Here is a 57,671-nt window from a genome sequence, read left to right on the forward strand (position 1 = left end):
TGCTGATCGCCCCGATCGAGATCGGCGACGGCGCTTACACCGCCGCCGGATCGGCGATCACATAAGACGAACAACGCGGCCAGCGCCGCGGCCGCCGCCGGGTGGCGTTCGACCAGCGCGGCCCCCGGCGCGCCGACCTCCGCCGACGCCCACGGCTCGGTGCAACCGAGCAGCGCCGCCACCGCATCGCACGCGACCGGATGGGCCGCGAGCAGGGCGAGGCCGGGACCCCCGGCGCCCGAACGGCCGCCGGCCGGGCGGACCGCCGGCCCGGCGGGCGCCCGCCACGGCGGCACCCACGCGTCCAACGCCGCGAGCCGGCCCGGGAAGATCCGCCCGGCCTCGCGGATCAGCAGCGGGGCGAGTTCGGCGCCGCCGGAGCGCAACGTGCCGATCAGGGTCGGCAACCACGGCAGCAACACCGGGTCCGGCAGCCGGGCGAACGCGTTGGACACCGCCTCCACCACGAAGTCGGTCAACCCCGGCACCGGCTCCAGCGCGTGCACGAATCCGCTCAGGTATTGCGGATAGGCGGGCAACACCAGCGGATTGCCCAACAATTCGTCGCAGCGCCGGCGCAGTTCCGCCCGGGACAGCCCGCCGAGCTGTACTCGGGCCGCCCACGACAGGGCGACCTTCGCGGGCTCCTCGGGATGCGACTGCGCGATCGCCAACTCCAGTTGGGTCCTGTCACACCCCAGGGACAGGGCCAGGCTCTCCATCCCGAACAGGAAGCCCAGCATGGCCGCGACCTCACGCACACCGGCGTCCTCGTCGGTGAACGCGGTCGGCAGCAGCGTGCAGTAGTGCGCGTATCCGGTCTTGACGAACGACTCGATCCAGGTCGGCAGCACCGGCTCGCTGGTTCGGTAGTAGGCCAGCAACCGCCGTACCCTGCGCAACACTTCCGGCGCACCGTCGACGCTGCGCTCGGTCGCCAGCACGTCCAGTGCCCGACCGCCCAGTTCCTCGGCGAGTCGGCCGCCGCGCAGGTACAGCGTCGCGTCCTCGACGGCCGCCAGCACACTCGCCGCAGTCGCGTGCGGGCCGTAGGCGGCGCGGCGCAGTCGTTGTTCCAGCACCTGTTCGATACTGACGCCCTCGTAACCGAGTTCGATCAGCGCGCGCTGTTGGGTACCCAGCGCCAGGTCCCACGATTCCTGGATCGCCGGTTCGCCCAGCCGCCGCTCGCCCATGATCGGCCGGGCCGTGCCCGGCGGCATCAGATAGCGCAACATCCACAACACGTCGGAACAGCGCGCCAACTCCGGCCGGGCCGCGATATCCAGCAACGCCCTTCGCACGCCCCGCTGTTCCAGGTTCAGCCCGAGCGGGGCGAGCCGGTCGTGCACGTCCCGCGCCAGCGGCGGCAGGGCGTCGTAGCCCACCTTGCCGATCCGGTCGCCGCCCATCATGATCTCGACCAGGCGGCGCACGTCGCGCCGACCCGGCACGACGTCCTTCTCGATGCAGGTGACCGCCGCGTCCTGGAAGTCGTACGGCGTGGGCTTGGCCCGGTCGCGCATTTCGGCGAGCAGGATCGACGTCTCGAACACCGCGATGGCGTCCGCGGTGGAGGCGAGATAGCCGTTGCGGCGCGCGGCCCGTACGACCTCCACGGACCAGCCGAGCAGTTCGTCCTCGTCCAGTCGATCCAGCACCGGCGGCCGACCCAGGAAACCGGACAAGCGGTCGCCGGCCGGGGCGTCCGGCACGGCCGGCGCCGACGGTGCGGCCTTCGCGCTCTTCTTCGGCTTCGCGGCCTTCTTGGCGCCCGCCTGACCGACGAGCCGGAACGGTTGTGCGCCGGTACGTCGGAGGTTCTTCGCCCACACCGTCGCGGCGATCGACACCGACCCGGCCGCGAGGCCGAACTGCGCCTCGATCGCGGCGTGGCTGGAGGGGATCAGCCCGTATTGCCACGTGGTCGCGGTACGCGGGCCGATCTCGTAGGTGTCGGTGCCCTCGATGCCGAACTCGGCGACCCGGGCCGCCGCGTGGAAGGCGCCGCAGACGTAGAGGCAGTCCGCGGGATCGGTGCCGGTGGCGGCGAGGTGCTCGCGCATCCGGGTCCACATGTAGCGCTCGCGGTCCTCGTCCACCCGCACGCGCCGCGAGTCGCCGGGGGCCAGCCGCCGGAACAGGCTGCCGATCAAAACCATGACCTGTCGGTAGGTGTCGTGGTCACAGTCGCCGAGTGGCAGTTCGACGTATTGGTGCCACCATTCCGACCAGTGCCGCACCCGTCCGTGCCGCAGCAGGTGCTCCTCCAGTTCGGCGAAGCGCGGACGCAGATCGCCGATCTCCAGGCCGATCGCGTCGCCGTGCAGCGCGCTTTCCTCCTCGGCCGGCGGCGCGTCCGGATCGGCCTGCTCGCCGCCGTCGCGGTCGCGTGGTTCCCACTGGTAGACGTGGTCCGAGGAACGGTCGACCAGGACCAGTTCGACCCCGGGGGTGTCCAACGCATAGGCGATCGCCTGGTATTCGGCGGACGCCTCGGTGATCGGCGCGACCACCGACAGCGGCGCCCACTCGATCGGGAAACCGTCGATCTCGGAGGCGAACGCCTGGACGGCCACCGGGAGCGTGCAGTTGCGCAGCTCGGACAGCAGCGGCGCCATGTCCTCGCAGAGTTCGAGATAGACCACCTTCGGCTGCTTGGCGCGCAGCCGTCGGGCCATCGCGATCGCCGAGGCGGGCGAGTGGTGGCAGACCGGGAAGATCTCCAGGGGTTCGCGGGCCGCCCGGTCGACGTCGTCGACGATGCCGAGCAGGATGTCCGCCAATGCGTCCGGCCCGTCGGCGAACGTCGCCGCCGCATCCCGGAGTTGACCGCGCAGCGCGTCGAACGCGCCCTCGTCCGGGGCGGTCACGACAGGGCGGCGATCGCCGTGCGACCACCCTCCAGGAACTCCGGCCAGTGCCCGCCCTCCTCCTTGCCGCGCGGCTCGATCACGCCGTGCAGGTACTTGTTGATGATGGCCAGATCCTCCGGTTCGCGTCGGGCCAGCGAGCCGACCAGGGAGGCGGCGAGGGTGTGTGCGGTCAACGCGCGGTCACCGAAGAAGTTGCCGTGCAGGATGGCGTCCTCCAGCACGCCGATCTGTTCGGCGGTGGACAACGACGACTCCAACCGCTCGTCGTCGCTGCCGGCCGCCGCCGAGGCGGCGCGCAGGTCGGCGAAGCTCTGCAACAGCACGTCCAGCAGTGTCGGCGGCACCTCCAGCTCGATCCGGTGCCGGCGCAGCAGTTCCTCGGTGCGGAAGCGGACGATCTCCGCCTCGCTCTTCTTGTTGGTCACCACCGGGATGCGGACGAAGTTGAAGCGGCGCTTGAGGGCGGAGGACAGGTCGTTGACGCCTCGGTCGCGGCTGTTGGCGGTGGCGATCACGGAGAAGCCCGGCTTGGCGAACACGATGGCGTCGTCGTCCAGTTCCGGCACCGAGACGTACTTCTCGGACAGGATGGAGATCAGCGCGTCCTGCACGTCGCTGGTGGAGCGGGTGAGTTCCTCGAACCGGCCGATCGCGCCGGACTCCATCGCGGTCATGATCGGCGAGGGGATCATCGACTCCCGCGACTGGCCCTTGGCGATCACCATCGACACGTTCCACGAATACTTGATGTGGTCCTCGGTGGTGCCGGCGGTGCCCTGCACGACCAGGGTGGAGTTGCGGCAGATCGCGGCGGCCAACAGTTCGGCCAGCCAGCTCTTGCCGGTGCCCGGGTCGCCGATCAGCAGCAGGCCGCGGTCCGAGGCCAGTGTGACGATGGCGCGTTCGACGATGCTGCGGTCGCCGAACCACTTCTGGGCGATCTCCCGGTCGAGGCCGTCGGAGCGCTCGGAGCCCAGCACGAACAGGCGGATCATCTTCGGCGACAACCGCCAGGTGAAGGGCTTGGGGCCGTCGTCGACGGACTCCAGCCAGTCGAGCTCCTCGGCGTACTTGAGTTCGACGGGCGCGCGCAACAGGTCGGACATGTGAGGGAGCCTTTCTAGGCGAGGAACGTCTTGAGTTCGTGCACGAGCTTGCGGATGTGCCCGGAGATCACCGGTGTGCCCAGGTCCTTGAAGCGTTCGCGGAACCAGGGGTTGACACTGCCGCGACCGGAACTGGTCACCGAGCCGACCGGGATGAACTTGGCTCCCGAGCGGTGCACGGCCGCCATGTCGGCGAACAGCCGTTCGGTGTGCCATTCGTAGAAGTCGGAGATCCACACCACGACGGTGTTGCGCGGTTCGGCGATCTTGGGTCGGGCCAGGGCCATCGCGACCGTGCCGTCGGTGCCGCCGCCGAGTTGGGTGCGCAGCAGGGTCTCGAACGGGTCGTGCACCCACGGGGTGAGGTCGATGGCCTGGGTGTCGTAGGCGATCAGGTGTACGTCCACCTTCGGCAGTCCGGCGAAGATCGACGCCAGGATGGTGCAGTTGACCATCGAGTCGACCATCGAGCCGGACTGGTCCACGACCACGATCAGCCGCGAGGGAGTGGTCTTGCGGACGGTGTGCCGGTAGAAGAGGCGGTCGACGTACAACCGCTCCTCCTCGGGATCCCAGTTGGTGAGGTTCTTCCAGATCGTGCGGTCGATGTCGAGGTTGCGGAACACCCGCTTGGGCGGGATCGACCGATCCAGCGTGCCGACACTGGCCTTGGCCAGTTGGGTGCGCAGCACCTCGGCGACCTCGTCGACGAAGCGGCGGATCAGATCCTTGGCATTGGCCAACGCGACGCCGGACAGATTGTTCTTGTCCCGCAGCAGTTCCTCGATCAGCGACATGCTCGGGGTCAGTTGCGCCGCGAGCCGGGAGTCGGCGAGCACCTCGCGCAGCTTCATGCGTTTGACCAGGTCCGCCTCGATGGCGGCCAGTTCCGGGCCGATCGCCGGGATCAGCGTGCCGAGATCGGGTGTTCCGCCGCCGACGCCGGTGCCGGTCCGGCCGGCTGCTCGACCCGCGGACCCGGGCCGACCGCCGCGCAGATCGCCGGGCTCGCAGCCGATCGCACGCTCCAGCCAGCCGGCGTCCGACTGCCAGCGGGACAACTGTTCGGCGCTGACGGTGCCCGATCCGGTGCCCAGTACATTGAGCAGCAACTTGCCCACCATCGCGGCGCGGCGCACCTCGGCGGCCCGGTCGCGGCCGTCCGGGTCCGGCTCGGGCACCATCAGGTCCTCGAACTCGGCGGCCAGTTCGGGGTGTCGCTGCACGATCGCGTCGGCGGACGCCTGTGGGTCCAGCAGCGCGGGCGGCAGGCCGAGGTCCTCGACCACGGCCAGGCTCGCCGATTCGAGGCTTGCCTGCTCCTGCGGGTCGAACAGGCGGGCCAGAAGCCGCCAGTAGAGGACCTGCCGACGATTCTCGTCGGCGACCGGCTCGGTGACCGGCTCGGCTGCGGATGCGCCAGCAAGGTCGACAGAGGCGGACGCGGCGAGGTCGAGCGCGGCTTTCGGGACGGGTACAGTGCTCGGCTCGCTCATGTGCGCAACAACTTCCCGGCGCGTTCGCGCAACACCCGCACTGCTTCGCCGGCGGCCTGTTCGGCCTTGACGCCCACCTTGTCCGCGGTGCCGCCGGCCCAGGCGCCGGCGTGGATCGTGACGGTCTTCTTCTTGACCGCGGTCTCGACGGCGAGCGGCTGGATCCGGAAGTCGCCGGCGTCCCACCGCACCAAGCCGATGCACGCGCTTGAGGTCGCGACGGCGTCGGGAGTGAGCGGTCCGGCCGAGGGGATGCGGTCCGCGTCGACGGCGATCCGGTGGCCCGCGAGCGTGAACGCGAGCCCGCCGTCCGCCCGGTCCACCCCGTAGTCCTCCAGGAACACCGGTATCGCGATGCCCGCCGGATGCCGGTCCAGGGGTGCGATCGCCCCGGCGCCGGCGCCGGGCAGCGCGACCCGGGCGGTGGCGAAAGCGTCGGCGGGCTTGCCGACCCGCGCGTGTGCGTCGCTCCAGATCAGGTCGCCCTCGGCGGTGATCGGCATGTCCGTCAGATCCATCGAGCGCCCGTCGCCGGCCGCGGCCGACAACGACAGATGCGGGCGCAGCAGTTGCCACCCGCCCACGCCGACCACGGTGTCCGGTTTGGGCGCCGAGACGCTCGCCCGGACCAGGCGGGCCGGGCCGCCGCCGGCGGGCTCGAACACCGCGTGCACCTGGGCCTGTACGGCGGTGGGGTGCTCGTGCAGGTCGATGCCGAGCGGCAACAGCCGGCCGGTCACGGTGTCGGTGCCGGGCGGTGCGACGGCGCCGGGATGGGTCAGCAACATCGCCCGCGACCACAGGTCGGCCCAGCGGCGCACCGGGATGCGCTCCAGGGCCGCGCCGGGGCAGGACGCCGCGAGTTCGGCGGCGAAGCCGTCCAACAGCGTGGCCGAGCGGCGCAGCGTCGGGTCCGGGAGCATCGCGAAGACGACCTGCCCCGCTCCGGAGACCAGGTCGTGGTCGATGCCCTGCCAGCCGGCGCGGGCCAGGTCGGCGAGCCAGGCGCGGGCCGCGGCGAGCAGGTTCACCGCCGCGAACGTGCCGGACTCGACGGCCGGTTGCTCGGCGCGGGCTCGGCCGGTGGCCTCGTCGATCCGGGCCACCAGCGCGTCGTGGATCGCGCCGAGCAGCGCGGTGCGGGCGGCGGCCAGGACGAGCAGGTGCTCCTCGCTCGCGGCGCCGACCGACACCTTCTCGACCGCTTCGGCAACCGCGCCGGCCAGCGGGGTACCCCCGACGGCGGCGGCCAGTTCGGCCAACGCGGCGGCCTGCGCGGGCTGCGGTCGAAGCAGGCCGCCGATCAGGGTCCGGTCGAACGCCTCGACGACCGCGAGGGCCTCGTCGAGTCCGGCGATGGGTTCGGCGAGCAGGTCGGCGCGCATCAGGCCACCGCCCGGGTCGGCGGGAACCACTGCATCTCCGGCAACGGCGCGGTGGTCGCGGCGAGTTCGAGATAGCCGAGGTGGCGCAGGAAGCGGCTGAAGACGGGAGCCGCGGCCGAACGATCGGCCTGCGCCGGGCGGGTGGCGGTCATCGCCTCGGTGATGGCCCGCGCGTCGGCCGCCGCGTCGACCCGCAGATAGCGCGCGACCCGGTCGGCGCCGTATTGGAGCACCGCCTCGGTGATCATCGCGCCGATGTGCTTGCAGAACGAGCCGTGCGCGCCGCCGCAGGGCCGGTTGTTGTTGGTGCTGCACGCGAAGGCGTAGCTGCGCGTCGCGATCGACGAGACGTAGACCCGCCCGATGTCCGAGCCGCTCGACACCACGCCCTGGAGGCGTCCGTCGGCCAGTTCGACGAACGGGACCTTGGCGAGCTTGCGCGGCCGGGCGGGTGGGATCACCCGCGCCGCGCTCGATGCCTCCCACACTTCCCCATCCGGGAACACACCATCTCCTTTACGCCCAGGGGATTCGGCCCGCCGGATCGACGGGACGCACCGAACGTACTGGTGATCACCGACAGCGCAGCCACCCGTCCAGGGCGGCGATGGTGGTGTCCGTGCAGGTGTGCACGATCGTGTGCCAGCCTCGCGCCAGGGCCGCGGCGCAGTTCGCGGGCACGTCGTCGATCAGCACACATCGATCCGGTCGCACGCCGGCCGTCGCCTCGGCGTGCGCGTAGATCCGCGGGTCGGGCTTGCTCAGGCCGCACACGTGCGAGGCGATCACGGTGTCGAACAGGCCCGGGTACAGGTGCGGTGCGGCGGCGTGCAGCAGCGCCTGTCGGTGTGGTTCCCATTCGAGCACGCTGTTGGTGAGCAGGCCGATCCGCACGCCGGGTCGTTCGACCGTGCGCAGGTGGGCGAGCAACCGGGTGTCGATCAGGCGGCCGTCGTACCAGTGGTCGCCGAAGCGGGTCAGGTCGATGCGTGGGATTCGCGGGGCGAGCGCGGCGGTGACCCGGCGGCCCCACTCGGCCTGGCTGATCCGGCCGCGTTCGAGTGCCTCCAGGTCGCCGGTGCATCCGGTGCCCGGGGCGAGGTCGTCGGCGACCCGGCGGACCGCTTCGCGGAACGCGTCCGCGGGCAGGTCGGCGGCGGTGAGCACGCGGTCGAGGGCCTCGTCGAGCGGTGAGGTCAGCACGCCGCCGAAGTCGCTCCACACCACGATGTCGGCGGTGGCTCGCGCGGCCGTCATGCCCGCACCTGGTCGGCCGCGCCGAGACGCTGCCCGGCCACACGCTCGGCCTCGGCTCCGGCGTCGGCTCGGTCTCGCCCCCGGAGGTCGGGCCCGTCCGACTCCGGGTGCTCCACCCTCCGCCCGTCCGGTCCGAACAGGTGCAGCCGTTCGGCCGCGACCCGGACCCGGACCCGCTCCCCCGCCGCCCGGAACGGGCCCTCGGCGGGCACGGTGACCGCCCAGGACGAGCCACCCTCGACCGTGCTCCGGCAGGTCACCACCCGGCCGTCGCCGGTGTACTCGACGATGTCGACGATCCCGTCCACGACCAGCCCCGCACCGGTGAGCGCGCCCGCCGCCGACCCGAATCCGCCCGCGGGCGCCGCCTCCGGCACGCCGTCGGCCGGACGCCAACCCAACGACACCGGCCCCGCCGGCAACGGCTCGGCCGGGCCCGCGAGTCGCGCCTGCAACCCGGGGGCGCGCAGACCGACCCCGGCCGTTGTCGCCGACCCCTCGGCGATCGTTTCCACCGGTTGCAGGTTCATCGCCGGACTGCCGAGGAAGCCGGCCACGAACGTGTTCGCCGGTCGGCTGTACACCTCCTGCGGAGACCCGGCCTGGGAGAGTCGGCCACCGTCGAGCACCACCAGGTGGGTGGCCATCGACAACGCCTCCAGTTGATCGTGCGTGACCAGCACCGCGGTGCAACCGAACTCTCGGTGCAGTCGCACCAGTTCGGCGCGCGCGTGGTGGCGCAACTGGGCGTCGAGCGCGGACAGCGGCTCGTCCAGGAGCAGTACCGACGGACCCCGTACCAGGGCCCGGGCCAGCGCCACCCGTTGCCGTTCGCCGCCGGAGAGTTGGCTCGGCCGCCGGTGCTCCTTGCCGTCGAGCCGCACCAGGGCGCAGGCCCGCCGCACACTCTCCGCGATCTCGGCCCGGGACGCGGCGGCCGGCGCGTCGGCGCGCCCGGTCCGGGTGATCCGGGCGGTCAGCCCGCGACGGCGGTCGTGCCGGGCCTGGATGCGCAGGCCGAAGCCCACGTTCTCGGCGACGGTCATATGGGGGTAGAGCGCGAAGTCCTGGAAGACCATGGACAGATCGCGGCGGCCGGGCGGCAGGTCGGTGACGTCGGCGCCGTCGATGGCGATGTGTCCCGCGTCGGGTGTCTCCAGGCCCGCGATCAGCCGCAGGGCGGTGGACTTGCCGCATCCCGACGGGCCGACCACGACGGTGAACGAGCCCGGTGGGATGGTCAGTTCCGGCAGGTCCAGGGCCGGGCGGTCTCCGTCGGCGTAGGACTTGACGAGATCGCGCAGCACGATCCCGCCGAGGGCGGCTCGGTCGGTCATGTCGGGGGTCACCGCAATCCGGAGTGGAGGAACGCGTCGGCGACGCGACGCGAGGCGAACAGGTACACGGCGACCACGGGCAGCGTGGCGAGCATGGCCGCGGCCAGCAGCGGCCCGGGGTTGGGCCCTTCCTGGTTCTGGAACAGTTGCAGGCCCACCTGGATGGTGGTGTGTTCCCGGCTCGGCGCGGCCAACAGCGGCCACAGGTATTCGTTCCAGGTGCTGATGAACACCAGTACGGCGACCGCGCCCAGGGCCGGGCGCAGCAGCGGGAGCACGACGAAACGCAGGGTCTCCCACGGCGTCGCGCCCTCCAGCGCGGCGGCTCCGAGCAGGCCCGCCGGGATGGCCTTGACGTGCTCGTGCAGGAGCAACACGGCCAGTGCGCAGCCGGAGAGTTGCGGCAGCACCAGGCCGGGGTAGCTGTCCCGCCACCCGAGTTCGGCGAGCATCAGGAAGTGCGGCACGATCAGCGACTGGGTCGGCACGACCAGGGCCACCGCGAGCGCGCCCATCATCCAGCCGCGCAGCGGGACGTGGAAACGCACCAGGGCGTAGCCGGCGAGCACGCCGACCGTCAGTTGCGCGAGCGTGACACCGGCGGCCATCACGAAGGTGTTGACCAGCAGCCGGACGATCGGGAAGTCGTCCAGGGCACTGCGATAGTGCTCCAGGCTCGCCGGCCACGGCACCGGATCGGTGCCGTAGATGTCGTTGGCGGGTTTGAACGAGGTGATCAGCGCCCACAGGACCGGGAAGAGCATCGCGCCGGCGACGGCGAGCAGCACCGCGTGCCGGGCCCCCGCGCGCAGGACGCGGCCGACCCGCGGGGCACGCGGATACCCGGCGGCCCGCCGGTGGAGGGTGCGCGGTGCCGGGGTGGGCGGGTCAGCGTGGGCGGGCACGGGCGAACCTCCGGGTGACGCGTGCGGCCAGGACGCGCAGCGCGAACAGGGCGGTGAGCGCGAGGACGATGACGACCGCGGCGGCCGAGGCGGCGCCGATGTCGAAGAAGGTGAAGCCGTAGGTGTAGAGCCGGTGGTAGACGTTGTCGGTGCTGCCGTCGGGGCCGCCCTGGGTCAGCACGGCCACGTTGGTGAACACCCATTGGCCGGCCAGCACGACGCACACGAAGCCGAGGAGCACGGTGGTCCGGCGCAGTTGTGGCCAGACCACGAAGCGGGTGATCTCCCATTCGGTGGCGCCCTCGACGCGGGCGGCCTCGATACCGCGCCGGTCGATGCCGGCCAGGGCGGCGCCGAACAGCAGCATGTTCAGCGCGACGATCTTCGCCGCGGTGACCGCCACCACGACCGGCAGGGCGGTGTCGGGATCGCCGAGCCAGTTGCGGTCGGACCCCAGGCCCAGGCCGCCGAGCGTCGCGTTGGCGACCCCCTGGAGCGGGTTCAACACGAACTGCCAGGAAACGGCGGTGGCGACGGGGGCCAGCACCACCGGCAGGAAGAGCAGTGCCCGATAGATCTCCGAGCCGCGTCCCGGCCGCTTCCAGAGCATGATCGCCAGTCCCAGCGGCACGAACGTGGCGAAGGGGACCATCAGTACCACGTAGAGCAGCGTGCGCTGGATCGCCTGCGGGAACTCCGGTTCTCCGAACAGGCGTTCGTAGTTGTCCAGGCCGACGAACGGTCGCCGGTCGGAGGTCAGATCCCAGTCCAGGAAGCTGAGCACGCCGGTGAACACGAGCGGCCCGTAGACCCACACGACCAGCGACGCCAACATCGGCGTGAGATAGAGCCAGGGCCCCACCCGCCCGGTGCGCCGGCCGCGCGCGGCTCGGGCGCCGGTGCCCGCGCCCGGCTCCCCCGCCGGTGCGTCCGGTGCGCGCCGGCCGGGTGCGGTCCGCACCGCGGTCGTGCTCACGAGCGCGAGGCCAGCGAACGGATCTTGCTCGCGGCCTCGTTCAGCGTCCGGGCCGGATCGGCCTTGCGCAGCACGATCGGCTCCACCGCCTCGTCCTGGAGGGCCAGCACCGCCTGATTGGCGCTGCGCCCGGGGAAGAACGTGTACGGGGTGACCGCGTCGAGTTGGTCGAGCGCGGGCAGCAGGCGTTTGTTCTGCGCGAAGTAGTCGGCCAGGTGGGCGGGGTCGGTGACCAGTGCCGGGCGCAGCGGCAGATAACCCATGTCCCGGGTGATCACGGTGAAGCCCTGCGCCCCGGTGAGGAAGGCGACGAACCGCCAGGCGGCGCGCTGTCGGGCCTTGTCCTTGGTGAGCACGGCCAGGCCCGCACCGGAGTAGGTCGGTCGGGCGGGTGCGTCGGTGAAGCGTGGGAAGCCGGCCGTGCGCAGGTCGAATTTGCCGTTCGCGGCCTTCTCGAAGTTGGTCAACGCGGCGGTGCTGAGCACGATCATGGCCAGTTTGCCGCCCGCAAACGCCGCGACGGCGTCGTTCGCGGACACCGCGGGCGCGGCGCCGGAGACGGTGAGGTCCTGCAGCACGGTCAGCGCGCCGACGGCGGCCGGGTCGGCCACCGCGGGACTGCCGTCGGGGCGCAGCAGCGTGCCGCCGTTGCTCGCGATCACCGATTGGGTGAGGTAGTCGGACTTGCCGGCGTCGGCGACCGCGAAGTAGACGCCCTGTGCGCCGGTGCGGGTGACGGCCAGCGCCGCGTCCTTGATCTCGGCGACGGTGCGCGGCGCGCGGTCGGGGTCGAGCCCGGCCTTGCGGAAGAGGTCGGCGTTGTAGAACAACACCGGGATGGACATCGTGTACGGCATCGCCTTGACCTTGCCGTCGTGCCTGACCGCGTCGAGCACGCCCCGGGACATGCCGGCCACGTGGGCCTGCCAGTCGGCCGGGGAGACGAGGTCCTGGACCGGTACCAGGGGCAGGTTCGCGTACGCCTCGGCCATCTTGCTCCAGCCGATCTGCGCCACGTCGGGCGGATTGCCGGCGGCGGTGTCGGTGCGCAGCTTGGTGAGCACGTCCTTGACCGCGACGCCCTGCGGTCGGATCCGGATGTCGGGGTTGGCCGCGTGGAAGGCGTCGATGAGCTTTTGGGTGCCCTGTCCGCCGAGGTCGGGGGTGCCGTAATTGTAGGAGAGGAAGTCGAGCGTGACGGTCTTGCCACCACCCCCGCCGCTCCCGCCGCCGTCGGCGCCGCACGCGGTCAGCGCCGCCAGTCCGAACAGGCCCAGGACGGATCGGCGGGCCAGGACCGCGCCACCCCCACCGGCCCCGCCGGCCCGGCTCCGGGCCCGCGTCGTCGGGACCGCCGGTATCCGAGCCGCCACTGTCCCTGTCGCCACTGTCCGTGTCGCCTGCATCACGAGCCTTTCCGAACGTCGAATCGAGCCCCGGGGTGGGCCAATCGCACGGGTCCGTCGTAGACCGCCTCCGCCTCGGCCCGGCGCGCCCGCAGCCAGGCCGGGTCGGCGGTGACGAAATGGGTGAGCACGAGCTGCCCGACACCGGCGGCGGCCGCGGCCCGACCGGCGTCGGCGGCGCTCAGGTGCCCGTGCGCACCGTTGTCGGTCTGCTCCAGCGTGGCTTCGGCGAGCAACAGATCCACGTCCCGGGCCAGTTCCGGCAGCGCGTCGGTCACCCCGGTGTCGCCGGTGTAGACCAACGTGCCGTCGGGGCTCTCGACACGCACGCCGCAATTGGGCGAGGAGTGCCGCAGTTCGTGCATCCGCACCCGACAGTCGGCGACGGCGAACGTGTCGCCGGAGGCGTACTCGCGCACCTCGAAAGCCAATTCGAAGGCTTGATCCAGCAGCGGCATGGTGCGCACCGGGAACAGCGCCGCCAGGCGGTCCAGCACGTCGCGGGCGCCGGCCGGGACGTAGAGCGGCAGCCGCCCCCGATCGGCGCGCGGCGGCGGCAGCGCGGCCCGCTTGAACGACTCGGGCAGATCGCCCGGGTAGGGCACCGTCGCGGCCAACAACCGCTTGCCGAGCGGGAGCAGGTCGTAGCAGTGGTCGAGGTGCATGTGGCTGATCACGACGGCGTCGAGCCGATCCGGCCGAGTGACCGACCCCAGGCCCGTCATCACGCCCGGACCGCAGTCGAGCAGGATGTGTCCGCCGGCCGAGGTGACGAGATAGCCCGAACTGGCCTGCCCGTCGGCCGGCATGCCCGAACGGCAGCCGAGCACGGTGAGTTGCATTTCCGAATCCGATCCACGAGTCGATGCGAAAGGCCGTGCCTTCGCACCGAAATCGTGATTCACCGGCCATGGACCGGCAATGAGCAATCGACGAACGCACCATTGCCTCGGACAATCGCCGCGGTCGGGCCGGGGCCGAGCACGCCGAAACGCGCCGAAAGCCGCGACCGTCGTTCCGCGCCGCCGTGCCTATGCCACCTCGATCGTCTCGACGCTGTCCAGGAACGCCGTCACGAGCGGGTCGTGATCGTCGGCGCGCCAGACCACGTCCAGGCTCAACATCGGTACGGGATCCACCAACGGCACCACGCTCAGACCACGCGTCGCCGGTTGGCCGGCCCGTACCGCGTCCGAGGCGAAGCCCACGACCGGTCTCGTGGAGACCACCACGCCGGTGGCACCGGTGTCGTCCACCTCGTCGGCGATGGTCAGGCTGATCCCGCTGTCCTGGGCGGCGCGCACGATGGTGTCGTACATCGCCGGGCTCTGCTCGCGTTGGAACAGTACGCAGGGCTGGTGCGCGAGTTCGCGAAAGGCCACCCGCTCGCGCCGCGCCCACGGATGCCCGTCGCCGACCACCGCGACCAGCGGCAGCGACAACAGCCGACGGGACCGCAACCGCGCGCTCAGTGGCCGGCCGAAGATCAACGCGACGTCCAGCTCACCCGCGAGCAGACCGGACAATTGCGGCCCACTGCGCTTCTCCCACAACGACGTCAGCACCCCCGGATGCTCCTCGGCCAGCCGCTGCAACGTCGGCGGCAACACCCGCTGCCCGGCCGGGAAGTTGAACCCGACCCGCACCGTGCCCACCCGCCCGGCCGCCGCCTCCCGGGCCAGATCGGCGGCCTTGGCCAACCGTTCGACGATGCCCTGCGCCTCGGCCCGAAATACCTGCCCGGCCGGGGTCAGTCGTACCTCGTGCGAGGTGCGGGCGACCAATACGACGCCCAATTCTTTTTCGAGACGTTGGAGTTGCTGACTCAACGAGGGTTGCGCGAGATGCAGCCGTTCGGCCGCCCGGCCGAAATGCAGTTCGTCGGCAATCGCGAGAAAAGACTCCAGGTAACGGAATTCCATGTGCCACCTTTCCCGGAGCGCGTGCCTGCGCCAACCTAGCCGCGTCCGCACAACACCCGATGACCACCGGGTGCCCACCCGACGAACTTCAGCCGCGCCGCCGGCGCGCCGGGCCCGAAGGTCACGTTTCGGTGGCTACCGGTATGCGGCCGAGCACGGTAGGTTCCCGCCGTACCGATTTCGAGGGGGATCGGCCCGATCCCGGGAGGGCCCATGGTCGAGTCGGCGCCGAGCGAGGTTGACGCACGACCGATTCCCAGCGACGCCGACGTCATACGGCGCGGGGTGCTGATCGGACTGGGCGTGCTGACGGTGATCCAGTGGCGACTGGCGGCCTGGAATCCGTGGAACCTGGAGATCTTTCGACACCAGGCCCTGACGAGCGGGTCCCTGGCGACCTCGGTCGTGTTGGCGTCCGTGTGCATCGAGGGCTGGTGGACCTTCCGAGGGTGTTTCCCCCGACTGTTGCTCGGCCTGGCGGGGATCCCGCTCGCCTTCTTGGCATTGGTCGCACTGTGCAGCACGTTCGTCTGGAAACAGACGGTGCACGGCGTCGAGGCGGTCTCGCCCGACGGCCGGGTGCAGGCCGTACGGATAAGCACCGCCGGGCTGTTGCGATCCTCGGGCGGACTCGTGCTGCGCATCACCGACGGTCTGGATCGGCGTTCGGACGTGCTGTACGAGTGCGACGAGGAACAGCAACTCGCCGGCGCACGTTTCCTCGACGATCGCACCCTGGAGATCACCGACCGGAACGGCCCGAAGACCGTCCTGGTGCGCTTCGACAAGAACCTGAACCCGCGCGGCGCGACGCCGTGCCCCTGACTCGAACCCCGGGTCGGACCGGGTCCGGGCGCCCGGCCGGGGCGGACAACGCGCTCGCCGGCGCGGGTGGTTCCGGGGGGCGGCCGCGCCTGTGGCATCGTGACGGGTTCGGTGGGCGGCGGCGCCCCGACCAACGTGAGAGGTCTTGACGTGCCCGAAGACGTATTCGCCCTGCCCGTCCTCCGGCGGCTCGACGACCACCTCTCGCTGCGCCGGCTGGGCGAGCTGGAGGTGGTCGTGGTGGACCACCCGCGAGTACGTGCCGCGCTCGCCCTCCAGGGCGCGCACCTGTTCGCCTGGCAGCCGCAGGGCGCGGAGCCGGTGTTGTGGCTGAGCGACGACGGGGTCTTCGAGGAGGGTCGGGCGGTGCGCGGCGGCGTACCGATCTGCTGGCCGTGGTTCGGACCGGCGGGTCGCCCGAACCACGGGTTCGCCCGCATCCTGCCGTGGACACTGCTCGGCTCCGGCGCGGCCGACGACGCGCTGCACCTGAGCCTGGTCCTGCGCGACGACGAGCGGTCGCGGGCGTACTGGCCGTTCGCGTTCGAGGTGGAGGCCCGCTTCACGCTGGGCCCGCGAGAGTGCCGGATCGAGCTGACGGCGCGCGGCGACTTCGAGAGCACCGCCGCGCTGCACACCTACCTGCGGGTGGGCGACCTGGCCGGCGTCCGGATCACCGGTCTGGACGGGCCCTACCTCGACAAGGTCCTCGACGTCGAGGCGGACACGGGCAAGGACCCGGACACCGGCGAGGACGGGCTGTCCTTCCCGGACCGGATCGACCGCATCTACACCCGCCCGGACGACGTCACCCGGGTGCACGACCGGACCGGGGGGCGCGTCGTCGAGGTGCGGCACGCCGGACACAGCGACGTGGTGGTGTGGAACCCGGGCGCGGAACTCACCCGCACGATGGCCGATGTGCCCGACGACGGCTGGCGGGAGTTCGTCTGTGTGGAGACCGCCCGCGTGTGCAAACCGCTGGCCGCCGACCCGCACGCACCCACCCGCCTGACCGCGACGCTCCGGATCGCGACCGACGCGTAGGCCCCGGCGACGCGTGCGGCCCGGCCGACGGGACGACCCCGGCCCGACGCACGAGCCGGCCCGCCCCGGCACGAAGAAACGGCGCCGCCCGCATTGCGGGCGGCGCCGTCGACGTCGAGGCCGGTGAGGGTGGCCGCCTCACGGCGGAAGGCACACCGTGGCTCCAGCCGAGCGGTATTCCACGGAGGCAATGGTTGGGCCCGGGGGCACACCCTCACCGACACCTCCATAACCTACCCCCTTGCCGGATCATTCCCGGGCCGGCGCACCCGGTTCCGCCGATCCGGTTGCCGGCGGCTCGGCGGGCTCGGCGGGCTCGGCGGGTCGCCGCATCCATCGGCCGCGCAACAACTCGCCGACGACGAAGGCCACCACGGAGGCGATGATCAGCAGCGGCAGCTCCGCTGCGGCGTCCTTGCCCAGCAGCATCGCCGCCAGGACCGTCGCGGAGACCGGCAACCGCAGCGTGGCCGACCCGGCCGCGGCCAGGCCCACCGCCAACCCGGACAGCGTGGCGAGGCCGGGCAGGCTCGCGCAGAGCACTCCGGCCGCACCACCGAGCAGCAGCACCGGGAACACCGGCCCGCCGCGCAGGGTGGCCATCGAGAGGGACCAGGCCGCCCCCTTGAAGACCAGGAGCAGTGCCAGCGCCGACACCGGCCACGCGTTCGGGTCGGCGGCCAGCACGGCCAGCGTCGACTGGCCGGAGAGGGCCGCCTCCGCCGGCGAGCGGTCGGTGCAGAGGGCGTACGCGGCGATCAGCACGCCCACCCCGATCCCGCCGCCCACCGACCACCACGCCGCGCGGCCGGCCGCCCGGTCGGCGACGCGGCGTGCGAACGTCATCGCCAACACCACACCGCACGCGATCGCCGCCGCGAGCGGGACGCCCCACAACACGTCGCCCACCCGCAACGACCGGCTCGGCGGCAGCGTCGACAGGGACAGGGACCCGATGGACAGGCCGCTCCACGAGCCGAAGCCGGTGAACACCACGCCGCCCACGCCGCTCGCGAGCAGGCACGGGAGGATCAGGGCGAACAACCGGGGGCCGCCCATTCCCGCCGCCTCGATCACCAGTACGGCGGCCACCAGCGGATTCCCGAAGACCGTCGCGATCGCCGCCGTCGAACCGACCGCCGCGAGCACGGCCACCAACCGGGGAGCCGCAGCGCGGCGGGCCGAGCGAACGGCCACGAGCGCGAGCCCGCTCCCGAGTGCCATCAACGGCGATTCCGGACCCAGGACCGCGCCCAGCGGCAGGCTCGCCAGCGCCGCGAGCAGCACGCCCGGGAGCGCCGACGGCGCCGTCGGGCGCCCGCCGAGACCCTCCACCGGCAGATGCCCGCCCTTCCCCGGCAGGTAGCTGCTCACCGCGGCCACGATCGAGCCGGCCAGGGTGAGCAGCGGAAGCGGCCACCACCACGGCGGGTCGGCGTAGCCGAGTTCGTGCGGGAGGTGCTCCCACAGCCCGTTCTGCGCCGCGTGCTCGGCGGCGAGGAACCCGAACGCGGCCAGCGAGATCGGAATGCCCACCAGCGCGGACAACAGCAACAACCGGAGATAGCCGGGGCTGCTCAGCACGTCGTGCAGTTCACGCGTCTCGGCCGCTTCCCTGGCCCGCTCCACCGGCACGTCCCCTCCGTCGCGAGGCCGGCCGACTCCGTCCTCCCGATCAGGCTCCGGTACCGGCCCGGGTCCGGCATTTCGAGAGGCGTCGCCTCTCGGCCGAATGGCGTCCCCGCACCCGCCCCGCCCGACGGTGCGACCGGGCCGGCAACCGAACGGCAGCCGAACGGTTTCCGGCCCGCCGGGCAACTTTCCGTCCGGTCGCCGTCGGCGTTTTATGGATCGCAATGAACGCGGCGGGACGCGACCAAAGTCGCCGAATTCCCGGAAAGGCGGCGCCGACACGCCGGCCCGGCGAATAACCTCCGGAGCGGCCGAGTTCGACACGGCCAATGCCCCGGCCGAAGTTCCCGCGCCCGGGTGGTCGGCGGTTTCCCCGCGTGCGGATCGGCGCGCGCGCCGGCGGGCGGCCCCGGGATCGGCAACGACCCCGCAGGCGGAGTGCCTGCGGGGTCGTGGTGGAATCCGGGTCGTGGTCGTATCCCGGCGATGCCGGGCCTCGCCCGTGCGGACGTCCCGCCGCGGACGGTCGACCGAACGCCGGACGGCGCGCGAGATACCGGCCGTCAGTGGGCGGCCTGGTACCTCTCGATGAGATCCGCCGGAACCCGTCCGCGTGCATTGACCTCGATGCCTTGCGACCGCGCCCATTCGCGGACCTTCACCGGGTCCGGGCCCTGACCGGTGGAACGCGCTCCCTTGCGGCCGCGCCGGGCGGCGGTACCCGTCTTGCGGGCGGCACCGAAGTAGGGCGCCAACTTGTCCAACAACTGCTGGTAGGTGTCCTCGCCGAGGTCGATCTCGTAGGTGACGCCATCCAACGCAAAAGTATGGGTTGCGATGTCTTCACCGGTCTCGCCGGTGACATCATCGGTGTAGAGCGTGACTACGCGCTGAGCCATTGTGGAGAATCCCCTTCCTGGGAGCGGGGAGATCGTACACCCAGACCGGAAGACCGACCCCCTCGAAATCGACGACGGATAGCGAATCCGGATCTCATCGGCACGGAACGGCCACTGCGGCGTTGCGATCAATGGCCGCACGAGTTCCTGTGGTAGACCGAGACGGTTATGCCTTCGCCGCCGACCGGCGAAAGGTCGGCCGCCGGGAAGATCCCGAAGCCGGGCATTTGCCGGCCATCCCGGGCGGCCATTGGTAATCGTCGCGATTCCCGCCCCGATCCGCCGGGCGATCGACATAGGGTGTGCGGAAGCCGCCGTGCGGGCACCCCGTGGGGGCCGGCGGGCCGGCCGGCTTCCGCTCCCCCGGCACCCGGAGTTGGCGTTGTTGTTTCGACACGAGGTGCTGACCAGGATCGCGTCCGGCGAGGTCGACCTGGCGTTCCGACGCCGGCGCACACCCGCCGTCCGTCCCGGGACCGGACTGCGCACCGAGGTCGGTGTACTGGAGGTCGGCACGGTCGAGGCGGTGTCGCCCGACGACGTCGGCGACCGGGACGCGCAACACGCGGGCTACCCCGGCCGAGCGGAGTTGCCGGCCGACCAACGCCCGGGCGAAGACCGGCAGTTGTACCGGATCACGCTACGCCTGGCGGGCGCGGACCCACGGGTGGGACTGCGTGCGGACACCGACCTGTCGACGGCGGACCTCGACGAGATCGTCGCGGGCCTGCGCCGTCTGGACGCGCGCAGCGGACGCGGTCCGTGGACCACCGCGATGCCGGCACTGATCGACGCCAACCCCGCCGTATGAGCCCCCGATCTGGCCGCCGGCGTCGGCCGGGAGACCGCCCGTTTCAAGGCGGACGTACGCAAACTCAAGGAACGCGGCCTGACCGAGAGCCTGGCCGTCGGCTACCGGATCTCACCGCGCGGCAAACTGGTCCTCGATCACCTGGTTCGCACCGCGCCGGACTGAGCACCGCGGGCCGCGGGGGCGCCGGCGAGTCGCGAGGGGGGCAGCGTGACGGGCACCGGGCGCACCGCGCGGCCGTGTTCGTCCAGCAGCCGACCCATGCGCTTGGGGCTGTGCAGGGCGACGGCACGGTCGCGGATTTCCAGGTCCGGGAAACGTTCGGACAGGCCGGCCTCGAAGCCGGCCATGCCGTCCAGTCCGTGCAGCCACACGATGATCAGCAGGTTGTGCGGGCCGCTGACGGACACGCACGAACGCACCTGTTCCATCCGGGCGACCGCGTTGCCGGTGAACCGGAGATTTCCGTGCGCGACGTTCGCCAGATAGACCACCATGGCCCGGAACCCGGCCGACGGGTGGGCGATGTCGCACCGGAACGAGATGTCCTGGTCGCGGATCATCCGCTGGACCCGGCGGCGCGCGGTGTGTTCGCTCATGCCGGTCGCGGCGCCCAACTCGGTGTAGCCGAGCCGACCGTCCCCGCCCAGGGCCCGCAGCAGGCTCCAGTCCTCCGCCGAGCGTTCCTGGGACCGGGTGCTGTAGACGATCGGCCGGAGCGGGCTCGCGGGCGGGAGCCGGGCGCGCGCGGCGGGTTCCATCGCCCGCATCCGCCAGTCGCCGCCCGCGCTGAAGAGCGTGACGCCCAGCCGGGTGCGGGTGGAGAGCACGCCCGGTAGTGCGCCGATGTCGCGGTGCACGACGTGCCCGAGGGTGGGCAGGTCGGGGGCGGCCAGGGACAGGAACAGGTCGAAGTCGCCGGTCATCTCGTCCACGCTGAAGACCCAGGGCAGTTCGGCCGTCGCGGCGATGATCCGGTCGAGTGCGCGGGGTCGGCACCTGACCTCGACGTAGGCGACCGCGGCCGATTTCGCCGAGGTGTGTGCGGTGACCCAGGCCAGGCCCTGCGCCCGCATCCGGTCCCAGCGCCGGGCCACCGTGGTCGCGTCCACGCCGAGCGCCGAACCGACGCGGGACCAGGGAGCGCGGGGCGCGGCCTGGAGCGCCTCCACGATCGCGAGATCGAGTTCGGAGAATCGCCCGCCGGAATCCTGCGCATCGCTCATCGACAGGATGCTATCCGGCAATTCCCGCCCGACGGCGCGACGAACCCGGATCCTGGCCGTACGCCAGGCCCCTGCCAAGGAGACCCGTTGTCTCTCGCTCCCTCGCGCGCCAAGCCGGCCGCGGACCGGTCGTCTCGGGTCCGACACCCTTGGCTGCGCTACCTGTTGGGTCGGCTCGCGGGTGTCGTCCTGGTGCCGGCCGTCCTGGTCGTGGGCACGTTCGCGATCGTGCAACTGCTGCCAGGGGATCCGGCCGCGGTCGCGGCGGGGCGAAACGCGGACCCGGCGCAGACCGAACGGGTGCGGCACGAACTGGGGTTGGACAGGTCGTGGGTCGCGCGATTCGGCGACTACGTGTCCGGGTTGGCGACCGGCGATCTGGGCACGTCCTACCGCAGCGGCGAGCCCGTCACCGACGTGTTGGCACAACGACTGCCCTACGCCGTCGAGTTGGTGCCGGCGGCGATCCTGGTGGGGTCGGTGGTCGCGGCCTCGTCGACCTCGACGCCCGGGACGGGTGGGCCGTTGTCGTCCGGGCTGCTCGGCGGCACGGTGGTCGCGGCGAGCGTGTTCGCCTGGCCGGGGTTGGGGGCGCGGGTGGTCGAGGCGATTCTCAACCGGGACTACCCGGTGGTCCAGGGCGCGGTGTTGGCGCTGGGCGTGCCGGCGTGCCTGGTCGGCCTCGCGGTGGATCTGCTGCTCGCGCTGCCGAACCGGAACACGCTCACCGGAAACCCGCAGGCATGACGGCCCGCGGGGACGGACCCGACCGCCGAACGGGTCGGGTCGGCCGTCGGGTTCGCCGCCGTGCGGATCAGCCGTGTTCGAGCGCGACCTTCGGCAGGGCGCGATCCAGCGGCTCGGGAAGCCACCAGGCCCGAGGGACGACCGCGCGGCAGCCGCACGGGTATTCGCGAAACGCTACCCGTGATCGGCAGCATGGTGGGTGCCCCGAGCGGTGCCGCCCGGCGCGATCAGCCCTGTCTCGTAGGCCAGGACCACCGCCTGCACCCGGTCGCGCAGGTTGAGTTTCGACAGGATGCGGCCGACGTGCGTCTTGACCGTGGTCGGGCTCAGCGACAGGCGCTCGGCCAGTTCGGCGTTGCTCAGGCCGGTGGCCAGCAGCCGGAGCACCTCCAACTCGCGCGGGGTCAACTCGGACAGGTCGCGCGGCGGTGTCCCGCGTGGCTCGTCGTGGTGCGCGAAGCGCTCGATCAGTCGGCGGGTGATGGTCGGCGCGAGCAGTGCGTCGCCGGCCTGGACCAGGCACACCGCGGCGACCAGTTGCTCCGGCGTGACGTCCTTGAGCAGGAAACCGCTGGCTCCGGCGGTGAGCGCGGCGTAGACGTAGTGGTCCAGGTCGTACGTGGTCAGGATGATCACCCGGGTGCCGGTCGAGCCGCCATCGGCCAGGATGCGCCGGGTCGCCTCGATGCCGTCCATCTGCGGCATCCGGATGTCCATCAGCACCACGTCGGGCCGGGTGCGCCGGACGGCGGCGATCGCCTCGGCGCCGTTGGCCGCCTCGGCCGCCACCTCGATGCCGTCGGAGGCCAGGATCATCCCGAAGCCGGTCCGCACCAGCGCCTGGTCGTCGGCGATGACCACCCGCAGGGCCGGCCGGTTCACGCCGTCCGCCACGGAATGCGGGCCCGGATGCGATATCCGCCCGTGAGGGTCGGGCCGACGGTCAACTCGCCGTCGTAGACCGCCAGTCGCTCGCGCAGGCCGATCAACCCGCGACCGTTGCCGTCCAGCGCCCGGCCGCCGGGCCGGCCACCGGTGTCGGTGACCTCGATCTCCAGGCAGTCGTCGGCATATCCGAGGACGACGCTCGCCGCCGCGCCGGGCGCGTGCTTGATCGTGTTGGTCAGCGCCTCCTGGACCACCCGGTAGGCCGCCAGGTCCACCCCGGGCGGCAGCGGGTCCGCCGGCAGCGACATCGCGACGCGTACCGGGGTGCCGGCCGCGCGTACCCGTTCGATCAGCTCGTCCAACCGGTCGAGTCCGGGTTGGGGTTCGAGGTCGTCGGGACGCTCGTGGTCGGCCGCGGCGAGCAGCCCCATCACATGGCGCAGTTCGGCCATCGCCGCCCGCCCGCCGGCCTCGACCGCGAGCAGCGCCTCCTTGGAACGTTCCGGCGCCGCGTCCATCACCTTGCGCGCCGCACCCGCCTGGATAACCATCACGCTGACATTGTGCGTCACGACGTCGTGCAATTCGGCGGCGATCCTGGACCGTTCCTCCTCGACGGCCCGGCGGGTGGCCTGTTCCTGGGCCTGTTGCAGCCGGGTGTACCGATCCCGGCTCGCCGCCAACTCCCGTCGCCAGAACAGCACCAGCCCGGCGAGTGCCCCCGCCACCAGCAGCACCACACCCGGGCTCGACCAGCCCGGCAGGATCGGCGCCGAGTCCCGGAAGGCGACACCGGCCAAAACCGCGGCGCCTACCAACACACAGACCGCACGCACCCGGTAGCGGCTGTAGACGACCGCGCTGTACGCGCCGATCACGCAGGTCAGCACGGTGATCCAGGACGCGCCGTCCTCGCCGATGGCCACCCCCGCGCACAACACCGCGGTGAACGCGGCCAGCGGGTATCGACGTCGGACGGCCAACGGAAGCGCGGAGAGCACCACGAACGGCCAGGGCACGGACGAGGGCACGTATTCCGGCCCCCAGACTTCCGGCGGTCGCGGCGGCTCGGGGGGCCGGGACGGATCGGAGGGCTCGGGCGGCTCGAACGGAACGACGCGTTGCATGTCCTGGACCGGGCCACTGTCGGGATACCGCGCCGCCACGACCAGGGCGAGCAGGGTCAGCACGATCGCCAGCACCGCGTCGACCCGCACCGCCCGTCGCGACAACGGGACCTGTCCCGGCTCCGGGCGCAGCACGATCGCCAGCCGCGCCCGCCACCCACGCCGGACCGCCGGCTCGTCTTCGCCTTCCACCGGTTCATTGTGCGACCCACCCCCGCCGGGCCGCATCCGCCTGCCCGACCACGGCCCGCTCCCCAGGGCGTACTTCGCAGGGATGACCCCGCGCCCGAGTCCGCCGCAGGGAGGGCCGAATGTCGGTTGGCGGGCCGACGCGCCCGGTGCGGGTCCGCCCCTACGTTCGCTGGGCCGGCAAGGACACGGCGCACTCGCAATCGTTAGGACGGACGATTCCCATGACCAACGTGATCGAACTGGCGGGCGTGGCCAAGCGCTACGACAGCGCCGGCGTACCCGCGCTCGGACCGCTCGACCTCGGCGTCGCCCGGGGTGAGGCGCTCGCGATCACCGGGCCCTCCGGCAGCGGCAAGTCCACGCTGCTCAACCTGGTCGCCGGCCTGGACCGGCCGACCGAGGGCACGGTGACGGTGGCCGGGCGGCGCATCGACGCGCTGAGCGAGCACGCGCTGGCCCACTTCCGCCGCGAACACATCGGCATGGTCTTCCAGTTCTTCAATCTGCTGGACGACCTCACGGTGGCGGACAACATCCGACTGCCCGCCCAGTTGACCGGGACCTCCCGACGCAAGGCGGCGGCCCGGGCCGGCGAACTGATGGAGGTGCTGGGCATCGAGCGGCATGCCGACGCCTACCCGGGTCGGTTGTCCGGTGGCGAACGGCAACGGGTCGCGGTGGCACGGGCGTTGGTGAATCGGCCCGCGCTGCTGCTCGCCGACGAGCCGACCGGCGCGCTGGACACCGCGTCGGGGCACGACGTACGGGAGTTGCTGGTGGACCTGCACCGGGACGGGCAGACCATCGTGCTGGTCACCCACGACCTGGCGTTGGCCCGAGCGTGCGCGAGTCGCACGATCCACCTGGTCGACGGACACCTGGCGCTCGACCCGAGTGCGGAGCCGGTGCGATGAGCGGCTTCGGTACCGGCGCCCTGGGTCGGGTGGTGCGCTCCGGGGTGGGCCGGCGACGGGTGCAGACGCTGGTGGTGGCGCTGGCCACGATGATGGCCGTGGCCTCGGCGGTGGTCGCCGGATCGCTCATGGTCGCCGCGGACGCGCCCTTCGACCACGCCTTCGGGCACCAGCACGGCGCGCACCTGAGCGTGCAGTTCGACCCGGCGGCGGTGGATTCGGCGCAGGTGCGGGCCACCGGGCGGGCCGGTGGGGTCACCGCGACGGCGGGACCGTTCCCGGTGACGACGATCCGCCCGGTGGACAGCCACGGCGGGCGTCCGCCGACGCTGACCCTGGTCGGGCGGTCCAAGCCGGACGCCGACGTGGACGACCTGGACCTGAGGTCGGGCCGATGGGCGGCCGGTCCGGGCGAGATCGTCATGTCCGCGTCCTTCGCCGGCCCCGACATCAGGCTCGGCGCCACGCTGCGTGCCGGGGATGCCGCCGACGCGCCGACTCTGACCATCGTGGGCATCGCCATGTCGGCGAGCAAGACCGCCGACGCGTGGGCCACGCCCGAACAGGTCACCACGTTGGGTCCGGCGGCCGGCCCGCTCACCACGCAGATGCTCTACCGCTTCGCCGCGGCCGGCACCGGCGACGACATCGCCGCCGCCCGGGCCCGGCTCGCCGCGGCGGTGCCCGCCGGTGCGCTGCTGGGCAGTCAGTCGTACCTGGACACCAAGCGCGCCGCCGACCGCAACGCCGCGCCGACCATCCCGTTCCTGCTGGCGTTCGGCGCGCTCGGCATCGCGATGTCGGTGATCATCGTCGGCAGCGTGGTCAGCGGCGCGGTCGGCACCGGGCTGCGCCGGATCGGCATCCTCAAGGCGATCGGCTTCACCCCGCGCGAGGTGGTCCGCGCCTATGTGGCCCAGGCGTTGATCCCGGCCGGCGTCGGCATCGCGCTGGGGGTGCTGCTGGGCAACGTGATGGCGCTGCCGCTGCTGGCGGACACCGAGGAGGTGTACGGGGACACCTCGTTGTCGGTGGCGTGGTGGGTGGATGTCGTGGTGCCCGCCGCCGCGTTGCTCATCGTCACGGTCGCGGCGCTGGTGCCGGCGCTGCGCGCCGGTCGGCTGCGCACGGTCGAGGCGATCGCGATCGGCCGGGCTCCGCGCACCGGGCGGGGTCGGTGGGCGCATCGCGCGGCGGACCGACTGCCGCTGCCGCGGGCGGTGACCTACGGTCTGGCGAGCCCGTTCGCACATCCGGTCCGGATGATCGCGATGTTGCTCGCGGTGGCCTTCGGCACGGTCGCGGCGACCTTCGCGGTGGGGCTGACCTCGTCCCTGAACGCGGTCGGCCGGGCGCAGGACCCGGAGAACCGGGCGGCGATCACCGTGCTCGGCGGCGTTGGGCCCGCCGGTCACTCCGGACCCGGTGAGCCGGCCGGGCCGGGCCCCGGGAAGGGCGGAGCCGGCGGGCAGGCCGATCCCGCGCCGGTGCGCGCCGCGATCGAGGCCCAGCCGGGCACCGGCTCCTACTACGGCCTGACCCGGACCGAGGTCACCGTGGCCGGCATCGCCGGCGCGGTCCAGGCCGCCCTGTACGAGGGGGATTCGCGCAGCGGCGCCTACGAGATGATCGCGGGCCGTTGGCTCGGCGGCCCCGGGGAGGCCGTGGTGCCCACCCGCTTCCTGGACCGCACCGGCACCGGGATCGGCGACACGGTCCGGGTGACCCTCGGGGGCGACACCCGGACGTTGCGGATCGTCGGCGAGGTCTTCGACACCTCGGACGACGGCATGCGGGTGCACGCCGGCCTCGTCGACTTCGCCGCCGCCCGTCCCGACGTGTTCCTGGTGGAGCCGAAGCCGGGTGTGTCGACCGCCGGGTATGCCGAGCAACTGGGCTCGGTGTTGCGTCCGTTGGGCGGCGAGGTGTTGATCAACTCGCCTTCGCGGGCCGACGGACTGCTGCTGATCCTGGACGCGATGGCCGTCCTGCTCACCCTCATGCTGGTCTCGGTGGCGGCGCTGGGCGTACTCAACTCGGTCGTCCTCGACACCCGTGAGCGGGTCCACGACATCGGCGTGTGCAAGGCCCTGGGCATGACGCCGAGGCAGACCGTGGGCCTGGTTCTCGCCTCGGTGGGCGGCATCGGTCTGCTCGGCGGCCTGATCGGGGTGCCGGCCGGGTTCGCCCTGCACGGCTACGTGCTGCCGGTGATGGGACACGCGGCCGGCACCGACCTGCCGCCGAGCATCCTCGACGTGTACGGCATGCCGGAGCTGATCCTGCTCGGCCTGGCGGGCGTGCTGATCGCGGTCCTGGGCGCGGCCGTGCCGGCGAGCTGGGCGGCCCGCACGCGCACGGCGACGGCGCTGCGCACCGAGTAGCCCGCGGCGCGGGTCCGGGCGGCCGACCGGCGGCCCGGACCCGGTCTCGGGTGCGGCTCAGGGCTGGGACCGGACCTCCCACAGGTCCGGGAAGACCGGGGAGAACAGGGTCGCGCGCAGATACGCGGCGCCGGCCGAGCCGCCCGTGCCGATCTGGGCGCCGATGGTGCGCTCGACCATCTTCATGTGCCGGTAGCGCCATTCCTGGAGGCCCTCGTCGATGTCGACGAGGGCCTCGCAGATCTGTGCGCCGGGCCCGGTGTCGTCGAGGTAGACGGCCCGGAGGGTCTCCTGTACCTCCGGGTCCGGTCGCCATGCGGTGCTCGTGTCGCGCTCCAGGACCCGCTCGGGAACCGGGTAGCCCAGCCCCGCGAGGTGCCGCAGCAGCGAGTCGAACACCGACGGGCGGTGGGCGGCGGCCTTGAGCCCCTCGTCCGCACCGACGTCGTAGCCGCCGAACTCGCGTCGCCCCAGCACCGCTTCCAACTCGCGGAACTGCGCGGACTGGAACCCGCTGGAGGTGCCGAGCGCGTCGCGGAAGGACGCGAACTGCCGGGGCGTCATGGTCTCCAGGATGTCCAACTGGCCGACGACGGTCTTCAGGATCTTGGCGACCCGCCGCGCCGTGTGCAGGGCGCCCACGCCGTTGCCGCCCGCCAGTTGTCGCTGGAGCAGGGCCATCTCGTGCAGGATCTGCTTGAACCACAACTCGTAGACCTGGTGGATGACGACGAACAACATCTCGTCGTGCGCGTCCGTCCTGGGCTCCTGGCACGACAGCAGCGTGTCCAGGCGCAGATAGCTTCCGTACGTGACGGCCGGGGCGTCGCTCATCGTCGCTTGTTCTCCTTGCGGGCTTGGATACCGTTCCGACGGGCCGGAAACGACGGGCACCATCCTGTGCCGGTCGAGGACTTTCCGGAATGGCCGACGCACGGAAGGAAGCCGGGTGGATGTCATGATCGCCACGCGTTCGGCCCGGTCGGGTTTACGTATGTGAACCGCCCGGCCGGCGGTTGGGCTAGCCGCCCGGACCGGGCGGGTCCGGGAGGTCCGCGTCGGGGCCCGCTCCGGTCGACCGTCGGCGCAGGCCGACCTGCACGGCACCCAGGACGACCCGCCCGATCACGCCCAGCGCGACCAGGTTCACCAACATCTGGATCATGGCCACCACACGCGCGACCTCGGACGTCGGCGCGATGTCGCCGAAGCCGACGGTGGTGAACACGGTGACGGTGAAGTAGAGCGCGTCGGTTCGGGTCAGCGGTTCGGTGAAGGCGTCCGCGCGGTCCGATCCGATCATGAAATAGAACGCGGCGAAGAGCACCAGGAGGAAGGGCAGCAGGATGGACAGCGCCTCGACGGCCCGCAGTCGTGGTCGGTCGGCGCGGGTGATCGCGTCGATCTGCCAGAGCACCAGGGCGGCGAACACGAGCAGCCCGACGCCGAGGCCGATTCCGGCGGCGATGTCCAGGGGGCGGTCCAACGGAAGCACGTAGTACAGGACCAGCAGCAGGACGGCGGTGACCAGGCCGCGCAGCAGCCCGAGCAGCACCATCCGTCGGCCGACCGGATCCTTGGTGGCGAACAACGTTCCTCGCAACGTCGACGTCGGATCTCCGGGCGACTGGTCCGAGGTGAAGATCCGCCTCCTCGGAGGCCACCTTAGCCCGCATTTGCGACAAATTCGGGTGAACGGGCCGGCGTGGCGTGTGGTCGGGGACCGGGTTTCGCCGGCGTGTCCGCTGTGCGCTCGGCCCTCCCCGCGACCGCCGAGCCCGACCCGGTGGTTGCCTCGGCGCCGCGGCGGCACTAACGTCGAAGGGTGACTGCCGGGTCGGCCATGGGCCATTCACGAGTAGGGCACCCGGCCTCGGCGTGATGCCCGGGCGGGCCAGAGCCCCGCCCTTCTCCTCTCCGTCTCCTCGCTTCCGGCGCCCGCACGCGGCGCCCGTTCGTACGGATTTCCAGACCGGAGAGGGTCCCACCGATGACGCACGACCAGCAGCAGACCCCGCAACTTCCGATATCCACCGTGCAGTTGAACCACACCGCGATCTACGCCGCGGACCGGCGGGCGGCGGCCGAATTCCTCGCCACGATCCTGGGCCTGGACGTCGGCGCCCCGTTCGGGCCGTTCCTGCCCATCGACCTCGGCAACGGCGTGACGCTCGACTATTACGAGAAGCGCGACGAGCCGATCCAGTCCCAGCACTACGCGTTCCTGGTCCCGGAGGGGCGGTTCGACGGCATGATCGCCCGCCTGGAGGCGCTCGGCGTCACCTACTACGCCGACCCGCACCACACCCGCCCCGGCGAGATCAACGACCTCTTCGGCGGCCGCGGCGCCTACTTCGAGGACCCGAACCGCCACAACATGGAAATCCTGACCCGCCCGTACGTGCGCCCCTAGGGCATGTCCTCGATGCCCGGGGGCGGACACCTGCCCGCCCCCGGGCGGCACGGCGGGATGGGACCAGGACGGAACGGGACGGCCGGACGATCACGCGGTGACCATTTCCGAACCGGGTCGCGGATCCGTCCGGAAGCGGTAACAGCGGGACGCGCGGGACGCGGTGGCGGCTAGGTTCCTGGGACGACGGGTCGCCGCAGGGCGTTTCGCACGTGGATCGGTCCGGGGGGACGTGGTCCGCGACCCGTCTTCGTACTACACCGAATCCGGGGGGAACACGGTGCGAAGCTCCGTCAAGTCCACGCGCGTAGTCCATCGATCCGTACGGCGCGCCGCGCTGCCGCTCACCGCGCTCGTCCTGATCGCGGGGCTGAGCGCCTGCGAATCCGCCGGCGGCGACGGCGACGAGGCGAATCCGAGGGCCGTTTCGACGCAACCGGGCAAGTCCGGGGAGGCGCCCGGCACCAGGCCGCCCGCGGACAAGCCCGGCGAGAAGCCGGCCGACAAGCCCGCGGACACGTCCGCGGACCCGAAGGCACCGCAGAACAAGGCGCCCGCGACCAAGGCCCAATTGACCGCCGCACTGCTGAACGCGCAGGAACTCCCCGCAGGACTGACCGTCAAGGGGACCGTCGACCCGAACCGGAGCGATTCGCCGACCGTCTCCGATCCGCGCTGCCAACCGATGCTCGGTCAGGGCCGAACCAGCTCCGCCACCATCGAACGCAACCTCGTGGGCGGCACCGATCCGCAGGGCGTCGTCCAGCCCGACACCGACATCGTACTGAGCAGTTACGCACTCGACCGGCTCGACCGGCAGTGGTCCACCTACCTGGCTGCGGCGAAGACCTGTAAGCGGTTCACCTTCCAAGTCGACGGCGGAACGGTCGAATTCCAGGTGCTCGACGTGCGCCTCGACGCCTACGGTCCGGGCAGCATCGAGATCTCCTCGATGTTGCGGGTCGGCGGCGCCACCGCGCCGTTCACCCAGGCCATCGCCCGAGTCGGCACGACCGTGGTGCAGTTGCAGGCAAGCGGCGAGGACGGCACCACGACCGCGCCGACCTTCCCGGACCACCTCGTGCAGGGTCAGATCGACAAGGTCCGGTCCGAGATCGGCGGCTGACGGCGTCAACGGGCCCCGGCGACCGGTCCGTTCGGGTGATCCACGACCGAACGGACCGGTCGCCCGCCGGACCCTCGATTCGCCGAGGGGGCCACCCTCCGCGACGGGTGGGCGGCCGGTCCCGGCGCCGATCCGCGCCCCGCCATTGACGTCGCCCCGTCGCGGCACGACGATGATTCGCGGCCCGCCCCACACGCGCGATTCGAGAGAACCGCCTTCGGCACGGTGAGGACCGCTGGTGGCGCACACCGATCCCACGCGGCACGACCTGCTGCTCCTGGCCCGGCGTCGGCTCGCCGCCGGGGGCGTCGTCCTGTACGGGCCGAGCGGGATCGGCAAGACCTTCCTGCTGCGCTCGCTGATCGACACGGCCGATCCCAAGGCGCTCGTACTGGTCACCGAACCGGGCCCCGACGACCGGGAGTTGCCCTTCTCCTCGCTGGCCGACCTGTTCGGCCCGGTCGACGACGAAGTGCTCCGTACCCTGCCCCCACCACAACGCTCCGCACTGCGCGTCGTGCTGTGTCGCGAAGCGCCGGGCCCGGGCGGCCCGGACCCGCTCGCCCTGCGCCTGGGCGTGCTCGCACTGTTGCGCGCGTTGTCCGCGCGCGGCCCGATACTCCTCGGCATCGACGGCGCGCAATGGGTGGACGCGGCCGGCGCCGAGGTGCTGGCCTTCGCCGCCCGGCGGCTGGACCCGGCCGCGATCCGGGTCGTCGTCGCGGAGACCTCGGATCCGCCGGCCGGCCCGGTGACCGGCGGCAGGTTCTGCCCCGGCACCCCCTTCGAACTCGAACTGCCCGCCCTGGGCCTGCCGGAGACCCGCGATCTCCTCGACCGCCACCGGGTCGACCACGTGCCCGGCCACGACCCCGATGCCGGCGACCACCGGCCGCTGCCGCACTGGCTGAGCAGGCAGGTGTACGAGGCGAGCGCGGGCAACCCGATGTACGCGCTCGAACTCGACCGCGCGCTGCGCCGGTTGCCCCGTCTCCCGGCCCGCGACCAGCCGTTGCCGGTGCCCGATCGGCTGCGCCGACTGCTCACCGCGCGCCTGGATGGGCTGCCGGCCGAGGCCCGCCGGCTGCTCCTGCTGGTCGGCGCCGGCAGCCGGCCCACCGTCGCCCTGCTGCGCGCCGCGAGCGAACTGGGCCGGCGCGTGCCCGCCCAGGCGATTGCCGCGCCGACCGCCGGGTCGGACGGACCGGGCGGCGAAGGGGTCCGGCCCACCGTGGCCGGTGCCGTCGCCGCCGGCATCCTCGACGTGTGCGAGGACGGGGACCGATTGCGGTTCACCCACCCGCTGTTCGCCGCCGCGCTGTACGCCGACGGCTCGCCGGAGGAGCGCCGGGCCGCGCACGCCGCGCTCGCCGAGGTGTCGGGCGATCCGGTCGACCGGGCCCGGCACCTGGCGTTGGCCGCGCCGTGGCCGGACGAACGGGTCGCGGCGACGGTGATCGCCGCCGCCGCGCAGGCCCGGCGCCGGGGCCTGCCGGACGAGGCCGCGGCCCTGGCCCGACTCGCGGTGGCCCGAACGCCCGACGAACACGCCGACCGCCGCTGCGAACGTTGCCTGGAGGGCGCCGGGCACGCGTATGCCGCGGCCGACTACGAACTCTCGCGTGAACTGGCGCACCGCGTCTTCACGTACGGGTCCACGCCCGGGCAACGCGTCCGGGCCTGCATCCAGATCATCAACGCGGCCAACCAGGCACTGCACGACCTGGACGAGGTGTTCGCCGAGGCATTCGCCCAGGTCGGCGACGACCTGTGCGGTCGCGCCCGACTGCACTACCTGCGCGCCTGCAAGGCACACATCAGCGACGGCAACTCCGCCGTCGCGTGGGCCGAGGCCGCCCGGGCCGCGGCACTCGCCCGGCAGGCCGAGGATCTGACCACCGAGCAGGTGGCGCTCGCCCTCCAGGCGTTCGTGGGCACCCTGCAGGGCCGTCCGGACGCACGCGATCCGCTCACCCGGGCATTGGCCCGCCCGCAGGACGCGGGGCCCACCGGGCGGCACGCCGGACCTCGGGCGGTCAAGGCCCGGTTGGACTTCTTCGCCGACCGCCTCGTCGACGCGGGCGCCGAGCTCGATCGTATGTTGCGTCGGGCCGAGGAGTCCGACGACGCGGAGGAGCGGGTGTTCGTGCTCTGTGCCAGGATCGACGTCGACGTGCGGGCCGGGCGCTGCGATCGGGCGATGGCCGGCGCTCACGAGGTGTTGCGGCTGGCCCGGGACATGGGCGCCTACCTCGGCCAGGTGTACTACGCGGTGGCGGTCGCGGAGGCCGCGGGCGGGGACCTGGAACGCGGTGCGGAGTCGGCCCGCGAGGGGGTGCGCGCCGCACGGGCCGACCAGGAACAGGTGTACCTGCCGCTCGCGCTGTGCGTACTGGGCCAGATCCAACGGCGATTGGGCGATCCGGTCGGCGCCGTGGGCTGCCTGGGCCGGGCCCGGGCCATCGCCGCCCGGCGCGGCATCGTCGACCCGGCGGCGATTCCGTGGTCGGTGGACCTGGCCGAGGCGCTGCTGGCGCTGGGCGACCACGCCCAGGCCCGCGCGATCGTCGACGAGGTCCGGGGCACCGCGGTCCGGTTGGGCCGGGACGGGGTGGTGGCGTCGCTGACCCGGGCGGACGCGATGGTGCGCGGCGAGTCCGGCGACCTGGTGGGCGCGGCCTCGTGCCTGCGCGAGACCGCCGCGCGCCACCACGAACTCGGGCTGCCCATCGAGCACGGTCGCGACCTGTTGGCGCTGGGCGCGGTGGAGTTGCGGCGCCGGCACCCGGCCGCCGCGCTGACCTCGTGGCGGGCCGCGGAGACGGCCTTCGCACAGGCGGACGCGCGCCCCTGGCTCGACCGCACCCGGACCGAACTCGCCCGCCTGACCCGCGTGGCCGACCCCGAACCGGGCGAGCGGTCCGGCGAGGCCCGCAGTCGCGCGCTGACGCCCGCCGAACACCGGGTGGCCGAACTGGTCGGCGACGGCGCGACCAATCGCGAGATCGCCACCCGCCTGTTCCTGTCCGCCAAGACGGTCGAGTCCACCCTGACCCGGGTCTACCGCAAACTCGGCATCCGCTCGCGCGCCGACCTGATCAGGCTCTCCCTGGACCCGTCCGGCGAACCGGACCCGCCGGGCTGACCCGCGGCGCCGCACACCGCATCCGGACACGCCGCCCGCCGGGCGGCTCGCAGGGGGCCACCGGGAAACCCCCTGCTTTGCGCTCGGGGGGTTCCCGGTCGGCAGCCGGTGGATGAGCGTTGCACGTGTTCCCCTCCGCCGGCCGGCGAGGGGCTTCCTCCCCCGACCCGGACGCCGTGTCGTGCCTGCCATGTCACCCATGTCGTCCGGGTCGTCCGACACCGCGTGCTCCGTCCCGTCCGCGGTGTGCCCTCGCCGGTCGCGTCCCCCTCGATCTCCGCCCGGCGTGCCAAGCGCCGGGCGAGAAGGAGACACGATGATTCTGCGGAATCGCGGTACGGCCCGGTCCGCCGCGGCCGATTCGGCCCCCACGCCCCGGCATTGGCGGACCCTCTGCGCCGGCCTGACCGCCGCGGTCTTCCTGGCCACGCCGCCGGCCGGCACCGCGACGGCGGCACCCGCCACGAAGCCGTCCGTCGCCGCGCCGCTCAAGATCGCCCCGACGGCGCCGGCCGGCTACCGCTCGGCGCAACTGAACTTCACCGAACTGACGCAGACCCAGAACCAGTGGTGCTGGGCCGGGACCGGACTGTCCGTGGCCCGATACCTCGGTCGCGGGTTGAGCACCAACCAGAACACCTTCTGCGACTACGCCCGAGGGTTGCCCGCCGGCTACCCGTGCCCCAACCAGCCCGGCGAACTCAGCGACGTGCAACGAGCCTGGACCCGCCTGGGCCTGACGCCCGGTCGCATCACCGGGACGTTGGACTTCGGCACGGTCGCCTCCTCGATCGACGCCAACTCGCCGATCGAGGTCGGCATCTACTGGACCGCGGGTGGTGGCCACGCGAACGTGCTGTACGGCTACGACTCGGCCAACGGCACGGTGATGTACGCGGACCCGTGGCCCGCCAGCCCGCGCTACGGCGAGATGGATTACGACTCGTACGTCAGCAACTACGAGTTCCAGTGGGCCGAGTCCCTGTACGGAGAGGCGTGAGCGTGATGACCGACAACCACCCTTCCCCCGAGGCCGTTTCGCACCCCTCGCAGCCCCGTCCGGTACGCTCGCGAGCCCTGCGGCGCCGGGGCGGAGCACTCGCCGCCGCCGGCATCGGCGCGCTGTTGTTCCTGGCCCCCGCGGCGTCCGCCGCGGCCGGCTCCGGGTCCGACAACGCGGCCCTGGCAGGCGGCGACGCGCCCACCGCCGCCGACCGCGGCGCGGCCCTCCGGACGCTGGCCACCCCCGCGACCATCAGCCGACTGGCCGCGTTCTTCGTACACCTGGAGCAGCGCGCGGCGGCCCAGGCCGGCGCCGTCGTGCGGTCCGAAGTCGCCCCGGAGGCGGCCGCCGCGCAGGCCCCGCAGCTCGTCGGCGCCTCGGTTCCGATCTACTCGCTCAACGCGGACTTCGTCCGGGGCAAGACGTCCGCGCCGGTGGCCGACTTCGCCTATCTGGCCACCGAGGCCCGTTCGGCGGCGGGCGTCGAGGCGACGGTGTGGACGGTTCGCGACCGGACCACCCGGGCCTGGCGCGTCACCAATGTGCTCTCCGGAAGCGACGAGGTCGGCTTCGCCCGGCAGGCGGCCGGCGACCTGGTGTTCACCGAGCCGCAGATCGCCGCGTGGTACCACGTGCGCGACGGCCGGGTATTGCCGCTGAACCCCGCCGCCCGGGAGTCGGTCGGCGCGAACGGCACGACCGTGGCGTCGTATCGGCAACTCGTGCACGGCCGATACGGCGACAAGCTCCCCGGCTCGGACTACCAACGATCCGGCAAGGTCGGCGGCTTCGCCACGAACGGGGCCCCCGTCGCGAACGTGCACGACGACGGGTTCGCCCCGTCCGACCTGATCCTGCCGGGAAGTGCGGCGGGCGCGGCCGTCCTGGGCATCGGCACGTTGGTGATCCGCCGCCGACGCCCGACAACGGCCTGATTCCGTCCCTCCCCCTCTGCCCCGCCGTCCCACGAGCCGAGGTCGTGGGGCGGCGGCCCCGGCATCCCCCGGATCCGACCCCGCCGACGACGCGCGGCACCGGTTGGCCGAATCCGGCGACTTCGGATCGGCCCGCGACCCGATCACCGCGTTCCCCTATGTGCCGTCCGGGCGGGCCCGCTCGACCGGGCGCGGCCCGCGCCGCCGTTCACCGCACGGGCCGAGCCCACCCGCCACGCGCCCCGCGAACGCGCTCTCGAACCTTGCTGCGGCGGCCCGAACTCGGTTGCTCCGGCGCCCTGTTGTCGTCGTCGTCGACCGCATACCCGCCGGGCGCACCCCGGAACGTCCGGGTCCGGTTCGCCCGACCCGGCCCTGTCCCTCCCGTCCCGGATCGCCCGACGAGCGGTCGGGGCCGGATCGGGAATGGCCGGCAATCGCCGTCGAGGCCCCGAGGGCCCTCGATCCCGCCCTCGACCCGGTCCTCGACCTCGATCGATTCCATGCAATCGCAACACGGCGCGGGTACAGTCGCATCCCACACGTCAGCCGGCCGAACCGCTCATAGAGTGGCACCGGACGGGCTACGGGCGGCGGGTCGCATGCAACGATCCGGTGCCGACGGAAAGAGGTGCGGGTGAGCGGGAGAGTGGATGGCGGTCACGGCCGGAGACATGTGCGTCGACGCGGTGCGGCGGCCCTGGGCCCGAGCCCCAGCACCCGTACCACCCGTGCCACCCGCGATCAGCTCAACCTGCTCAACGAGGCGAGCATACTGATCGGTACCACCCTCGATCTGAAGACCACCGCGCAGGAACTGGCCGACTTCATCGTGCCGCGCCTGGCCGATGCCGCCGCCGTCGATCTGCTGGAGTCGGTGATCAGGGGCGAGGAGGGCCAACGCCCGAGCGGCCGGGGCAGACCGGAGCGGCGGGCGATGGCCGTGTCGGCCATCGAGCGACTCACCGACCTGGAGCCCGACGAGGTGGGCGAGCTGTCCACGTCGGCGCCGGATCGGGATTCGCGCTTCACTCGGGCCCTGGCCGAGGGCCGGCCACTGCTGATCAGCCGCTTCGGGCCGGACGACTACGAAGAGCTGGCGCCCACCCCCAGCGCCGCCGACAAGCTTCGCCAGGCGGGCGTGCACACCTATCTGATGGTGCCGCTGATCGCCCGCGGTGTGCTGCTGGGCCATGCCGACTTCATCCGCGCGAGCGGCCGCCCCGGCTTCACCGAGGCCGACCTCGCCCTGGCCGTCCAGCTCGCCGCCAAGGCCGCGGTGGACGTCGACAACGCCCGGCTCTACGGGCGCGAACGCGAACACGTGGCCCGGCTCCAGCGGAACCTGCTCCCGCGCGTGACCCCGCGCACCCCGGGTCTGGCGGTGGCCTCCCGCTACATCCCGACCGCCGATCCGCTGGGCGTGGGCGGCGACTGGTTCGACGTGGCGCCGCTGCCGGGCGGGCGGACCGCCCTCGTGGTGGGGGACGTGATGAGCCACGGCATGGCCGCGGCCGCCGTCACCGGCGTATTGCGTGCCGTCGCGCGCACCCTGATGGCCCTGGACCTGACCCCCGAACGTATGCTCGCCCGCCTGGACCTGGCCGCCCGCGACCTCGAGGACGACCAGATCGCCACGTGTCTGTGCGCGGTCTACGACCCGGCCGAGGCCAGTTACACCCTGGTCAGCGCCGGACATCCGCCGCCGTTGTTGGTCACCCCGGACGGCAAGGCGTCGTTCGTGGACGTACCGGTCGGCGCGCCGATCGGCACCGGCGTCATCCCCTACGATCCGCTGCGGCTGACCATCCCTCCGGGCAGCCGACTGGTGCTCTACACCGACGGGCTGGTCAAGTCGCGCACCGAGGACATCGACGTACAACTGGCCCGACTGCGCACGCGGGCCGCCGGGTTGGGGCCGGTCGGGTTGGACTCCGGGGCACTCGGCGACCTCGCGCCGGGCGGCGGGGCCCGCTTCGACGAGGCCGTGGTGCTGGTGGCCGCCGCCGAAGAGCCGTTGCTGGGAACGGACTTGTACACCTGGGACCTGCCCCCGGGCGGCGCGGCGGCGGGGGTGGCGCGCAAGCTGGTCCGGGAGCAGCTCGACGTCTGGCAGCTCGGCGACCTCTCGGACGTGACCGAACTGGTGGTCAGCGAACTGGTCGGCAACGCGCTGCGGTACGGCGTCGCGCCGGGCCAACTGCGGCTGTTGCGGCACGATCGGCTGGTCGTGGAGGTCTCCGACACCGGCCCGGATCTGCCCCAGATCCAACACTCCTCACTGAGCGACGAGGGCGGCCGGGGCCTGCAATTGATCAACATGCTCTGCCGAGGCTGGGGTTCGTGCCGCACCCCGACCGGCAAGATCGTCTGGGCCGAACAGGACATCCCGTAGCGGTGCTGCACCGGACCGCCGCCCGGTTCGGGGCGGCGGTCGGGCGAACGGGTCCGGCGCCGATGTGCGGGCCGGCCACGCCTTGCGGTCTCAGGGGCAGATCGGGTCGGCGGCCGTGGGCGGGACGCGAACCGCGTCCCAGGCGGTCTTGGTCTTGCGGAAGACGTCGCAGGTGGGGTCCAGGGCCTTGGCCGCCCACAGGGTCAGCCGACGCTCCGAGCGGAAGTCCGTATTGCCGCTGCGCAACAACAGGGCCTGATAGACGATCCTGGCGGCCGTCCGAACGCCCACGCCGGTGACGGGGATGGGGACACAGGTCGGGCTGTCGGGCTTGCCCGCGCCGGGATGCGCGCCCTCCGCGAGCAGGTAGAACCAGTGGTTGAACACGCCCGCCGCACGGTACGGGTCCATGGTCGGGACGGCCGAGCTGTAGCAGTTCGCGTCGCCGCGCAACGACGGGTCGTACATGAAGCGCAACGGTCCGGTCCCGTCCACGTTGATCGTCTCGCCGATCACGTAGTCCGGGGTGTCGAAGGGGGCCGGTTCGTTGGCGTATGCCTCGGTCACGGTGCCCATGATGTCCGCGAACCCCTCGGCCAGACCCGGCTCCACGAACGTGCCGGGGCTCGTCGCGTCGACGCCGTGCCCGTACTCGTGGCCGACCAGGTCCATCGAGGTCAGCCACTGGTTGCCGGTGCTGTGGCCGATCACGATCTTGCCGCCGTCCCAATAGAGTTGCACGGCGTTCAGGCCGACCTGGATCGGCCAGGCGCCGCCGGTGCCGTTCTGTCCGTTGCGGCCGAGCCAGTTGCGGAACATGTCGAACTGCTTCTGCGCGGCCCACATGGCGTCGACGCAGCCGGTCTCGATGTTGGTGGGGTTTCCGTTGCCCCAGTCGTCGACGGGCTTGGTGACCACACCGCCGACGCCGTATTTCGCACAGCTCAGGTTCGCCCGGATCGGGTCGCGCAACGAGTACGAGGAGCCGGAGTTCTGCGTGTCGATGGTGATCGGGTTGGGGCCGTTCCAGGCGCTGTGGCCGACTCCGGCCCGCACCTCGTCGACGGAATCGAGTACCGCGCCGGTCGACGCGTCGACGAAGACGTGCAGCCTGCTGGGCGCGGTCTCGGTGCGCCCGATCAGGACACTCTCCCAGGCCAGTCGCGCGGCACTCGCGTCGAGCCGCACCACCAGGCGATGGCTGTCGACCCGATCGACCACGGGCAGCCGCGTCCGCGCGGTGCGCTCGGCCGCCGGTCCACTCACGGCCGGCCGGGTCGGCACGTCGATGCGCACGTCGCCGGCCGTTTGTACGGTGTGCACCCGGCCGCTCCCGTCGGCCAACACCGCGGCGTCGCCGCCGACGACGGGTAGGTCGCGGTAGGTGCGCCCGTACGAGATCGAGTACATGTCGCCGATCCAGGCCAGCACGGTCTGCCGGCGGTAGCGCTCACCGGGCGAGACGGGGGCCTTTGGGCCGACCATCGCCCGGTCGGCCGCGGCGACGGCGGCGGCGCGGGAGTCGGCCGCGAGCAGCGGTCGTGGTCGGGCGGCGTCCGAGCGGGCGGTGGTGCCGATCGACAAACCGAGCAGGACGGCCAGGACGGTCCCGAACGTCAGCGTTCTGCGATGCATCGAGGCTCCTCGGATGGAAGGCGGACCCCGACCACGAATCCGACCGCCGCCGCTCCCACGTCCGGAACGAACAGCCCACCATATAAGCCGTTTTCGTCGCCCGAGCGCTCGAAACGCTCACACCGTCCCGCTCCCACGTCAAGCACCCGCACCCCCACCGTCACATTCCGGCAAACCCCCGGGCGCGGGGCGCACGGGCGGCGCGGGGCGCGGGAGGGGACGGGGCGGTTTGGTGCGGTGCACGGGGCGGGGTGCGGGGGCTCGGCGCGCGAGGCGGGACGGGCCGCGTGGGGCGAGGCGGGACACCGAGGGGCTCGGGCGGTGCGGTGCACGGGGGCAAGGTGCCAGGGCTCCGCGCGAGGCCGGACGGGGCCGCGTGAGGCGAGGCAGGAGGCGGAGGCACTCGGGGCGCTGCGGTGCGGGACACCGAGGAGATCGGGGCGATGCGGTGCACGGGGGCGAGGTGCCAGGGCTCCGCGCGAGGCCGGACGGGGCCACGTGAGGCGAGGCAGGAGGCGGAGGCACTCGGGGCGCTGCGGTGCGGGACACCGAGGAGATCGGGGCGATGCGGTGCACGGGGGCGAGGTGCCAGGGCTCCGCGCGAGGCCGGACGGGGCCGCGTGAGGCGAGGCAGGAGGCGGAGGCACTCGGGGCGGGGTGACGTGGCAGGGAGTGGGACGGGGGTGGCCTGGCGCGGCGCGGTGTCGGGTCGGGGGGCGGACCAAGTCCGGCGGGTGGTGCGGCGGTTCGGAGGCGGCGGCGCGCCGTGGTGGCATCGGGCGCGGCTCGGCGCGGTGTGGGGCGGCGGGAGCAAGCCCGGTGGCGCGGCCGAGGCCGGGAGCACGCGAAATCGCGCGGCGCGGGGGTCGGGCGAGGCTGCGGGGCAAGTCCGGCGGATGGTGGGGCGGTTTCCGGGTGGGGGGTGTGGTTTTCCGCAGGGGGGTTGGGCGTTGGGCCTCATGGTGTGCGAGGTCGTGGTCTCGCAGGCTGGTCTTGCCGGTGGTTCGGGGTCCGTTCGGATGGGGCGGGCTCGCATCGGGTGAGCGAGGAGGTCGGCGGATGCCGAGGAACAGGGTGCGGGTGGCGGCGGTCGCCCAGGGGGCGCGGGGCACGTCTTCGGTGGTCGCGCGGGCCAGGGGGCTGGTCAAGGAGTACGGTTCCGGACCGATCCGGGTCGCGGCGTTGGCGGGCGTGGACGTGGACATCGTGCGCGGCACCTTCACCGCGATCATGGGGCCGTCCGGCTCCGGCAAGTCGACGCTGATGCAGTGTCTGGCCGGCCTGGACACCGCGACCCGGGGCAGCGTGGCGATCGGCGATACCGAGTTGGCCGGTCTCGACGATGACGCCTTGACCGAACTGCGGCGCGACCGGCTCGGGTTCGTCTTCCAGGCGTTCAACCTGCTGCCCACGCTGTCCGCCCTGGAGAACATCACGCTGCCGGTGGAGATCGCCGGACGCCGGGTCGACCGGGCCCACCTGGATCGCATCGTCGCGGCCACCGGGTTGGCCGGGCGATTGGCCCATCGACCCGCCGAGTTGTCCGGTGGCCAACAACAACGCGTCGCCGTCGCTCGGGCGTTGGTGTCCCGACCGGAGATCGTCTTCGCCGACGAACCGACCGGGAACCTGGACTCGCGAGCCGGCACCGAGGTGCTCGAACTGCTCCGGCGCGGCGTAGACGAGTGGGGCCAGAGCGTGCTGATGGTCACCCACGACCCGAACGCGGCGGCCTACGCGGACCGGGTGCTGTTCCTGGCCGACGGCCGGATCGTGGACGACCTGCCCCGCCCCACGGCGGAGGCCGTGTTCGAGCGCATGGGACGCCTCGACGGCCCCGGCCGAAACATCGCATCCGCGGCTCCCGCAGCCGCGTTCGGCCACGACGCGAGCGAGGTGCGCGCGTGACGCTCGCTCGGATCGCGCTGCGCGGGGTCGTGGCGCACAAGTCCCGCATGCTCCTGGCTCTGGTGGCGATCGCCCTGGGCACCGCGTTCGTGGCCGGCACGCTGGTGTTCCGCGACTCGGTCACGGCGTCCGCTCGTTCGTCGTTCGCCGAATCGACGGCGGACGTGACGGTGACGCCCCGTGGAAACGGCGGCGACCGCCAGGACGGTACCGGCCTGCCCGCGACCCTGCCCGGTCGGGTGCTGGACGCGGCGACTCGCGCCGACGGCGTGCGCGCCGCGTACGGGCGGGTGCACGTGCCGGACACGGTCGTGCTGGACGGCCGTGGCAGGCCGCTGAGTTCACGGGGGAACCTCGTCGCCGACTGGCCGGCCGATGCCGGGTCCGCGCCACGGCTGACCGCAGGACGCGCGCCGATCGCCCCGACGGAGCTGGTCGTGTCGGCGAACGCCGCTGCGAAGCACGGGATTCGACTCGGCGATCGACTGCGGATCATGGCCGTCCCCGGTACCTTCGAGGCCACCGTGGTGGGCTTGGCCCGAGACCGCGCGGACCGGGCGCACGACGCCGACCTCTTCCTGGACGCCGCCACCGCGCAGCGTCGACTCCTGGGCGGACCGGACCGGTTCACCTCCATCGCCGTCACCGCCGAGCCCGGGGTGCCGGATGCGCGGTTGCGCGATCGGGTTCTGGCCGCGCTGCCCGATCCCGCCGGCCACACCGTCCGGACCCGCGACGCGGAGGCCGCCGCGCGCGGCGATGCCGCCGGCGCCTCGTTGCGCGTGGTCACCCACCTCATGCTCGGATTCGCCGGGATCTCCGTGCTCGTCGGCGTGTTCCTGATCGGCAACACCTTCTCCATGCTGGTCGCCGCGCGGACCCGACAGAGCGGACTGCTGCGCGCCGTCGGGGCCGGGCGCGGCCAGGTGAACCGCCTGATCCTGGGCGAGGCGGGGCTGTTGGGCATCGCCGGGTCCACCCTGGGCCTCGCGCTGGGCGTGGCACTCGCGGCCGGACTGATCCGCATCGTCGGAGGGGTCGGCGCCGGCCCGGCGGCGAGCCTGCCCACGGTGCTTTGGTCGACCCCGGCGGTCGCGTACCTGGTGGGCGTGTCGATCACCCTGGTGGCGGCCTATCTCCCGGCTCGGCGGGCCGGCCGGGTGTCCCCGATGGCGGCGTTGCTGCGCGAGGCCGGGCCCGGGACCCGGCGCCCGCTGCGCACCCGCAATCTCGTGGCCGGCACGAGCGGTGTGCTGGGCACCGGTGCGCTGTTGCTCGCGGTACGTGCGGACGATCTCGCGGCGGCCGGGCCGTTGCTCGTGGCCGGTGTCCTGCTCACCCTCCTGGCCACCGTGGCCGGCGCGCCGCTGCTGAGCGTATGGGCGGTGCGCGGCCTGGATCGGCTGCTCGCGTCCCGTTCCGGGCCGATCGGCCGGCTCGCCCGCGGCAACGCGATTCGCGACCCTCGGCGCACCGGCGCCACCGCCTCGGCCCTGATGGTCGGCATCGCGCTGGTGAGCTTCCTGTCCCTGGTCGCCGCGTCGTTGGTCACCTCCGTCGACGGCCAACTCGAACGCTCCGTGAACGCGGACTACTTCGTGCTCTCCTCCCGGCCGATGACCGAGCAGGTGGCGCGCGTGGTCCGGGAGACGCCGGGCCTGGACCACGTCACCGCCCAACAGACCGTACGGGCCGACCTGATCACCGCACAGGGCACCGACCGCGATCACGATCTCACCGCGACCACCGAGCGCTTCACCGACGACTTCCGGCTCGCCTTCACCGCCGGCGACACGCGCTCGACGCTGGCCCCGGGCGGCGACGGGATCACCGTGCCGCAGGCGTTCGCCGACGAGCACCGGCTCGCGGTCGGCGATCCGGTCCAGGTGCGCTTCCACGGCGGCGGTACCGCCCGGCTCCGGGTCGGCGGCATCGTGCGCGACGGGGACGTGTTCGCCTCCGGCGCGACCTACATCGGCACCCACGTGGTCCGCGCACACCTGCCCGCCGAGCAAATGCCGCTGGACGACGTGTACTTCGCCACCGCCGCGGCGGGCGCGGACCGGGCCGGGGTGTACGCGGCCCTGGCGAAGCGCCTGGACGCCTTCCCGCAGACCAAGGTCCGCGACCGGGACAGCTACCGCAAGGCGTTGCACGACACGGTCGCCCTGGCCCTGGACCTGGTGTACGCGCTGCTCGCGCTGGCGATCCTGGTGGCCGTCCTGGGCGTGGTCGACACCCTCGCCCTGTCCGTGGTCGAACGCACCCGGGAGATGGCCCTGTTGCGGGCGCTGGGGCTGACCCGGCGGCGGATTCGCCGGATGATCCGCGCGGAGGCGGTCCTGATCGCCGTGGTCGGCGCGGTCCTGGGTCTGCTGCCCGGTCTGGCCTGGGGCGCGGCCACCCAGCGCGTACTGGCGACCAAGGGCCTGGACAGCCTGACCGTCCCGTGGCCGACCTGCGCGGCCGTCCTGGTCGGCGCGGTCGCCGCCGGCACCCTCGCCGCGTGGCTCCCCTCCCGCCGGGCGGCCCGGGTCCACCTGCGCGAGGCGATGGCCGGCGCGGGATGAGCCGTCGAACCAGGGGCGGCGGCGACGTCCTCGCCGCCTCGGGCCCGGCCCGGGTGGCCCGCCCGGTCGGACCGACCGGGTCGGATGAGAGGCTCGACGCACCGAGACGACGTGGGCGAACGAAGTGGGTAAGGGTGTCGCAGGATTCGGGTCGGGGGACGGCCACGGGACGAGTCCGCGGATTCGCGGCACCGGTGCGCGCCGGCGCGCGAAGCGTCGCGGACGCGGTCGGGGTGCTCTTCAAGGGCACGCTGACCGTCGTGCCGACCGCCCTGTTCCTGCTGGTGGCCGGCCTGCTGCGCGCGGGCCTCCTCGGGTCCGGCTCGCGGGCACGTGCCGGGCCCGGTCGGCCGCGCCGCACGCAGGCTGACCGAACTGGAACGCAGCCGGCTGGCCGGGCCCGCCGATCCCGCCCCGACCCGACCGACCCACCCCGATCCGGGCCCGATCCACCCGATCCCGAGCGATCCGCGGCGGCTGATCCGCTATCTCGCGGCGCGGATGCCGATCGCCCTGCTCGGCGGTGCCCTGCTCGTGCTCACCGGCGGCGGGGTCGGGTTCGCCGCGGTGATGGTGGGCGCGTGGCTCGCGGGCAGTCCGAACACCACCACGACCGACGTACTGATCCTGATCCCCTCCGGACTGGCCCTGTTCGCCCTGGCGTCGTACGGCCTGGTCGGCCTCGCGAAGAGTGATCGGGCCCTGGCCCGGCGGCTGCTCGAACCGGACCGGAACGAGGTACTGCGCCGTCGCGTCGACGAGTTGGCCGCCAGCCGGGCGGGCGTGGTCGAGGCCGTGCACGAGGAACGCCGGCGGATCGAACGCGATCTGCACGACGGTGTACAACAACGCCTGGTAGCGCTGGGCATGTTGCTCGGCCGGGCCCGGCGCGGCGGCGATCCGGCGCGGACCGACGAGTTGTTGCGGCAGGCACACGAGCAGGCCCAGCAGGCGCTGATCGACCTGCGGGACGTGGCGTGGCGGATCCATCCGACCGGGCTGGACGACGGCGGGCTGCGCGCGGTGCTGGAGACGATCGCCGAACGTTCCCCGGTACGGGTCGGGTTGACCTACCACGTCGCCGCGGAGCCGGCGCCGATCGTGGCCACCGCCGTCTACTTCGTGGTCGCGGAGGCGATCACCAATACCGTCAAGCACGCGCACGCCGGCGCCGTCACGGTGTCCGTCGCCGGCACCGAGGGCAACGCGGTGCGGGTACGCATCGTCGACGACGGCGTCGGCGGCGCGGATGCCGCCGGCGGCGGCCTGTCCGGGCTGGCCCGCCGGGTCGCCGCCCTGGACGGAACCCTGCGGGTGGACAGTCCGCCCGGAGGCCCCACCACGATCACCGCGGAGGTGCCGTGCGCATAGTCCTGGCCGACGATTCGGCGCTGCTGCGGGAGGGGTTGGCCCGGCTGCTCGCCGACGAGGGACACGAGGTGGTCGCCAGTGTCGGCGACGGCGACGCCATGGTCGAGGCGGTCGACCGGCACGTCCCGGACGTGGTGGTGGCCGACGTACGGATGCCGCCCACGCACACGGACGAGGGCCTGCGGGCCGCCCTGGAGGTGCGCCGCCGCCGGCCCGGGGTGGGCGTACTGGTGCTCTCCCAGTACATCGAAAAGCGGTACGCCGTCGAGTTGTTGACCGACGACGGCGCGGCCGTGGGCTACCTGCTCAAGGATCGGGTCGCGCACGTGGACGACTTCCTCGACGCACTGGCCCGAGTCGCCGCCGGCGGCGCCGCGTTCGACCCCGAGGTGGTGCGCCAACTCCTCGCCCGGACCAGCCACGTCGACCCGCTGGACCGGCTCACCCCGCGCGAACGCGAGGTATTGGCACACATGGCGGAGGGCCGCACGAACGCCGCCATCGCCCAGGCCCTGCACGTGTCGCAGAGCGCGGTGGAAAAGCACGTCAACGCGATCTTCGACCGACTCGACGTGGCCCACCCGTCCGGATCGGGATACAGCCGCCGGGTCCTGGCCATCCTGCGCTACCTGGGCTCCTGACACCGGCGGAGCCGCCTTCGCCCCGGCTCCCGACCGGCGTTCACGCCTTGGCCCGACCCGGCCCGCGGGCCGTACCGTCGACCCCGGATCGCACTCGACGGCGCGGCGGCCCGCTGCCGGCGGTTGCCGGGCGGGGACCGATCCCCGTTCGGTCCCCGCCCGGGTCGGGTCCGGGCCCGACGACGCCCTGCACGGCCGCGGCCTCCGCCCCGTGTCGGATCCTCGGCCCTCGGCAAGCGCACCACCCGGGGTCACCCCCGTCACCGGCAAGCCTGACGGACCGGACGGTGTCTGAAAACGCCTTTCAGCCTGAGCCGAAACCTGCTGGTCCGGGGACGTTCGAGGACGCACACTGTCGTCGTCCTCCCCTGCTCCGCGCCGGCCGGGAGGCGCCACGGGGGCATCGCGAACACGACGAACACGACGAACACGGGCATGGGGGTACATCGGTGCTGCGCATCCACTTCACCGCAGAGGACCTGGTCCGGACCCGGCTCGCCACGACCCTCGGTGCGGCGGCCGAGACGTATCACAGCCTGGAACTGTTACACGGGCGGCGCAGACCACTGCCCTTCCGGGCCTGGCGCACCGCGGTGGCCGGCCGGCCGGAGGCGACGACGGGTCCGCTCACCGCGCTGATGACGGTACGCGGCCCCGGGATCGACCTGCGCACGCTGGTGGGGGACTCGTTCTCGCTCGACGAGGGCATCGAGAACCTGCTCGCGGTGCCCACCCGGCGGCTGCGCAAGGAAATGGCGAACCTGACCTTCGACCCCGCCCACACGACCTGGGTCCGCGACTTCCTGGACGGCGGCCGGGAACCGCGCCGCGAGTTCGCCGAAGCCCTGCGCGCGTGGCACGACGTGACACTCGCGCCGTTCGGCCCCCGGATCCGGTCCCATCTGGAGTCCGTGCGCGCCGGGTATGCGCGCACCCTGCTCGAAGGTGGTGTCGAGCGCCTGCTGGCCGAGTTGTGTGTGCCGCTCGTCCGGTGGAAGCCGCCGATCCTGGAGGTGGACTACCCCAGGGACGACGACATCCGGCTGGGCGGTCGAGGTCTGCTGATCGCACCGACCGTATTCCTGTGGCGGCAGGCGATGTTGGTCCACGACGTCGAGGACGACACCGCGCCGTTTTTGCTCGCCGTGCCCACGGTGCGCGAGCTCCGGGACGGCGTCGCGCTGTGGGAACCCGACCCGGGCGGCGACCGGGCACTGGGCGCGCTGCTGGGGCAGACCCGGGCCGCCGCGCTGACGGTGATCAACGACGGGTGCAGCACCACGGAGTTGGCCCGTCGGCTGAACATGTCGCCGGCCTCCGCGAGCCAACACGCGACCATACTGCGCAACGCCCGGCTGATCACCACCACCCGGCAGGGCGGTGCGGTCCTGCACGCCCTGACCCCACTGGGCCTCGAACTCCTCGGCGCCGGCCCCTTCCACCCCGCCCCCGCCTGAGCCCGGGCTCGCCCGCGCCCGTCCCGCTCAATCCGTCGTCGGCAGCGCCGCGATCAGGGCGTTCGCCGCGGAGCAGCACAGGAACAGGCCGAGGTCGCCGACCGTGGACGTCGCCGCGGCGGCCTCCGCCCCCGCCCCCGCCTGCGTCGGCGTCGGCGTCGGCGTCGGCGGCGCCGGCACCGAGGTCGCCGGCGCCTGGAGCAGTTCGCGGTGGCGCAGCAGGGCTTGCAGGACGGCGAGCAACCCCCAGGCGCCCCAGGCCGGTTCGGTACGCGCGGCCCGACCCGTGGCGGCGCCGAGCGCGATCGAGCGAATCGTTTCGGCGTGACTCGCGCCGAGCCGGTTCGTGGCCTCCACACCGATCCGGGCCGCGAGGTGGTCGTGTACGAGGAATCGGCTCGTCATCAGGGCCACGCTGAGCTTCAACGCCCCGGGCCCGGTCCGGGTCAGCGCACCGGGGTCCTTGGCCCGGCGCAACAGGGCCCGGCGCCGCCGCAGTTCGAACGCGACCGGCGGCAGCAGATTCGGGTGGAACGCCGCTTCGGCGACCTGTCGATCGTCGAGTCCGGGCACCATGTCCCGTACCAACCCGGGTGCGGCGGACCCGATCACCGTCCCGGTCGCCCGCAACCAGCGGTGCGCGCCGCCGAGTTCGAGCCGAGGCAGATCACGCAGCGCGAGGTCGGTGACCGGGCCGCGCAGTATCGAGGAAAGCTCGGCCGCCCGCGCGGGCCGGAGTCCCAGCGCTTCGAGCCCTGCGGCGGGATCGGCCGCGGCGTCGTCCACGGGTTCTTCCGGTGCACCCCGTCGATTCCACAACCCCATGTCGACCTCCCATCCGGTTCGTTCGATCCGGTCGCCTCGCCGTCATCGTCGCATGCCGAAGCCCCCACGCGCGGAAGGGATCGCGTGGGGGCTTCGGGGTATCGGGTCCGGCGCCGGCCGTGGATACGGCGCGGCCTGAGGCGGATTACGAGAGGCTGGTGGAGTCGGCCGTCTTCGGCCGGCGGCGCGCGGATCCCAACAGCGGGACGAGGTTGAGCAGGAGACCGACGATCGCGACGCCGGTGACCAGGTTCGCACCGGGCCGGTAGGCGCCGAAGTCGGTGTCCCCGGCGGTGGCGCCGGTGGTGACGGCGGTGACCACGGCCAGTACGAGCGCCGCGCCGACCTGGCCGGAGGTCTGCACCAGGCCGGAGGCGAGGCCCTGTTCGGAGTCCTCGATGCCCTCGGTGGCCTGGGACATGATCGAGCTGAAGCCGAAGGCGAAGCCGCCGCCGAGGAGCAACATCGTGGGCAGCACGGTGAAGGCGTAGTTCGGCGTGCCGCCGGCGGTGGCCAGGAACCACAGGTAGCCCAGGCTCATCGAGGCCATCGACGCGATCAGCAGCGGCGCGGTGCCGTAGCGGTTGATCAGGCGTCCGGTGAACGGCGAGCCGAAGGCCACCACGAGGCCGGCGGGCAGCAGGGCCAGGGCCATCCGCAGCGCGGACCAGCCCAGACCGTCCTGGAGGTAGAGCGTCATCATGAACTGGAAGCTCATGTAGGAGCCCATCAGCGCGACGATGCTCAGGTTGGCCCGCACCACCGTGCCGATCCGCAGGATGCCGAAGCGCACGAGCGGGTGGGCGATGCGCTTCTCGACGAACACGAACGTGGTGAGCAGTGCGGCGGCCAGGACGACCGAGCCGAGCGTGATGGGTGCGGTCCAGCCACGTTCGGGCGCCGAGACCACGGTGTAGACGGCGAGCAACATGCCGCCGCTGAGGGTGACCGCGCCGACCAGGTCGTGGCCGCCGGAGTCGGCGGGACGGTCGCGCGGGATCAGGATGTAGCCGGCGATCAGGGCCAGGATGGCCAGCGGTACCGGGGTCAGGAAGGTCCAGCGCCAGCCGAATTCGGTGAGCAGACCACCCAGGATCAGGCCGGAGGAGTAGCCGCTGGCACCGAAGACGGAGAACACCGAGAGCGCTCGGTTGCGGGCCGGGCCCTCCGGGAACGTCGTGGTCAGGATGGACAGTGCGGTCGGCGCGGTGAAGGCCGCGGCCAGACCCTTGACGAAGCGGCTGGCGATCAGCAGGCCGCCGCTGTCCACCAGACCGCCGAGCAGCGAGGCGGCGGCGAACACCGCGAGTGCGATCAGGAAGACCCGGCGCCGGCCGAGCAGGTCGGCGGTGCGACCGCCGAGCATCATCAGGCCGCCGTATCCGAGCACGTACCCGTTGACGATCCACTGGAGCGAGGTCGCGGACATGCCCAGTTCGTGGCCGATCGACGGCAGCGCGACGCCGACCATCGACACGTCGAGGCCGTCCAGGAACAGGACGAGGCACAACACGGCCAAAACGCCCCAGAGTCTGGGGGTCCAGTGTGGAGCGGACGGGCTCGGGTCGGACGGGAGGACGGAGGGCTCACGGGAGGACGGTCCCGCGTAGGTCTCGACTGTTGGGGCCATGACGACGAACATATATGCGCGCGCATTGAATGTCTACGCATTAAATGTGAGAGCACTAAATGTGTGGGCAATAAATTCACTTGCATATTCTGCTGTGGGGCGCTACCGTGACGCGATGAAGACCGAGGAGCCGCTGATCGAGAGCTGGCGCAACCTGTTGTCGCAGTACAGCCGGGTGGCCCACGAACTCGACCGTGCCCTCCAGGCGGAGCACTGCCTGACGATGAGCGACTTCGAGGTGCTGGACCGCCTGATCGCCGCCGACGGCTGCAAGGCCCGCATCCACGACCTGGTCGGCGATCTGCACCTGAGCCAGAGCGCCTCCTCGCGGGCCGTCGCCCGCCTGGAGAAGTGCGGCCTCGTGGAGCGCGCGATGTGCGACACCGACCGCCGAGGCGTCTTCGTCACCGCGACGGATCGCGGCCGAGACCTGCACGATGCGGCGCGACAGACGCAACTCGCGGTGTTGCAGAAGCACTTGGCCTGATCGCAGCGGACCCACCCCGGCCGCGACCGGCTCGTCCCGTTTCCGTTCATCCGCTCGTCGCGCTCCGGAGGAATCTGGTGAAGTGGGTTCCTGGTTCGGCTCGGCGTATCGGCGAGAAGGCGTTTCTGCCGGCGCTGCTGGTGGTGGCGCTCGCGGTGGCGGGGGTTTGGGTGGTGTTCAACGCCGCGCTCACGGCCGCCGTCGCGCGGGATCTGGTGGTCGACGGCCCGAACGGGCGTTGGATCGACATCCCGCTCGGAAGCTGCGGGACGTTGTTCTTCGCCGCGATGGCGGGCGTGCCGGTCGGGGCTGCTGCGGGCTTGGCGGGGGCGTTCCACGAACGGGTGGGGCGGATCTGCTTCGTCGTGGGGCTGCTGCTCGGGGGCGTCGGGGTGCCTTGGCTGCTTTGGCATTCGGGCGTGGTTCCGCCGTTGGGCGACTTCTCGCCGTCGGGGGGCGGGGAGGGGGGCTGACGCCGGTCGAGGCGGGGCAGCACCCGGGACCGGTCCCGGGTGCACGGCGGGTTCCGGCCGAATCGCGGACCCGGTGGTCGATGCCGCCGATCGCCACCCGCGGATCCGCCGTGGTGCACCCGGCCGGGTACTCCACCCCGCCGACCGCGTCGCGCCAAGTCCCGCTCCACGCCGCGCAGATGGGCTACCCGGCCGGACCCGGCGGCGGCGGCGTGCGGTCGGGTGGGATAGCGTCGCGCGTATGTCCGAAGCCCCGAGGATTCGTCCCTGCCTTCCCGTCGACGCGGACGCCGCCGTCGACGTCTGGTCCCGGGCGAGCCGCATCGCGCATCCGTTCATCCCGAACGAAGGCGCGGGTGAGCGCGAGCGGGAGATGCGCGAGACCTACCTCGTGCACGCCGACAATTGGGTCGCCGAGGCCGACGGTCGGGTGGTCGGGCTGCTCGGGCTCATCCTCGGCGAGATCGACGGCGTGGTCTGCGGTGAGATCGGCGGCCTGTTCGTGGCGCCCGAGGCCCAGGGCACCGGCGTGGGCCGGCTGCTCGTCGAACACGCGGCGACGCTGCACAGCGCGTTGACGCTGGACGTGTACGAGAAGAACAGCCGGGCGCGCCGCTTCTACGCCCACGTCGGTTTCACCGAACACAGCCGTCGCGCCGACGCGGCCCACGACGAGATCCTGCTCAAACTCGTTCGCCCGACGCCACCCGGCTGAGCGGGGCTCGCCGGACGACGGGCGCCGGTGTGCCGGCCCGACTCCCGCGCTACGGGCCGTAGTCCCGGCCGACGACGAGGGGTTGCCCGGCCGAATCGGCGACGGCCAGGTCCCGTCCGGCTTCGATCCGGCCGTGCACCGTGTACTGGTAGCAGGGAAACCGGATGCAGACGACCGGGTGACGGACGCCGTACAACACCGGAAACCCGGTGCGGTTGGCGATCGAGAGCGCCGGGCCGGTGACGGTGTATCCGGCGTCGCCGTGCTCCTCGATGTCCCGCGCGGGCACCACGGTTCGCGTCCCGGTGAGGTCGTGGCCACTGTGGACACACAGACTGGCCGCCGGGCACGACTCCGGGTCGACGGCGTCCGCGCAGGCGGTCGGGGCGAGGGCCAACACGCCCACGAGCAGGCCGGCTGCCGCCGCGGCACCGGTGCCCGATGTGCACATCACGCGAATGTCCTCATTCTCGATGGCCCGGCGGACGAAATGCCGGACCGGGCATGATCCTTGCGGCCGGTGACGCAGAGGCCGATCATGGTCGGGCCGCCGATGCCGCCGACTCGGGCGAGCCGTTGCGGGGAGTCGGCGAATTGGGTGCGGGCGCCGACCGCGACCGGCCCCGCACCCTGTCGCCCGCGATGAGGTCGAACACCGGTCCCGGCACCGGTATTTGGGCCGTCGCCCACCCCTGCTCGCGGTCGACCAGCCGGTCCATGGACACCATCCGGCCGGAGAACACGGTGATCGGGCAACCTCGCCATCGTTTTCCGCCCGCTGCTCAGTCGGCGGTCAGGCGCAGGACCAGGTTGGCCCGATCGATGGCCTCCAGGACGGGGGCGGGGGCGACCTCGGCCGCGCGAGCCGCCTCGGCGAGCGCGTCGGGATCGGACCGGGCCAGGTCGGCCACCGTGCGGTCGCCGAGCAGGTCGGCCAGCCGCGCGGTCCGGGAGACGCCGAGCAGGTGGCGCGCGGGCATGCCCCGGACCTCCGCAGGCCCGCCGGCGGCCAGGATCTCCCGGGTGTGGGTCGAGGCGAAGGCGTGCGCGAGGGCCTGGCGGGTGACCTCGGTCCAACCCACGGCCTCCCGGCCGTCACCGGGTTGCCCGCAGTAGAACCCGAACCCGCCGAACGAGGCGGTGAATCGACGGTTGCGCAGTTGGTCCACGCTCGGCGTCCCGTCGGCGGCGACGGTGAAGTCGGCCAGCACCACCCAGGGTTGACTCGGACACGGCGGACACGGGCGGGTGCCGGTCTCGTTGATCCGGGACGAACAACCGGTGGTCTCGCCACGCGGGTCGTCCTCGCCGTGCACGTATACCTCGGGCAGCGTGTCCAGCACGCCGAGCCGAAAGCCCTCGCGGACCCGGCTGTACTCGCACGCGGTGTCCTCGCAGCCGCAGCCGGCCGCCGCCACCGGCACCGTCAGGCATTCGTCGTAGCGCACCGCGAGGTAGTACGTCCGGCCGGGGTCGCGCCGCTCGCGCACCGGCGCACACCACGGGTCGGCCGGCGGCGGGCACCCGTCGGTGCCGCCCGGCAACGCGTCGCGCACGTCCACCCTGACCCGGTGGTCGACCACGATCTCGTCCCCGTACGGGCCCAGCACATAGCCGGGCGAGACGTCCAGCAGCCAGGGCAACCGGCCGCCGTCGCCGAAGCCGACCGCGCGCACACCCACCCCGCACACCACGCCCCACCCGTGCAGCACCCGGTTGTGCCGGCGCATCCGGTCCAGCAGCCAGACGCCGGTCTGGGCCAGATCCTCGGGGCCGACGAGTTGACCGCCGAACCAGCGCGGGCGCAGCCGCCCGCCGGCACTCCCGGCCAGGCAGTCGCCGCACCCGCAGGACGCGGAGCCGCCTCCCCCGCCGCCGCCCCCGTCACAGCCGCATCCGCAGCCGCCCTGCCCGGCCACCGCAATGGGCCGGATCGTCTTCTCGTGCCCGCTCAACGTCCCTCAACTCCTCGATGTGCGTCGTCTCGATGGCGCCGCGCGCCCGAACTCCCGGGCCGCCGGGCCGCTCCGGGCGCTCCCGGGCGCGGGCGCCGTGCGGCGCCCGGGTCGGCGGTCACTGCGGTGCCACCTCGAACGCGAGGTGCACGAACCCGCCGGGGTCGCCGTCGAACAGGTCGACCGCGACGCTCGACCGGGCGCCGAGCGCGGCGATCCGCGGCGCCGGCGACAGGCTCTGCTGCCCGGACCAGATCGAGAAGAGCGTGTGGTTGTCCAGCCCGGTCCCCACGAAGACCGCGTCCAGCGGCAGGGTCGGCTCGTCCGCGCCCACCGGCGGCACCGCGCTCGCCGTCGACGAGCGCACCTGGAGCAGGAACACCGCGGCCGGTTCGCCGGCGGAGGGCAGCCGCGCCCCCTCCGCCTCGAACGTGTACGTCACCGACTCCGCCTCCGGATCCGCGTCGGACCCCCGCCGCGCCCCGGATCCCAGCTCCAGGCGGCGGAAGCCGGCGAGCCGATCCCCATCGCGCAGCGCCTGGAACAGGCGGACCCAGCCGTCCGGTTCGGCCGTCGCGGCGTCGGCGAGCGCCCGATCCACCGTGAGTTCGACGTGCGGGGCGCGGGCGAACCGGGTCAGGTCCGGGTGCAGCGGCCCGGCGGCGTCCAGGCGCGATCCGCCCTGCGGCCACACCCGCAGCAGGCGCGGGCCGGTCGCGACCCTCGCGGTCGGCGGGGGCGGTGGCGCGAACACGTGCAACTCGCCGCCCTGCGTGCCGTTCCCGGTCGGGAACGGCGGCACCGCGGCGAGCGGCGCCCGGTCGATCAGCGCGGCCAGGCCGGTGTCCTTGGCGTTGCCGGGGGCCATCGCCCACAGCGTGTTGCGGTCCTCGGCGGTGAGCCCGGTGCCCACCAGATCGGGGTCCACGGCCAGGCCGTCCGGATCCTGTGCCTTCGGCGGCCCGGAGACCGCCACCCGGGAGCCGACCACGAACACGGTCTGGGTGAGCAGCCCGTTGCCGTCGAGTTCGACGGTGTACGCCGCGCCCTCGCCGCCGGGCGGCACGGTGACCCGGGTGAGGGCGCCGGCGGCCCGGGTCAACTTCAGCCGGCGCGCCCCGGTGTGGTCGAGCTGCCACAGGCCCAGCCACGGATTCGGCGCGTCGAACGCCGCGTCGACCAGTTGGCGATCGAAGGCGATCTCCAACCGCTTGTCGGCCACGAACGCCCGCCACGTGGCGGGCGTCGCGCCGGCGCCGACCTGCGGCCACAGCGCGGTGATCCGAGGCGGGAGGGTGCGGCCGGCGCAACACGCGTCCACCCGCCCGGCCAGGCACATCAGCAGGTCGAACAACACCCGGTTGGAGTACACGACCGGCCGCGCGGTCACCGCGTCCAGATCCGGCGCGCCCTCCGGGGAGTAGGTCACCGTGGCCAGGACCGTGCAGTCGTCGTCGCACCCGCACTCGTGCTCGACCGTGTCCGCGACCTGCTCGCGCCGATCGAAGTGCGCGCCGGGCCGGGCGGGGAAGATCGCCGCGCACTGCTCCTCGCTCAGCCCGACCTCGTCCGGCTCGCCCGCGGTGATCCGGATCAGGAAGCGCTCCAGGGTGAGCGAGGGCACGCACTCCTCGCGCACCTCGCAGTCCACCACCGGCGTGCGGACGAACTCGCTCCCGCACTCGTGCCGACACAGCCGCACCGCGACGGTGCCGTCCCGAACCGGTTGGCCGTGCGGTGCGCCGGCGCAGTCGGTGGGTTGGTACGGCTCCTCGATCCGCACCGGGCGATCCACCACGATCAGCCGGCCGTGCCCGTCCACCGCCGCGCCGGGGAAGACGGTCACCGTGCCGTCCTCCTGCAACTCCGCGTCCAGGCCGCACAACACGCCGGGGCCCAGGCCCAGCCGGGCCAGCGTGGCGGCGGTCTGTCGGTGGTAGTCCTGTTCGAGGTTCCAGTGCCGGACGTCCATCAGCTTGCCCGGGTAGAACCGGTTGCGTACCGGCGGCGCGGGAGCCCCGTCCGCACCTGCGTCGCAGCCGCATCCCGTGTCCGCCGCGTGGTCCTGACGGTGCTGACTCACTTGTGCTCAACCCCTTGGAGATGGTCGGGTGGTCGACCCGCGACCGCCTGGTGTGGGAAGCGTCGTGTCGAGCCGTGTCTCGACGGGACCGCCGACGTGCGCCGGGGCCGGTCCGGGCAACCGGATCGCGGTGCCGAGCGCGGGGCCGGCACCCGCGGCCCAGTCCGGCGGCGGGCCGGCCACGTGGGTGTCGATGCCGACCCGTCCCGGGATCGCGCCGTGCCGTTCGACCCGCACCCGGGCGAACACGTGTGCCGGGCGCTCCCGTTCCACCACGCGGGCGATCTCGGGCAGCGCGTCGGCGTGGGTCGGCGGGACGTGCACGCACACCCGGTGCGCGAACGCGGTGTACAGCGGCAGTCCTCGGTCCTGCGCGGGGACCAGGTGGGCGCCGTCGAGCACGGCCGTGGCGTCGAGCACCGGCGGCCCCGGATCCGCGACGTGCACCGCGGTATCCCGGCCGAGGCCGCCGCTGCCCAACCGCCAGACGCCGGCCGCCGACAGCGGTTCGGACAACCGCACGGTGACGCCGGTCTCCCGGGCGACCGCCTCGATCAGCCCGGCGGGCGTGCCGCGGCGACCGTGCGCGGCGTACGCGCCGGCGATGTCCGCGCGGCGGGCGGCCGGGTCGGCGGGGCGCGACGGCGCGGCGTCCACCCAGCGGGCCAGCCGGTCCAGCCACGGGTCGTCCGGGCGGTCCGGGGCGGAGCCGGGGTCGAGCGAGGCGGGCAGTTCCTCCAACTCGCGCACCGACGCGTCGTGCGCGCCGGCGAGCAGGCCCAGCAGTCGGCCCAGCGTGCCCGAGCCGTCGTCGTCGCCGGTGTACGCGGCGGGCAGTGCGTCCAGCAGGCCCCGGCCCACGTGTTCGACCCGCACGTCGTCCACGCGCGGGGTGCCGCGTCCGTCGCCGAGCAGTTCGACCGCGATCCACAACCGGGCCCCGGACGGGGCGGGGCCGACCAGTACGCGTACGTCCAGGCCCGGCAACGGGCCGGCCCGCCAACGGCCCGGGGCGGTCGGCACCGGCGCGTCGTCCGGATCCGCGCTCGCCGGATCGGGCGGATCGGGCGGGGCGCCGGCGGGCGCGAGCATGGTCCACAACCGTACGTGCGTGCCGGGCGGCGCGGGTTCGGCGAGCAACACCCGGACGCGGTCCCAGTGTTCGATGCCGGGCGGCTCGATCGGCGCGGGCAGCACGACGACGCCGCGGGTACCGGTACGCCGCGGGCCCAGTCGGGCGATCCCGCCGGGGCCGGCCACGAACACCCGCCCGCGTCGGTCGACGGCGATCCCGGCGAGGTCGCCGGCGGCCACCAGCCGGGCCGGCGCGCCGTCGTCCGGGACCAGCACGACCCCCGGTCCGGGTCGCTGCCGGGCGCCGCCGACCACGAGCACCCCCTCGGGCACCCGGACCGCGGCCAGACCGCCGACCCGCTCCCGGGCCGCGCGCAGCACCGGATCCTCGGCGGGCGGCGGGTCGGTCCACGGGGCGAGGTACTCGCCGGTGTCGGCGCGCACGACCACACCCCGTGCCCGGTCCGGCTCG

46 protein-coding genes (1 of these 46 running past the window's edge) are annotated in these 57,671 nt (G+C 72.9%); 20 read left to right on the forward strand and 26 right to left on the reverse strand.

From position 1 onward, the window contains the following. The 12 genes from ABZ374_RS32680 to ABZ374_RS32735 form a co-directional block, all read right to left on the reverse strand. Nucleotides 1-2,873: DUF5682 family protein (locus tag ABZ374_RS32680; protein ID WP_360317996.1), on the reverse strand; the 2,873-nt coding region annotated here is incomplete at its 3' end. Further along, nucleotides 2,870-3,982 carry an AAA family ATPase gene (locus tag ABZ374_RS32685; protein ID WP_360317999.1) on the reverse strand — a complete coding sequence of 371 codons (1,113 nt, stop codon included), beginning with the start codon at nucleotides 3,980-3,982 and terminating at the stop codon, nucleotides 2,870-2,872. The genes ABZ374_RS32685 and ABZ374_RS32680, both read right to left, overlap by 4 nt. A gap of 14 nt (nucleotides 3,983-3,996) precedes the next feature. Next, nucleotides 3,997-5,478, reverse strand: coding sequence for a VWA domain-containing protein (locus tag ABZ374_RS32690; RefSeq protein ID WP_360318002.1), 1,482 nt, complete (start codon nucleotides 5,476-5,478; stop codon nucleotides 3,997-3,999). Continuing rightward, on the reverse strand, nucleotides 5,475-6,893 hold the full coding sequence (locus ABZ374_RS32695; RefSeq protein ID WP_360318004.1) for a hypothetical protein: 1,419 nt from the start codon (nucleotides 6,891-6,893) through the stop codon (nucleotides 5,475-5,477). Before ABZ374_RS32695 ends, ABZ374_RS32690 begins: the two co-directional genes overlap by 4 nt. Then, nucleotides 6,863-7,369: a hypothetical protein gene (locus ABZ374_RS32700; protein ID WP_360318007.1), complete on the reverse strand. Its 507-nt coding sequence runs from the start codon at nucleotides 7,367-7,369 to the stop codon at nucleotides 6,863-6,865. Before ABZ374_RS32700 ends, ABZ374_RS32695 begins: the two co-directional genes overlap by 31 nt. A gap of 67 nt (nucleotides 7,370-7,436) precedes the next feature. Beyond that, entirely contained in the window at nucleotides 7,437-8,120 is a 684-nt protein-coding gene (locus ABZ374_RS32705) for an HAD-IA family hydrolase (protein ID WP_360318009.1), read from the reverse strand. Further along, the gene (locus ABZ374_RS32710) at nucleotides 8,117-9,457 is read right to left on the reverse strand and encodes an ABC transporter ATP-binding protein (protein ID WP_360318012.1); all 1,341 of its coding nucleotides are present in this window, start codon (nucleotides 9,455-9,457) and stop codon (nucleotides 8,117-8,119) included. Before ABZ374_RS32710 ends, ABZ374_RS32705 begins: the two co-directional genes overlap by 4 nt. 8 nt (nucleotides 9,458-9,465) lie before the next feature. Beyond that, the gene (locus tag ABZ374_RS32715) at nucleotides 9,466-10,362 is read right to left on the reverse strand and encodes a carbohydrate ABC transporter permease (protein ID WP_360318014.1); all 897 of its coding nucleotides are present in this window, start codon (nucleotides 10,360-10,362) and stop codon (nucleotides 9,466-9,468) included. Continuing rightward, on the reverse strand, nucleotides 10,346-11,338 hold the full coding sequence (locus ABZ374_RS32720; protein ID WP_360318017.1) for a sugar ABC transporter permease: 993 nt from the start codon (nucleotides 11,336-11,338) through the stop codon (nucleotides 10,346-10,348). The genes ABZ374_RS32715 and ABZ374_RS32720 overlap by 17 nt, the downstream gene beginning before the upstream one ends. Next, nucleotides 11,335-12,711 carry an ABC transporter substrate-binding protein gene (locus ABZ374_RS32725; protein WP_360318020.1) on the reverse strand — a complete coding sequence of 459 codons (1,377 nt, stop codon included), beginning with the start codon at nucleotides 12,709-12,711 and terminating at the stop codon, nucleotides 11,335-11,337. The genes ABZ374_RS32720 and ABZ374_RS32725 overlap by 4 nt, the downstream gene beginning before the upstream one ends. Before the next feature lie 32 nt (nucleotides 12,712-12,743). Continuing rightward, entirely contained in the window at nucleotides 12,744-13,586 is an 843-nt protein-coding gene (locus tag ABZ374_RS32730; RefSeq protein WP_360318022.1) for an MBL fold metallo-hydrolase, read from the reverse strand. Between the two features lie 189 nt (nucleotides 13,587-13,775). Beyond that, nucleotides 13,776-14,666: a LysR family transcriptional regulator gene (locus ABZ374_RS32735; protein WP_360318024.1), complete on the reverse strand. Its 891-nt coding sequence runs from the start codon at nucleotides 14,664-14,666 to the stop codon at nucleotides 13,776-13,778. Nucleotides 14,667-14,879: 213 nt separating this feature from the next. Here ABZ374_RS32735 and ABZ374_RS32740 point away from each other — a divergent pair, with 213 nt between their 5' ends. Then, nucleotides 14,880-15,491, forward strand: a complete 612-nt coding sequence (locus tag ABZ374_RS32740; RefSeq protein ID WP_360318026.1) for a hypothetical protein — start codon at nucleotides 14,880-14,882, stop codon at nucleotides 15,489-15,491. A 150-nt stretch (nucleotides 15,492-15,641) separates the two neighbouring features. Then, nucleotides 15,642-16,538, forward strand: a complete 897-nt coding sequence (locus tag ABZ374_RS32745) for a D-hexose-6-phosphate mutarotase (protein ID WP_360318028.1) — start codon at nucleotides 15,642-15,644, stop codon at nucleotides 16,536-16,538. 249 nt (nucleotides 16,539-16,787) lie between these two features. Here the strand turns inward: ABZ374_RS32745 and ABZ374_RS32750 are convergent, their stop codons facing one another. Then, complete coding sequence (locus ABZ374_RS32750; protein ID WP_360318030.1) at nucleotides 16,788-18,173, reverse strand: chloride channel protein; 1,386 nt, start codon at nucleotides 18,171-18,173, stop codon at nucleotides 16,788-16,790. A gap of 560 nt (nucleotides 18,174-18,733) precedes the next feature. Next, complete coding sequence (locus tag ABZ374_RS32755; protein WP_360318032.1) at nucleotides 18,734-19,069, reverse strand: Lsr2 family protein; 336 nt, start codon at nucleotides 19,067-19,069, stop codon at nucleotides 18,734-18,736. 382 nt (nucleotides 19,070-19,451) lie between these two features. On the opposite strand from ABZ374_RS32755, the gene ABZ374_RS32760 reads away from it, so the two are divergent. After that, complete coding sequence (locus ABZ374_RS32760; protein WP_360318034.1) at nucleotides 19,452-19,880, forward strand: hypothetical protein; 429 nt, start codon at nucleotides 19,452-19,454, stop codon at nucleotides 19,878-19,880. A gap of 137 nt (nucleotides 19,881-20,017) precedes the next feature. Here the strand turns inward: ABZ374_RS32760 and ABZ374_RS32765 are convergent, their stop codons facing one another. Then, nucleotides 20,018-21,106 (reverse strand): Lrp/AsnC family transcriptional regulator, encoded by a 1,089-nt coding sequence (locus tag ABZ374_RS32765; protein WP_360318036.1) that lies wholly within the window; start codon nucleotides 21,104-21,106, stop codon nucleotides 20,018-20,020. An 87-nt stretch (nucleotides 21,107-21,193) separates the two neighbouring features. Here ABZ374_RS32765 and ABZ374_RS32770 point away from each other — a divergent pair, with 87 nt between their 5' ends. Further along, nucleotides 21,194-21,853 (forward strand): ABC transporter permease, encoded by a 660-nt coding sequence (locus ABZ374_RS32770; RefSeq protein WP_360318038.1) that lies wholly within the window; start codon nucleotides 21,194-21,196, stop codon nucleotides 21,851-21,853. A 174-nt stretch (nucleotides 21,854-22,027) separates the two neighbouring features. Here ABZ374_RS32770 and ABZ374_RS32775 read toward each other — a convergent pair whose 3' ends face one another. Then, a complete protein-coding gene (locus ABZ374_RS32775; protein ID WP_360318040.1) occupies nucleotides 22,028-22,747 on the reverse strand; it encodes a response regulator transcription factor in 720 nt (239 codons plus the stop codon). Next, nucleotides 22,732-24,060: a histidine kinase gene (locus ABZ374_RS32780; RefSeq protein WP_360318043.1), complete on the reverse strand. Its 1,329-nt coding sequence runs from the start codon at nucleotides 24,058-24,060 to the stop codon at nucleotides 22,732-22,734. The genes ABZ374_RS32775 and ABZ374_RS32780 overlap by 16 nt, the downstream gene beginning before the upstream one ends. 221 nt (nucleotides 24,061-24,281) lie before the next feature. Here ABZ374_RS32780 and ABZ374_RS32785 point away from each other — a divergent pair, with 221 nt between their 5' ends. Both ABZ374_RS32785 and ABZ374_RS32790 read left to right on the forward strand, forming a co-directional pair. Beyond that, nucleotides 24,282-24,974 carry an ABC transporter ATP-binding protein gene (locus tag ABZ374_RS32785; protein ID WP_360318045.1) on the forward strand — a complete coding sequence of 231 codons (693 nt, stop codon included), beginning with the start codon at nucleotides 24,282-24,284 and terminating at the stop codon, nucleotides 24,972-24,974. Then, nucleotides 24,971-27,358 carry an FtsX-like permease family protein gene (locus ABZ374_RS32790; RefSeq protein WP_360318047.1) on the forward strand — a complete coding sequence of 796 codons (2,388 nt, stop codon included), beginning with the start codon at nucleotides 24,971-24,973 and terminating at the stop codon, nucleotides 27,356-27,358. Before ABZ374_RS32785 ends, ABZ374_RS32790 begins: the two co-directional genes overlap by 4 nt. Before the next feature lie 57 nt (nucleotides 27,359-27,415). On the opposite strand, the gene ABZ374_RS32795 is transcribed toward ABZ374_RS32790, so the two are convergent. Then, the gene (locus tag ABZ374_RS32795) at nucleotides 27,416-28,192 is read right to left on the reverse strand and encodes a tryptophan 2,3-dioxygenase family protein (protein WP_360318049.1); all 777 of its coding nucleotides are present in this window, start codon (nucleotides 28,190-28,192) and stop codon (nucleotides 27,416-27,418) included. A gap of 187 nt (nucleotides 28,193-28,379) precedes the next feature. Next, nucleotides 28,380-28,949 (reverse strand): potassium channel family protein, encoded by a 570-nt coding sequence (locus tag ABZ374_RS32800; RefSeq protein WP_360318051.1) that lies wholly within the window; start codon nucleotides 28,947-28,949, stop codon nucleotides 28,380-28,382. 399 nt (nucleotides 28,950-29,348) lie between these two features. Here ABZ374_RS32800 and ABZ374_RS32805 point away from each other — a divergent pair, with 399 nt between their 5' ends. From ABZ374_RS32805 to ABZ374_RS32830, 6 genes are all read left to right on the forward strand, one after another. Further along, on the forward strand, nucleotides 29,349-29,771 hold the full coding sequence (locus tag ABZ374_RS32805) for a VOC family protein (RefSeq protein ID WP_360318053.1): 423 nt from the start codon (nucleotides 29,349-29,351) through the stop codon (nucleotides 29,769-29,771). Between the two features lie 280 nt (nucleotides 29,772-30,051). Then, entirely contained in the window at nucleotides 30,052-30,897 is an 846-nt protein-coding gene (locus tag ABZ374_RS32810; RefSeq protein ID WP_360318055.1) for a hypothetical protein, read from the forward strand. A gap of 238 nt (nucleotides 30,898-31,135) precedes the next feature. Continuing rightward, complete coding sequence (locus tag ABZ374_RS32815) at nucleotides 31,136-34,042, forward strand: AAA family ATPase (protein ID WP_360318057.1); 2,907 nt, start codon at nucleotides 31,136-31,138, stop codon at nucleotides 34,040-34,042. Between the two features lie 316 nt (nucleotides 34,043-34,358). Beyond that, nucleotides 34,359-35,042, forward strand: a complete 684-nt coding sequence (locus tag ABZ374_RS32820; protein ID WP_360318059.1) for a papain-like cysteine protease family protein — start codon at nucleotides 34,359-34,361, stop codon at nucleotides 35,040-35,042. After that, nucleotides 35,039-35,980: a hypothetical protein gene (locus tag ABZ374_RS32825; protein WP_360318061.1), complete on the forward strand. Its 942-nt coding sequence runs from the start codon at nucleotides 35,039-35,041 to the stop codon at nucleotides 35,978-35,980. The genes ABZ374_RS32820 and ABZ374_RS32825 overlap by 4 nt, the downstream gene beginning before the upstream one ends. A 676-nt stretch (nucleotides 35,981-36,656) precedes the next feature. Beyond that, nucleotides 36,657-38,375 (forward strand): SpoIIE family protein phosphatase, encoded by a 1,719-nt coding sequence (locus ABZ374_RS32830; RefSeq protein ID WP_360318063.1) that lies wholly within the window; start codon nucleotides 36,657-36,659, stop codon nucleotides 38,373-38,375. 90 nt (nucleotides 38,376-38,465) lie between these two features. On the opposite strand, the gene ABZ374_RS32835 is transcribed toward ABZ374_RS32830, so the two are convergent. Then, the gene (locus tag ABZ374_RS32835) at nucleotides 38,466-40,010 is read right to left on the reverse strand and encodes a M4 family metallopeptidase (protein WP_360318065.1); all 1,545 of its coding nucleotides are present in this window, start codon (nucleotides 40,008-40,010) and stop codon (nucleotides 38,466-38,468) included. 1,059 nt (nucleotides 40,011-41,069) lie between these two features. Between ABZ374_RS32835 and ABZ374_RS32840 the strand changes: the two genes are divergently transcribed. From ABZ374_RS32840 to ABZ374_RS32860, 5 genes are all read left to right on the forward strand, one after another. After that, on the forward strand, nucleotides 41,070-41,918 hold the full coding sequence (locus tag ABZ374_RS32840) for an ABC transporter ATP-binding protein (protein ID WP_360318067.1): 849 nt from the start codon (nucleotides 41,070-41,072) through the stop codon (nucleotides 41,916-41,918). Continuing rightward, the gene (locus tag ABZ374_RS32845) at nucleotides 41,915-44,488 is read left to right on the forward strand and encodes an ABC transporter permease (protein ID WP_360318069.1); all 2,574 of its coding nucleotides are present in this window, start codon (nucleotides 41,915-41,917) and stop codon (nucleotides 44,486-44,488) included. The genes ABZ374_RS32840 and ABZ374_RS32845 overlap by 4 nt, the downstream gene beginning before the upstream one ends. A 333-nt stretch (nucleotides 44,489-44,821) precedes the next feature. Next, entirely contained in the window at nucleotides 44,822-45,859 is a 1,038-nt protein-coding gene (locus ABZ374_RS32850; protein ID WP_360318071.1) for a histidine kinase, read from the forward strand. Then, nucleotides 45,850-46,500 carry a response regulator transcription factor gene (locus ABZ374_RS32855; protein ID WP_360318073.1) on the forward strand — a complete coding sequence of 217 codons (651 nt, stop codon included), beginning with the start codon at nucleotides 45,850-45,852 and terminating at the stop codon, nucleotides 46,498-46,500. The genes ABZ374_RS32850 and ABZ374_RS32855 overlap by 10 nt, the downstream gene beginning before the upstream one ends. A gap of 449 nt (nucleotides 46,501-46,949) precedes the next feature. Beyond that, on the forward strand, nucleotides 46,950-47,957 hold the full coding sequence (locus ABZ374_RS32860) for a helix-turn-helix domain-containing protein (RefSeq protein ID WP_360318076.1): 1,008 nt from the start codon (nucleotides 46,950-46,952) through the stop codon (nucleotides 47,955-47,957). A gap of 27 nt (nucleotides 47,958-47,984) precedes the next feature. On the opposite strand, the gene ABZ374_RS32865 is transcribed toward ABZ374_RS32860, so the two are convergent. Together ABZ374_RS32865 and ABZ374_RS32870 are read right to left on the reverse strand one after the other, a co-directional pair. Beyond that, entirely contained in the window at nucleotides 47,985-48,743 is a 759-nt protein-coding gene (locus ABZ374_RS32865) for a hypothetical protein (protein WP_360318078.1), read from the reverse strand. A 184-nt stretch (nucleotides 48,744-48,927) separates the two neighbouring features. Continuing rightward, nucleotides 48,928-50,412, reverse strand: a complete 1,485-nt coding sequence (locus tag ABZ374_RS32870) for an MFS transporter (protein WP_360318080.1) — start codon at nucleotides 50,410-50,412, stop codon at nucleotides 48,928-48,930. A gap of 115 nt (nucleotides 50,413-50,527) precedes the next feature. Between ABZ374_RS32870 and ABZ374_RS32875 the strand changes: the two genes are divergently transcribed. The 3 genes from ABZ374_RS32875 (at nucleotide 50,528) to ABZ374_RS32885 (ending at nucleotide 52,087) form a co-directional block, all read left to right on the forward strand. Beyond that, nucleotides 50,528-50,899, forward strand: a complete 372-nt coding sequence (locus ABZ374_RS32875) for a MarR family transcriptional regulator (RefSeq protein ID WP_360318083.1) — start codon at nucleotides 50,528-50,530, stop codon at nucleotides 50,897-50,899. A 77-nt stretch (nucleotides 50,900-50,976) separates the two neighbouring features. Then, on the forward strand, nucleotides 50,977-51,372 hold the full coding sequence (locus tag ABZ374_RS32880) for a hypothetical protein (RefSeq protein WP_360318085.1): 396 nt from the start codon (nucleotides 50,977-50,979) through the stop codon (nucleotides 51,370-51,372). Between the two features lie 241 nt (nucleotides 51,373-51,613). After that, a complete protein-coding gene (locus ABZ374_RS32885) occupies nucleotides 51,614-52,087 on the forward strand; it encodes a GNAT family N-acetyltransferase (RefSeq protein ID WP_360318087.1) in 474 nt (157 codons plus the stop codon). Between the two features lie 49 nt (nucleotides 52,088-52,136). Here ABZ374_RS32885 and ABZ374_RS32890 read toward each other — a convergent pair whose 3' ends face one another. From ABZ374_RS32890 to ABZ374_RS32905, 4 genes are all read right to left on the reverse strand, one after another. Then, nucleotides 52,137-52,538, reverse strand: coding sequence for a peptidase inhibitor family I36 protein (locus ABZ374_RS32890; RefSeq protein ID WP_360318089.1), 402 nt, complete (start codon nucleotides 52,536-52,538; stop codon nucleotides 52,137-52,139). Nucleotides 52,539-52,869: 331 nt separating this feature from the next. Further along, the gene (locus ABZ374_RS32895; protein ID WP_360318092.1) at nucleotides 52,870-54,042 is read right to left on the reverse strand and encodes a hypothetical protein; all 1,173 of its coding nucleotides are present in this window, start codon (nucleotides 54,040-54,042) and stop codon (nucleotides 52,870-52,872) included. 118 nt (nucleotides 54,043-54,160) lie between these two features. Then, complete coding sequence (locus tag ABZ374_RS32900) at nucleotides 54,161-56,125, reverse strand: hypothetical protein (RefSeq protein WP_360318094.1); 1,965 nt, start codon at nucleotides 56,123-56,125, stop codon at nucleotides 54,161-54,163. Between the two features lie 6 nt (nucleotides 56,126-56,131). Further along, nucleotides 56,132-57,671, reverse strand: the 3' portion of a protein-coding gene (locus tag ABZ374_RS32905) for a phage tail protein (protein WP_360318096.1). The gene runs 359 nt beyond the window's last position; the window shows 1,540 of its 1,899 coding nt (coding positions 360-1,899); its start codon lies off the right edge, out of view; its stop codon occupies nucleotides 56,132-56,134.

It is taken from the genome of Embleya sp. NPDC005971, from assembly GCF_040629175.1.
Lineage (GTDB): Bacteria > Actinomycetota > Actinomycetes > Streptomycetales > Streptomycetaceae > Embleya.

Excerpts from the sequence above, each read along its gene's own strand:
- ABZ374_RS32710 (WP_360318012.1), bottom strand. The coding sequence starts at position 9,457 with ATGACCGACCGAGCCGCCCTCGGCGGGATCGTGCTGCGCGATCTCGTC.
- ABZ374_RS32735 (WP_360318024.1), bottom strand. The coding sequence starts at position 14,666 with ATGGAATTCCGTTACCTGGAGTCTTTTCTCGCGATTGCCGACGAACTG.
- ABZ374_RS32685 (WP_360317999.1), bottom strand. The coding sequence starts at position 3,982 with ATGTCCGACCTGTTGCGCGCGCCCGTCGAACTCAAGTACGCCGAGGAG.
- ABZ374_RS32840 (WP_360318067.1), top strand. The coding sequence starts at position 41,070 with ATGCCGAGGAACAGGGTGCGGGTGGCGGCGGTCGCCCAGGGGGCGCGG.
- ABZ374_RS32835 (WP_360318065.1), bottom strand. The coding sequence starts at position 40,010 with ATGCATCGCAGAACGCTGACGTTCGGGACCGTCCTGGCCGTCCTGCTC.
- ABZ374_RS32790 (WP_360318047.1), top strand. The coding sequence starts at position 24,971 with ATGAGCGGCTTCGGTACCGGCGCCCTGGGTCGGGTGGTGCGCTCCGGG.
- ABZ374_RS32875 (WP_360318083.1), top strand. The coding sequence starts at position 50,528 with ATGAAGACCGAGGAGCCGCTGATCGAGAGCTGGCGCAACCTGTTGTCG.
- ABZ374_RS32705 (WP_360318009.1), bottom strand. The coding sequence starts at position 8,120 with ATGACGGCCGCGCGAGCCACCGCCGACATCGTGGTGTGGAGCGACTTC.
- ABZ374_RS32765 (WP_360318036.1), bottom strand. The coding sequence starts at position 21,106 with ATGAGCGATGCGCAGGATTCCGGCGGGCGATTCTCCGAACTCGATCTC.
- ABZ374_RS32730 (WP_360318022.1), bottom strand. The coding sequence starts at position 13,586 with ATGCAACTCACCGTGCTCGGCTGCCGTTCGGGCATGCCGGCCGACGGG.
- ABZ374_RS32755 (WP_360318032.1), bottom strand. The coding sequence starts at position 19,069 with ATGGCTCAGCGCGTAGTCACGCTCTACACCGATGATGTCACCGGCGAG.
- ABZ374_RS32890 (WP_360318089.1), bottom strand. The coding sequence starts at position 52,538 with ATGTGCACATCGGGCACCGGTGCCGCGGCGGCAGCCGGCCTGCTCGTG.
- ABZ374_RS32885 (WP_360318087.1), top strand. The coding sequence starts at position 51,614 with ATGTCCGAAGCCCCGAGGATTCGTCCCTGCCTTCCCGTCGACGCGGAC.
- ABZ374_RS32740 (WP_360318026.1), top strand. The coding sequence starts at position 14,880 with ATGGTCGAGTCGGCGCCGAGCGAGGTTGACGCACGACCGATTCCCAGC.
- ABZ374_RS32690 (WP_360318002.1), bottom strand. The coding sequence starts at position 5,478 with ATGAGCGAGCCGAGCACTGTACCCGTCCCGAAAGCCGCGCTCGACCTC.
- ABZ374_RS32785 (WP_360318045.1), top strand. The coding sequence starts at position 24,282 with ATGACCAACGTGATCGAACTGGCGGGCGTGGCCAAGCGCTACGACAGC.
- ABZ374_RS32795 (WP_360318049.1), bottom strand. The coding sequence starts at position 28,192 with ATGAGCGACGCCCCGGCCGTCACGTACGGAAGCTATCTGCGCCTGGAC.
- ABZ374_RS32820 (WP_360318059.1), top strand. The coding sequence starts at position 34,359 with ATGATTCTGCGGAATCGCGGTACGGCCCGGTCCGCCGCGGCCGATTCG.
- ABZ374_RS32870 (WP_360318080.1), bottom strand. The coding sequence starts at position 50,412 with ATGGCCCCAACAGTCGAGACCTACGCGGGACCGTCCTCCCGTGAGCCC.
- ABZ374_RS32805 (WP_360318053.1), top strand. The coding sequence starts at position 29,349 with ATGACGCACGACCAGCAGCAGACCCCGCAACTTCCGATATCCACCGTG.